Consider the following 55,961-nt stretch of genomic DNA (forward strand, 5'->3'; position numbering starts at 1 on the left):
TGATGCTGTCGCCGGCACTGGCGGGACTCGGGAATCGGGACTCGGGACTCGCAAAAGCCACTACGCTGCCGCCCACTGCCACCAACGCTTCCACCTCGCGGCGCTCCGTCTGTTCGTGTTCCAATTCCGACTCCCGATTCGCGAATACCGGCTTCATCAGAAGTAGCCCTCTTGTTTCTTGCGTTCCATCGAAGCGGAGGGGTCATGATCGATCACCCGCCCCTGGCGTTCGGAGGTGGTCGCGACCAGCATCTCGGCGATGATCGCTTCGAGCGTGTCGGCCTCGGATTCGATCGCGCCGGTCAGCGGGTAGCAGCCGAGCGTGCGGAAACGCACCTTGCGGGTCTGCGGCACTTCGCCGTCGCGCAGCGGCAGGCGCTCGTCGTCGACCAGGATCAGGCTGCCGTCGCGCTCCACCACCGGGCGTTCGGCGGCGAAATACAACGACGGTACCGGGATCTTCTCGCGATAGATGTACAGCCAGACGTCGAGCTCGGTCCAATTGGAGATGGGGAACACGCGTACGCTCTCGCCGGCGTGGATGCGGGTGTTGAACAGCGACCACAGCTCCGGACGTTGGTTCTTCGGGTCCCAGCGGTGCTGCGGATTGCGGAACGAGAAGATGCGCTCCTTGGCGCGCGACTTCTCTTCGTCGCGGCGCGCGCCGCCGATGGCGGCATCGAACTTGTTCCAGTCCAGCGCCTGCTTGAGGCCCTGGGTCTTCATCACGTCGGTGTGGACGCTGGCGCCGTGGCTGACCGGGCCGATGCCCTGGGCCAGGCCGTCGGGATTGATGTGCACGCGCAGGTCGACACCGGTCTCGGCGGCGCGGCGGTCGCGGAAGGCGATCATCTCGCCGAACTTCCAGCCGGTGTCGACATGCAGCAGCGGGATCGGCGGGCGCGCCGGATAAAAGGCCTTCAGCAACAGGTGCAGCAGCACCGAGCTGTCCTTGCCGACCGAGTACAGCATCACCGGGTTGCGGAACTCGGCGGCGACCTCGCGCAGGATGTGGATGCTTTCGGCCTCGAGCCGGTCCAGATGGCTCAACGCCTGCGCGGGCAGCGGCGGCGGAGCGGACAGCGGCGGGCTCAGGTCGGGTGACGCACTCATGCGGATGGACTCTTCAAGGCGGCGGGCGTAGCGAAAGGGCGGACTGGACGACGCGCGCCAGCCAGGTAAACCGGTCGCGGCGCCCCGCCGACAGCGGGAAACCGGACGGGCGGATCCGCGCTTGCGGACCGTCCAAGCCTAGCCGGACCGGCAGCTGAGCTTGGGGTCATTAGAATTCCCCCGGTTTCGGGGAGGAAATAAGCGCCGGGCATGAGCGCATTACCGAGCATCCTTTCCGCGGCCCGGGAGCCACTCGTAGCCTGCAGTCTCCCGAAGTCAGAAGCCGACCGCCGTGCCCGCCGCCGCCCTGTCCGCTCCAGCCCTGTCCGCTCCGCCCTCACTGGCCACTCCGCTGCCCGCGGACCGGCTCGATTCGCTCGTCCGCCTCACCGAGGGCCTGGACCACAACAGCCTGTGGTGGTTGTCCGGCTATGCCGCCGGCCTGGCTCGTGCCGGCGCCGGCAACATCGCCACCCTCGCGGTGCCGGCCGCAGCACCCGCGGTCGCCGCTCCCGAGGCCCGCGCCAGCGAACGCGTGAGCATCGTCTACGGCAGCCAGACCGGCAACGCCAAGCGCCTGGCCGAGCAGCTCGCCGGCCAGGCCGAGGCCGCCGGCCTCAGCGTGCGCCTGCTGCGCGCCGATGCCTACCCGACCCGCGAACTCAAGAACGAACGCCTGCTGTATGTCGTCATCAGCACCCAGGGCGACGGCGATCCGCCGGACGACTCGCGCGGCCTGATCGATTTCATCGCCGGCAAGCGCGCGCCCGAACTCAAGGGCCTCAACTTCGCCGTGCTCGGCCTCGGCGATTCCAGCTACCCGGATTTCTGCTCGATCGGCCAGAAGGTCGACGCGCGCCTCGGCGAACTCGGCGCGACCCGGCTGTTCGCCCGCGGCGACGCCGACCTCGATTTCGAGACCGTGTCCACGCCCTGGCTGCAGCAGGCGCTGACTCAGGCCAAGGAAGCGCTGAAGCCGGCTGCCACGCACCTGGCCACGGTCACCCCGCTGCGCCCGCTCGCCGCCGCGCCGGCCTTCCATCGCGATGCGCCGTTCGCCGCCGAGTTGCTTAGCAACCAGCGCCTGATCGCGCGCGGTTCCGACCGCCTGGTGCCGGACAAGGACATCCGCCACATCGAAATATCGCTGGAAGGCTCCGGCCTGCACTACCAGCCCGGCGATTCGCTGGGCGTGTGGCCGCGCAACCCACCGGCTCTGGTCGAGGCGGTGCTGAGCACGCTCGAACTCGATGGCAACGTCGGCGTCGAACACGGCGGCCAGTCGCTGCCGCTGCGGCAGTGGCTCAGCGAGAAGCGCGAGCTGACCAAGTTGGCGCGTCCGTTCATCGCCAGCCATGCCGCGCATGCGCGCAGCGACGAACTCAACCGCCTGCTCGCCCCCGACCAGGCTGCCCAGTTCGCCGAGCTGCTCGCCAACAGCCAGGTCATCGACCTGCTGCAACGCTACGACGGCCAGTGGTCGGCCGAAGAACTGGTCGCCGCGCTGCGCCCGCTGACCCCGCGCATGTACTCGATCGCTTCCAGCCAGAAGCTGGTCGGCGACGAGGCTCACCTCACCGTCGCTCACGTCGAATACCAGAATGCCGGCGGCACCCGCTGGGGCGCGGCCTCGCACCTGCTCGCGAGCGCCGACGAAGGCGAGCGCCTGCCGGTGTTCATCGAACACAACGAACGCTTCCGGGTGCCCGCCGACGGCAGTCGCGACGTGATCATGATCGGCCCCGGCACCGGCGTCGCGCCGTTCCGCGGCTTCGTCCAGGAACGCGTCGCCGACGGCGCCGGCGGCCGCAACTGGTTGCTGTTCGGCAATCCGCATTTCCGCACCGACTTCCTCTACCAGGTCGAATGGCAGGCCGCGCTGAAGGCCGGCCAGCTGCACAAGCTCGACCTGGCGTTCTCGCGCGACCAAGCCCAGAAGGTCTACGTCCAGCATCGCCTCGGTGAGCAGGGCCGCGATCTGTACGACTGGCTCGAAGGCGGCGCGCACCTGTACGTCTGCGGCGATGCCTCGCGCATGGCCAAGGACGTGCACGCCGCACTGCTGGCAGCGATCGCCAAGCACGGCGGCAAGGACGAGGAAGGCGCCGAGGACTATCTCAACGAATTGCAGCGACAGGGCCGCTACGCCCGGGACGTTTACTGATGCACCTGTTTCGCCATCGCCACTTCATCGAATCGGGTCGCGCGTCGCAGGCCGACGCGTCCGGCTTCGTGTCTACTGCGCTCGACGGATCCGACGTCAACGGATCGCCGCTTGCCCCGGCGGCCCGGATGGAACGAGGCAACCACACCGGGCCGGTAGCACGCGCCGACAAGAGCGCGTCGCCGGGCCCGGGCCACACTCCATTCGGGCTGCATCCGCTGAGCGCCCATGCGCTGCGTTTCGCTGCGACCGTCGGAGCGCCGGCATGAGCGCGCATTCGGTCGAAGACATCAAGCGCTCCAGCGCGCGCCTGCGCGGCAGCCTGCTGGAAAGCCTGGCCGATCCGGTCACCGGCGCCCTGCGCGACGACGACCAGACCCTGATCAAGTACCACGGCAGCTACCAGCAGGACGACCGCGACGTGCGCGAAGAGCGCCGCCTCGCGCGCCTGGAGCCAGCCTACAGCTTCATGATCCGCACCCGCACGCCGGGCGGCGTGGTCACCCCGGAGCAATGGCTCAAGCTCGATGCCATCGCGACGACCTACGCCGAACGCGGCCTGCGCATCACCACCCGCCAGGCCTTCCAGTTCCATGGCGTGATCAAGACCGAGTTGAAGCCGACCATGCAGTCGATCAACGCGGCATTGATCGACACCCTGGCCGCCTGCGGCGACGTCAACCGCAACGTCGCGGTCGCCGCCAACCCGCAGGTCTCGGCCTCGCATGCGCAGGTGTTCAAGCAGGCCGCGGCCTTGTCGGAGCATTTGCTGCCGAACACCCGCGCCTATTACGAGATCTGGCTGGACGAAGAACGCGTCGACGGCAGCGGCAGCGAAGACGAGCCGATCTACGGCAATGTCTACCTGCCGCGCAAGTTCAAGATCGGCTTCGCCATCCCGCCGTACAACGACGTCGACGTGTTCGCCCAGGACCTGGGCTATATCGCGATCCTCGCCAAGAACGCCGCCGGCGCCGACGAGTTGCTCGGCTACAACGTCACCGTCGGCGGCGGCATGGGCGCGACCCATGGCGATGCCGAAACCTATCCGCGAGTCGCCGACGTGATCGGCTTCATCACCCCCGACCAGGTCATCGCGGTCGGCGAAGCGGTGGTCACCGCGCAACGCGATTTCGGCAACCGCGCCGTGCGCAAGCGCGCCCGCCTCAAGTACACCATCGACGACCGCGGGCTCGACTGGTTCAAAGCGGAAGTCGAACGCCGTGCCGGGTTCCCTCTCCTCCCGGCACGGCCGTTCGCCTTCCGCCACAACGGCGACCGCTTCGGCTGGGTCGACGGCGACGCCAGCAGCGGCGAAGTGCGCGCGCACCTGACCCTGCGTCTGCCGGCCGGTCGCATCGTCGACGGCGCGCTCGATGGGCAAGGCCCCGAGCTGACTCACCTCAGCGGCTTGCGCGCGATCGCGCAGTTGCTCAGCGGCCACGACGGCGCCGAGTTCCGCATGACCCCGAACCAGAACCTGGTGATCGCCGGCGTGCCGTCGGCGCTGCGCGCGCAGGTCGATGCGCTGGTCGCCCAGCACGGTCTCGACGCCTATCGACAGGCCAGCCCGCTGCGCCGCAACGCCCTGGCCTGCGTGTCCCTGCCGACCTGCGGCCTGGCCATGGCCGAGGCCGAACGCTATCTGCCGGATTTCCTCGACCACGTCGAAGCGCTGCTGGCGCGCCATTCGATCCCCGATGCCTCGATCAACCTGCGCATCAGCGGCTGCCCGAACGGTTGCTCGCGTCCCTACCTCGGCGAGATCGCCCTGGTCGGCAAGGCGCCGGGTCGTTACAACCTGATGCTCGGCGCCGACCACCGCGGCCAGCGTCTGAACACCCTGTACCGCGAAAACATCGCCGAGCCGGAGATCCTGGCCGCGCTCGACCCGCTGTTCGCCGCCTACGCGAGCGGACGCAACGACGACGAAGGTTTCGGCGACTACCTGGTGCGCAACCAGGTCGTGTCGATTCCCTATCCCTCTCCCACCGGCATTCCGATCGCATTAGTCGCAGAGGCGTACGCATGAGCGCTCCCACCGATCCCGTCACCGCCGCCGAATCGCCGCGCGCGTTGGCCGAACTCAATGCCTGGCTGGCGACGCAGAGCGCCGAGCAACGCGTGGCCTGGGCCCTGGAAAACACTGCCGGCGAGCACGCGCTGTCGTCGAGCTTCGGCGCCCAGTCGGCGGTGTCGCTGCACATGGTGACCCAGCAGGCGCCGCGTATCCCGGTGATCGTGGTCGACACCGGCTATCTGTTCCCGGAGACCTATCGCTTCATCGACGAACTCGGCGAGCGGCTCAAGCTCAACCTCAAGGTCTATCGCCCGCAGATCGGCGTGGCCTGGATGGAAGCGCGCTTCGGCCGTTTGTGGGAACAGGGCCTGGACGGCATCGAGCGCTACAACCGCCTGCGCAAGGTCGAACCGATGCAGCGCGCGCTCAACGAACTCGGCGTGCGCACCTGGATCGCCGGCCTGCGCCGCAGCCAATCGGGCAGCCGCGCCAACATCGAGTTCCTGCAGTTGCGCGACGGCCGCTGGAAGTTGCACCCGCTGGCCGACTGGAGCGACCGCGACATCTGGCAGTACCTGCACGCGCACGACCTGCCGTATCACCCGCTGTGGCACGACGGTTACGTCTCGATCGGCGACATCCACACCACCCGCCGTCTCGAACCCGGCATGCGCGATGAGGACACTCGCTTCTTCGGCCTCAAGCGCGAATGCGGCCTGCATTTCGACAGCGAGCCGGTGGCCGAGAATCAGGCGGCTTGATCTGCTTCTCCCCTTCTCCCGCAAGCGGGAGAAGGTGGCCCGAAGGGCCGGATGAGGGCACGAGATGCGGCGGAACCGCCCACTCTCGCGCCCTCACCCCAACCTCTCTCCCGTAAACGGGAGAGGGGCGCTTGCTTAGATTGCTGGTGGGTTGCGCGCTAGCTGCGGCGAAGAGCAAATCCCCCCTGCCCCCCTCAACAAAGGGGGGAATTAACAGTGGTAGATCTTTCGGGTTGGTCGGCATCAACGCCGCATTACCCACTCACGCAACTCCGCTAACGGACTTCCCCCTTTGGAGAGGGGGATCGAGGGGGATTTGCTTTACCCTCCGGAACCAGACAACTGCCTCACACCGCTTACGAACTGATCGGCTGAGTCAGCTCAGTCCAGGTCGGGGCCTTCGGCCATTGCGGTTCCAGGTTGCCTTCGAGCACACGGCGCAGGTCGCGGCGGTCGATCTGCGGCGCCAGGCCATGCAGCAGTTCCAACGCGTAGTCGCGCAGCACGCGCGCGCGCGGAATCACCGCCCAGGTGATGCACTCGGGGAACGCTTCCGGCGCGACCAGCGCCTTCAGGTCGTCGTCGCGCGAGGTCACCGCCATCTCGGCCAGCACGCCGACGCCAAGGCCGGCGCGCACATAGGTCTTGATCAGGTCGGCATCGCGCGCGGTCATCGCCAACTGCGGCTCGTGGCCACCGGCGCTGAAGGCGCGGCGCAGCGAGGATTCCGGGCGGGTCGAGGATTCGTAGCTGATCAACGGGTGCGCGGCCAGTTCGGCCAGGGTCGGCGCTCGATCAAGCTTGGCCAGCGCATGCGTGCGCGGCACCAGCACCACCCGGCGCCAGCGGAACAGCGGCACGGCCAGCCCGCCCTCGGGCGCGGCGCCGGCGGTGCTGATCACCGCCAGGTCGGCGTTGCCGTGCGACAGATGCGCCAGCACTTCGCCGTCGGCGGCGGCCTGCAAGTGCACGCTGACTTGCGGGAAATCGCGTTTGACCTGGGCGATCACCGGCGGCAGCACGTAGCGCGCCTGGGTGTGGGTGGTCGACAGCACCAGGCGGCCGGCGTGTTGGCCGCGCTCGTTGGCGGCATAGGCGCGGATGTTGCTGGCTTCTTCGAGAATGCGGCGCGCGTGTTCGAGCACGCGCTCGCCGGCCGGCGCGATCGCTTCCAAGCTGCGGCCCTTGCGCACGAACAACAGAAAACCCAGTTCGTCTTCGAGCTGCTTGAGCTGCTTGGACAGCCCCGGCTGGGTGGCATGGACGCGCTCGGCGGCCAGGGTGATGTTGAGGCCCGAATCGGCGATGGCGACCAGGTAGCGGAGCTGGGTCAGGGTCATGGCGTGGCTATCCGTACGAGTAGTGGATCGGCGGCGGAATGTCGGCGCAGGCAACGACAACAGCCCGCGCCGTGGCGGACCGGGTCGTGCGGCCGGGACATTCGTTTGCGGATCGCGTCCACGTCTTTATCGCTCTATTCGGATATAACGATTTATAGCGTATTCGGCGTATGGTCGGCTTGTCCAGCCCCCTGGGCGGCCTTGCGGGGGCTCATGCCGTGACGGCATGTGCAAAGGCGGCGACGTCATTTCCGGCCCCGGTCGGGGGGTCGTAGGGTCGTCCCATCGTCCCCGGATTGTCGCCCCGCCGCCATGACCAGCCCTCTGTTCCCAGTGTTTGCCGACCTGCGCGGGCGCATCGTGCTCGTGGTCGGCGGGGGTACGGTCGCGCTGCGCAAGGCCGGCGCGCTGCTCGACGCCGGCGCCCGGGTCCGGGTCGGCGCGCCCGAGCTGGCCCCGGCCCTGGCGGCGTGGGTCGCCGAGGGCCGTATCGAACACTTGCCGGGGCACTTCGTCGCGCAGTGGCTGGACGAGGCCTGGTTGGCGATCGCCGCGACCGACGACGCCGCGGTCAACCGCAGCGTCGCCGAAGCCGGCGAAGCGCGCCGGGTCTGGGTCAACGTCGTCGACGATGTCGAGACTTCGAGCTTCCACGTCCCGGCGCGCGTGGTCCGCGGCCCGGTCCAGATCGCGATCTCCAGCGGCGGCGGCGTGCCGATGCTGTCGCGCCATCTGCGCGAAACCCTGGAAACCCAATTCGACGAGTCGCTCGGCGCACTCGCGCAGTTGCTGTCGCGCGAACGCGAGCGCATCCGCCAACACTTTCCCGAACTCGCTGCGCGCCGTCGCTTCTTCGACCGCGTGCTGTCGGGGCCGATTCCCTCGCTGCTGCGCCAGGGTCGTAACGACGAGGCGCAGCGCGCATTCGGCGCCGCCCTCGTCGAATCCGACGACGCCGCGCAAGTCGGTTCAGTCGCCCTGGTCGGCGCCGGCCCCGGCGATCCGGGTCTGCTGACCCTGCGCGGCCTGCGCGTGCTCAACGAGGCCGACGTGATCCTGCACGACCGCCTGGTCAGCCCGCAGGTGCTGCAACTGGCGCGCCGCGACGCCGAGCTGATCGACGTCGGCAAGCCGCTCGCCGGCACGCTGTCGCCGGCCAACCATCACAGCACCCAGGAACGCATCCACGACCTCATGCTCGAGCACGCCCGCGCCGGCAAGCGCGTGGTGCGGCTCAAGGGCGGCGACCCGTTCGTGTTCGGGCGCGGCGGCGAAGAACTCGAAGTGCTGCGCGATCACGGCATCGCCTTCGAGGTCGTGCCCGGCATCACCGCTGCGCTGGCCTGCGGCGCCTACGCCGGCATTCCGCTGACCCATCGCGAACATGCGCAGTCGCTGCGCCTGGTCACCGCCCACCTCAAAGACGCCAACGACGGCCTCGACTGGCGCGCGCTGGCCCAGGAAAAGCAGACGCTCGCGGTCTACATGGGCGTGTCCGGGCTCGATGTGCTGCGCGACAAACTGATCGAACACGGCCGCGCCGCCAGCACCCCGTTCGCCCTGATCGAAAACGGTTCGCGCCCGGAACAGCGCGTGGTCACCGGCACGCTCGCCGAGCTGGCCGAGCGCGCCCAGGCCCACCGCGTGCAGTCGCCGGCCCTGTTGATCGTCGGCGAAGTCGCCGCGCTGGCCGCGCGCCTGCACTGGTTCGGCGAGGCGCCGCTGACCCAACTGCCGGCGCCGGTCGAAACCTACGCCGTAGCCGCCTGACCGCCCCTCATTCGCACCCACGCCACGGGAACCCCTCATGCCCCTGTATGACAACATCCTCGACACCATCGGCAACACGCCGATCGTCAAATTGCACCGCATCGCGCCGAAGCACGTGACCTTGTATGCGAAGGTCGAATCCTTCAATCCCGGCGGTTCGGTCAAGGACCGCCTGGCCCTGGCGATCGTGCTCGACGCCGAGCGCAGCGGCGCCTTGAAGCCGGGCCAGACCATCGTCGAAGCGACCTCGGGCAACACCGGCATCGCCCTGGCGATGGTCGCCGCCGCACGCGGCTATCCGTTCGTGGCGGTGATGACCGAAACCTTCTCGATCGAGCGCCGCAAGCTGATGCGCGCTTACGGCGCGAAAGTGATCCTGACCCCGGCCGCCGAGCGCGGCACCGGCATGGTCCGCAAGGCCGCCGAACTGGCCGAGAAGCACGGCTGGTTCCTCGCCCGCCAGTTCGACAACCCGGCCAACCCGGCCTATCACCGCAACACCACCGCGCCGGAAATCCTGCGCGACTTCGCCGGCAAGCGGCTCGATTACTTCGTCACCGGCTGGGGCACCGGCGGCACCCTCAGCGGCGCCGGCCAGGTGCTGAAGCTGGCACGCCCCGACTTGAAAATCGTCACCTCCGAACCCGCCGGCGCCTCGCTGTTGAGCGGCAACGCCTGGCAGCCGCACAAGATCCAGGGCTGGACCCCGGACTTCGTGCCCGGCGTGCTCGACCGCAGCGTCGCCGACGAAATCCGCCCGGTCGACGACGTCGTCGCGCGCGATACCGCGCGCCGCCTGGCCGCGGAAGAAGGCGTATTCGTCGGCATCTCCGCCGGCGCGACCGTCGCTGCCGCCTTGCAGGTCGCCGAGCAGGCGCCGGAAGGCACGGTACTGCTGGCGATGCTGCCGGACACCGGCGAGCGTTATCTGTCGACCTTCTTGTTCGAAGGCGTGGCCGAAGGCTCCGACGACGAGTGGCTGGCTTCCCTGGATCGACAGGAGTCGGCCGCGGCTTGAGCAACAGGCGGGGCGGAGCCGAGCGCGGCCCTCTGGCGCGCACGTGCCGCCGCGTCGGGACGGCTTCGCGCCGGCCCCGCCCCGCGCTTCTATTCAGTAACGAGTTCCGCGGTAACGAGTTGGCGGCAACCGAGCACCCGTAGGGCGGGGCTCACGACGGCGAGACGCCGGAGGCAGCGGTGGCGACTGCATCCGGAACAACGACGGCGTGGGCTTCGCCCTACATCTTTTGAGTGGGCCGGCACCGCGGGTTCGTCAGGCCTGAGCGCCAAGGCAGTTGATCCGCCCTACTCCCGCTTGCAGGAGTAGGTGGCCCGAAGGGCCAGATGAGGGCGCAGGAGGCGACTTAGATACGCGTCAGTCAATACCTTGCGTTTGCAACTGCTCCCTTTTCGCCCTCACTCCAACCCTTCTCCCCCAAGTGGGAGAGGCGCTTGAAGCAGGGGAGAGGGGCTTCGAGCTGAAACCAAGCTCCCACCGCACGGATTCACCCCCGGACCGCGGACGTTTACCCTGTGCGCTAGCGGCACCCGCCGCGCGGAGCAGGCATGACCCAGTCCCACCCTACCGATCGAGACCTCGCCCGCCTGGATTGGGCCCGTGCCGCGACCGGCGACGACCGCCTCGAACTCGTACGCGCCTCGTTCGACGCCGGTTTCCGCAGCTACTGGCGCGGCGCCACGACCGCCGCCGACGGCGCCGCATCGGCCACCGTCATCGTCATGGACTCGCCGCCCGAGCTCGAGGACGCGCGCCCCTGGCTGCGCATGCGCGAAGTCCTGCTCGCCGGCGGCGTGCGCGTGCCGGAGGTGCGGGCCCAGGACCTCGAACACGGTTTCCTGCTGCTCGAAGACCTCGGCCGCGACACCTATCTGCAAGTGATCGAAGACGGCAACGCCGACGCGCTGTTCGACGACGCCTTCACTCAGTTGCTGAAGATCCAGGCCCTGCCCTGCCCGGACGACCTGCCGCCTTACGACGAAGCCTTCCTGGCCCGCGAGCTGCGCCTGTTCGACGAATGGTTCCTCGGCCGTCACCTCGGCATCGAGCTGAGCTGCGACGATCTGGAAAAACTCGACCTGGCCTATCGCCGCATCCTCGACAACGTGCTCGCCCAGACCCAGAGCTTCGTGCACCGCGATTTCATGCCGCGCAATCTGATGCCGGTCGCGGGCGGCGTGGCGGTGATCGATTTCCAGGGCGCCTTGCGCGGGCCCATCGCCTACGACCCGATCAGCCTGTTCCGCGACGCCTTCCTGAGCTGGCCGGAAGCGCGCGTCGAGGCCTGGCTCGCGCGCTATCACGCGCGTGCGACCGCCGCCGGCATCCCGCTGCCGGACCTCGCGCGGTTCCGCCGCGACGCCGACTTCGCCGGCCTGCAGCGCCACATCAAGATCCTCGGCCTGTTCGCGCGCCTGCACCATCGCGACGGCAAGCCCAAGTACCTGGCCGATGCGCCGCGCTTCCTCGGTTACCTCGACATCGTCCTGGGGCGCTATCCCGAACTCGCGCCGCTGGCCGACATCGTCGAACGTTATGTGCGCCCGGCCCTGGCCGCAGCCGCTGCGGCCGGTTCGGCCGGTTCGGCCGGTTCGGCATGAAAGCGCTGATCTTCGCCGCCGGCCTCGGCGAGCGCATGCGCCCGCTGACCCTGCACACACCCAAGCCCTTGCTCACGGTCGGCGGCAAGCGCCTGATCGAATGGCATCTGGAAAAATTCGCCGCGCTCGGCATCGACGAAGTCGTGGTCAACACCAGCTGGCTCGCGCCGCAGTTCCCCGAGACCCTCGGCGACGGCGCGCGCTGGGGCCTGCGCCTGCGTTTTTCCTACGAAGGGCCGACCCCGCTGGAAACCGGCGGCGGCATGCTGCAGGCGCTGTCGCTGCTGCAGGAAGGCGCCGACCCGCAAGCGCCGTTCCTGGTCGCCAACGGCGACATCTGGACCGACTACGACTTCGCCGCTCTGCCGCGCGAGTTCGACGGCGACGCGCATCTGCTGCTGGTCGACAATCCGCCGCAACATCCGCACGGCGATTTCCGCCTCGACGGCGGGCGCGTGCACAACCACGGCGAACCGCGCCTGACCTATTCCGGCATCGGCCTGTATCGTGCGTCCCTGTTCGACGGCTGGCGCGAGCGACTCGGCGATGCCGCCGGCGCACAACAGCAGCCGCCGCGCTTCAGCACCGTGCCCTTGCTGCGCGCCGCCGCCGATGCCGACCGTTTGAGCGGATCGCATCATCGCGGCCGCTGGACCGACGTCGGCACGCCCGAGCGTCTGCAGCAACTCGCCGCCGCGCTGACCGCGGCGGCGCACTACTGAACGCACCACCAGAAAAAACGACCGCGCGGCCTGAACCACCGCAGCCACTCACCCCTGCGAACTGGAATCCCATGACCGCCGTCCACCTCACCAAGACCAGCAAATTCCTCAGCCTGGTGCTGCGCCACGAACCCGAAGCGATCGGCCTGAGCCTCGACGGCAACGGCTGGGCCGACATCGACGAACTGGTCCGCCTGGCCAATGCCGCCGGCAAGCCGGTGACGCGCGCGTTGATCGACGAAGTCGTGCGCGACAACGACAAGCAGCGCTTCGCGATCAGCGACGACGGCAGCCGCATCCGCGCCAATCAAGGCCACTCGATCGAAGTCGACCTGGCGCTGACCGCACTGGCGCCGCCGGCCGTCCTTTACCACGGCACCGCGACCCGCTTCGCCAAGTCGATCCGCAACCTGGGCCTGGTCCAGCAGAGCCGCCAGCACGTGCATTTATCGTCCGACCCGGACACCGCGACCAAGGTCGGCAGCCGCCACGGCAAGGCTCTGGTGCTGTCGATTCGCGCCGGCGACATGCACGCGCGCGGCCTGAGCTTCTTCCAATCCGAAAACGGCGTCTGGCTGACCGACGCGGTCGCGCCGGAGTTCATCGACTGGCCGGACCACGGTTAAGGCGATGCGGCTGCGCGCGATCCAGGGCGACATCACCACCCTGAACGTCGACGCGATCGTCAACGCCGCCAATTCGTCCTTACTCGGCGGCGGCGGCGTCGATGGCGCGATCCATCGCGCCGCCGGCCCGGAGCTGGTCGCCGAGTGCCGCTTGCTCGGCGGCTGCAAGACCGGCGAGGCCAAACTCACCCGTGGTTATCGATTGCCGGCGCGCTACGTCATCCACACCGTCGGGCCGGTCTGGCGCGGCGGCGAATACGGCGAGCCCCAGCTATTGGCCGCGTGTTATCGCAAGTGCCTGGCGGTGGCGGCGCGGCATGGCTTGGCGAGCGTCGCCTTCCCCTGCATCAGCACCGGCATCTTCGGCTATCCCGCCGATGCAGCCGCGCGGATCGCGGTCGAGACGGTGCGGGCGCAGGCCGATGCGGGGATCGAAGAGGTCGTGTTTTGTTGTTTCTCCGATGCGGATCGAAGGTTGTACGAGGGGTTGCTGGGTTCGCCTTTGTAGGAGCGACGTGAGTCGCGACCGCGGAACGCGCAGAGATGGCGAGGCCGCCGCCGGCTGTAGAAGCGGTGTTCTCTCGCAGGGTAGGAGCGGCGCAAGCCGCGACATCGCTGCGACGGTCTTGCGGGGCATCTATCAAACAAGATCAAACGCCAAAAGCTTCCGCCACTAAAGCGGCGGGTTACTTTCTTTTGTCTAAAGCAACAAAAGAAAGGTAACCAAAGAAGTTGCTTTTTTTTGAGTCAAGGGCCCGCACGAGCGGTGCATCAGCAGGGATTTTTCATACGGGACATCCCTGTCCCGACGAAAAACGGCGCGCATCCCTGCGCGCCGCCCTTCGGGGCTTCGATTGTCTTCGCTAGCGCGCGGCGGCGCACAGCAACAGCAACAGCAAGGGCAACGGCAACGGCAACGGCAACGGCAAGGGCAAGGGCAAGGGCAAGGGCAAGGGTATTTTTGCCGTTGCCAGGATTTTGATCCGCTTTGCTTTGTAGCTTTGCCGGTCGAATGAAGACCCGTAGGGCGGCCCGCATGGATGCGGGCCGTGCGCAAGCAGGCCATGGATGGCCTGTCTGGAGCATCCCTGCGTCGGCTTCGATCGTGCGGGCTTGTGCCCTTGCAAGGAGAGCCCTTTTCTTTGGTTAGCTTTCTTTTGGGCTTAGCAAAAGAAAGTAACCCGGCCGCGTTAGCGGACGGAAGCTTTAGACCTTGATGTGGCTTCACCGCTCTGCGGCAAGAATCGCCGCAACGGGAGACGACGTGGTCGCGACTTGCGTCGCTCCTACCCTGGAGCTACCTCATCGGCGCCAACTACAGTGGCGACGCAAAAGCTCGCGCCCGCGCGCACTCCGTCGCAGTGCAAATTCAAGTGTGGTTCAAACCAAACCGCAACCGACAGTGGGTTCTCGAATCGAGAATCTTCGCCGACCAAACCCAACCCCACACACACCACGCCTTACTCAGCGCCCAACGTCTGCCGCAAGAACGGCACGGTGATGCGCCGCTGCGCCGCGAGCGAGGCGCGGTCGAGTTTGTCGAGCAAGGCGGTCAGCCCGCCCAGGTCGCGGTCGACGCGCTTGAGCAGCCAATCCAGGGCGGCTTCTTCCAGGGCCAGACCGCGGCGCTGGGCGCGCTGGCGCAACACTTCGCCGCGGCCGGCGTCGTCGAGCGGGGTCAGCACGATGCGGGTGCACTGCGACAGGCGCGAGCGCAGGTCGGGCAGGCTCAAGGGAAGTTCGTCGGGATTGTCGCGCGCGGCATAGATCAACGAGGCGCCGGCGGCGCGCGCGCGGTTGTGGGTATCGAACAGGGCGATTTCGTCGTCGCGGTTGCCGGCGATCGCTTCGATGCCGTCCAGCGCCAACAAGTCGTTGCCTTCGAGTGCGTACAACGCGTCGCGCAGGCGACCGGCGGCGGCTTGCAGGGGCAGGTAGGCGGCACGGCGGCCGGCCGATTCGGCGGCGGCGCAGGCGCCCAGCAGCAGGTGGGTCTTGCCCACCCCGGCCGGGCCGGCCAGATACACCCAGTCGGCGCCGGTCGGGTCGATGTAGCCGGCGGTCTCCTGGGTCTGCGTGGCCAGGGCGCGCAACTGCGCGATCGCGCCCTCGGGCGCGTCGACATAGGTATCCAAACGCTGGTCCGGCGGATAGCGCAGGGCCAGCGGCAACTGCGGGACGCTCACTGCGTTTCGCGCTCCGCGCGGTCGGCCTGCTCCGCGTTCTGCTTCGGCTCGGCCTTGGGCACGACCGGCGTGGTCGCCGGGTCGAGCAGGATGGTCGGGTGTTCGCCGGCGTACAGGCGGCTGTGCGTGTAGCGCTCTTGCGCGTAACGCAACAGCACGTTGGCGATGGCCGCGACCGGCAGGGCCAGCAGCATGCCGAGGAAACCGAACAAGGTGCCGCCGGCGAGCACGGCGAAGATCACCGCGACCGGATGCAGGCCGATGCGGTCGCCGACCAGCTTGGGCGTCAGCCAATAGCTTTCGACGACTTGCCCCACGCCGAACACGGCCAGCACGCCGGCCACGTATTTCCAGTCGCCGTACTGCACCAGCGCGGCGATCACGCCAAGGACGATGCCGCTGGCCGGGCCGAGATACGGCACGAAGGTCAGCAAGCCGGCGATGATGCCGATCAGGATGCCGAGGTCCAGGCCGACCGCCCACAGGCCGAGGCCGTACATCACGCCGAGCGCCAGCATCACCAGGAACTGGCCGCGCAGGAAGGCGCCGAGCACGTCGCTGGATTCCTTGGCCAGGCGGCTCGCAGTGGCGAGATGGTCACGCGGGATCAGCGAGGCGACACGCTCGACCAGCACGTCCCAGTCGCGCAGGAAGAAGAAGGTCAGCACCGGCAGCAGGGCGATGTTGGCGATCAGCCCCATGATCGCGAAGCCCGAACGCGACAGGTAGCCCAGCAGGGTGGTGGCCACGCCGCCGGCGCGCTCCCAGTTGCTGCGGACCAGTTCGATCAGGTGGTTGAGGTCGAGCCAGGTGCCGATCTCGAAACCGGTGCGCTGCTCCAGCCACGGAATCGCGGTCGCGGTGAACCACTCGCGATAGCGCGGCAAGGACACGATCAGGGTCGAGATCTGGCGTTCGATCAGCGGCACCAGCAACACCAGCACCAGGATCACCAGCAAGGCCATCAGCCCGAACACCAGCGACACGGCGACGTTGCGCGAGCGGCCGGTGCGTTCGAGCCGGTCGACCAGCGGGTCGCCGAGCCAGCCTAGCATCGCGGCGATCACGAACGGCGTCAGCACCGGCGCGAGCACCCACAACAGCCAGCACGCGCCGACGCCGAGCGCCGTCCATTGCAGGCGGCGCAGGAACAGGGCGATGTCTTCCAAGGGGGCGCGGTCCATACGTCAGTGCAGCCGGTACACGGGCGGCTGACCTTCGAGGCCTTCCAGCGCTTCGAGGGTATCGCCGCTGTCGGCCATGCGCTTCAGGCCGGACAGGCCGGAAATCAGGTCGAGGTCGAACTCGACGCTGTCGGGCGTGGCGCGCACCGGGGTCATCTTGCGGATCACCGCCAGGCCTTGCAGGTAGCCGGACAGGCGGATGTAATCGTCGGCGCTGTGCAGGTTGGTGAACACCACCCGGTAGACGCCGGCCGGACCGGCCGCGCTGCGCTTGGCGTAGCGCTTCATCAGCGCGTCGGCCGCGCCGTCGGCGCCGCCGGCCATGACCTTGCGGGCATCGGGATCGGTGTTGGACCAGCTGCCCAGCACTTTGCCGCTGTCGACGAAGGTCCAGTCGCCCTTCCAACCGCCGGTCTTGACCCGGTAGACCTTGCCGATCAGTTGCATCGGCGGGCTGTAGCGCGACGAAGCGCGGGCCACCGCGGCGGCGTCGCCGCGCCAGATCGCGCCGACGCTGGCCTGTTCGGCGGCGTTGCCGCTCGGCAGACCGAGGCGGTAGCCCCGGTCGATCGCGCGGTTCAGCGCCGAACGCGCGGCGTTGACCTGGGGCAGGCCGACCAGGCGCGGGCCGCTGCCGTCGTCGATCGCCATCCACAGCACCGGCTTGGGCCGCGGCTGCGGCCAGATCGGCAGGCCGAGGGTCGAGGCCAGGGTCTCGACCTTGGCCTGGTCGAAATTGACCACCAGGGTGGTCTGGAAGGTCGGCGCGCCGGTCGAGCGCGACACGCCCTCGTCCTGGCGGTAGTCGTAGCCGGTCGCGTAGTCCTTGGCCCGGCGCAGCTCCTGGCCGACGCCGGGACGGCTGGCGGCGGCGCGGTCGCCGGACATCTTGCCCAGCACCTGGGCCAGGGCACGCGCCATGGCGCCGTTGCGCTCGGCTTCGCCCTGGCCGTTGACCTGAACCTCGGCCGAGAACGGGCCCGCCGCCTCGGCGCGGTCGCCCTCGACGCGCTGCGCAGTGGCGGCAAAGCTCGCCAGCATCAGCGTTGCGACCACAAAACTCCGGATTGCCCGAACCATCGCCATCCTTAACTGTAGGTAGAAAAACCGGCGTCCCGCTCGCCGTTCCAGCGCGAACCGGGCCACGGGCCCGGCCTCGTAGAAGCTGGACCCACCACCGCGGACGAAGGCCATGCCCTCGCCCACCCTCGCGTCCTGCTTTGGTCCGGCGGGCGCGGGTGCGGTCCGCCGACGGTGCTCAAGGTCCGAAATGTTGCCGTAGTGGCGCCGGCACGTCCATTCGCGCGCCTGAACGGCCCGGTTCAGGCAATGCCCGCCGGAGCCTTGGCGGAGGCCTTGCACAGCCTTGGCGGAGGCTCGGCGCAGCCTCCGCGCAGCCCGCCTGCAGGTCGAACCGGTTCGGACGCCCCATGGCTGCTAAAATCCCACGTTTCCTTCCGCGACCGCCGGGGCCGCCGTGACCGCATCTCCTTCCGACACCTCCCCCAAGCCGCTGACCTACCGCGACGCGGGCGTCGACATCGACGCCGGCAACCAGGTCGTCGAACGCATCAAGCCCTTGGTCAAGCGCAGCTTCCGTCCCGAGGTGATGGGCGGCCTGGGCGGCTTCGGCGCCTTGTTCGATCTGTCCGGCAAGTACCGCGAACCGGTCCTGGTCTCGGGCACCGACGGCGTGGGCACCAAGCTCAAGCTCGCCCAGCAGCTCAACCGCCATGACACCATCGGCATCGACCTGGTCGGCATGTGCGTCAACGACGTGCTGGTGCAGGGCGCCGAGCCGCTGTTCTTCCTCGACTACTTCGCCACCGGCAAGCTCGACGTCGACACCACCGTAGCCGTGGTCGGCGGCATCGCCAAGGGCTGCGAGCTCGCCGGCTGCGCGCTGATCGGCGGCGAGACCGCGGAAATGCCCGACATGTACCCGCCGGGCGAGTACGACCTGGCCGGCTTCACCGTCGGCGCGGTCGAGAAGTCGCAGTTGCTCGACGGCGCGCGCGTGCGCCGCGGCGACGTGCTGATCGGCATCGCCTCGAGCGGCCCGCACTCCAACGGGTATTCGCTGATCCGCCGGATCTTCGATCGCGCCGGCCGTCCGGGCGACGTCGCCGTCGGCGGCGTGCGCCTGATCGATGCGCTGATGGAACCGACCGCGTTGTACGTCAAGCCGGTGCTGGAACTGCTGCGCGCCAACGGCGGCGAGCACCAGATCCACGCCATGGCCCACATCACCGGCGGCGGCCTGACCGAGAACATCATCCGGGTGATCCCCGACGGCCTCGGCCTGGACATCCGCACCGCTACCTGGACCCTGCCGCCGGTGTTCGACTGGCTGCAGCGCGAAGGCGCGGTGCCGCGCGAGGAAATGTGGCGCACCTTCAACTGCGGCATCGGCTTCGTGCTGGTGGTGCCGGAAGAAGCGGTCGCCGCGACCGAACGCGACCTGCAGCGCCTGGGCCTGTCGCACTGGCGCATCGGCGAAGTCGTCGCCCACTCCGAAGGCGAGCGCGTGCACATCGGTTGAGCCGCGCACGCCATCGACACATCGAACGGCGGGCCGAGGCCCGCCGTTTTTTTGGGTATTCCATTGCGGTTTCTTTCTCCGCAGCGCTCGGGTAGCGTGCGATGCATCTCACTTCGCAGAACCCGAACCCGATGACCGCAACGCCGGCAGGACGCATGAGCGTCGCCAAGAAATTCGCTTTGATCGCGGTGCTGGCGGTGTTCGCGCTGTCCTGGATCGACCCGACCAGCCCGGTCGAGCAGGGCATGCACAGCGTGCTGACCGTAGTCGGCCTGCTGTGGCTGTGGCGCCACGACCGCCGCTGGCCGATGCGCGACGGCCACTACCTCGCGATCTGCGCTTTCATGGTCGCGCACTGCGTCGCCGCGCGCTGGCTGTATTCCTACGTGCCCTACGACCAGTGGATTCAATCGCTGACCGGCGGCTGGTCACTGGATCGCGCGCTCGGCTTCGAGCGCAACCATTTCGACCGCCTGATCCATTTCCTCTACGGCGTCTGCTTCGCCCCGGCGGTGCGCGAATACCTGCGCCAGCGCTGGCCGGCGCTGTCGCCGCGCCAGGCCTTCGTGCTCGCGGTCGCGGCGATCATGTGCACCAGCCTGATCTACGAATGGCTGGAGTGGGCGATCGCCCTGAGCATGTCGCCGGAAGCCGCCGAGTCCTACAACGGCCAGCAGGGCGATGTCTGGGACGCCCACACCGACATGTTTCTTGCGACACTGGGCTCGCTGGCCGCCTGGCCGCGCGCGCGGCGCTGAAGCCGCCGAGCCGGCCTGCGATCGGAGTGTTCGATCAGCGCATCCAATCAAGGTATCCGACCAAGATCGGGGAGAGCCATGTCCGAGTTCGATCCAACAGCAAGCACCGCCGACAGCCTCGCCGCCGCGACGGATGCGGCGGACGCCTCGCAGTTGCATACGCTCAGCCTCCTCTATTACGTCTTGGCCGGGCTCAACGCCTTCATGCTGGTGCTGGGCCTGCTGTTCGTGGGCGCCGTCGTCCTGATCGCGGCCCGGCAGCCGGCGGGCCCGGCGACTCCGACCGGCGATTCGACGATGGAGGCCGGGTTTGCACTGCTCATCATCCTGGCCGGCTTCGTTTTCAGCGCGGTCTGTGCGGGATTGCAGTTCATGACCGCGCGGCGTTTGCGCGAACGCCGCAGAGCCCGCTTCTGCCGGGTCGTCGCCGGCCTGAGCTGTTTGTCGGTGCCGCTCGGCACCTTGCTCGGTGTGTTCACCTTCATCGTGTTGGCGCGGCCGTCGGTGCAGACGCTGTTCGCCGCGCGCGATTGACTCGCCCCCGTCGCCGCAAGCCCGGACTGCGGCCGCAACATCCTCTCCAGGAGATCCATCCATGAATCACGTCCCCGCCGCATCGGCCGTCGAAAACCCGCAGGACGCCTCCCAGCTCAAGACGCTGAGCATCCTGCATTACGTGTTCGCCGCGCTGTATCTGCTGCCGCTGCTGGTCGCCTTTTTGTACGTCTTCATGGGGGTCGCGATCCTCAAGGGCGGCATCCACAGCCAACCCGGCGACGAGGTCGGCGGATGGGTACTGATCGGCTTCGCGGTGGCGCTGTTCCTGGTCGCCATCATCGGCGGCGGCCTGACTTTCATCGCCGCGCGCCGCCTGAGCCAGCGCCGCAGTCGCACGCTGTGCATGGTCGTCGCCTGCATTTCCTGCCTGTCGGTGCCGCTGGGCACCGCACTGGGCGTGTTCAGCCTGATCGTGTTGAGCCGGCCTTCGGTGAAGGCGCTGTTCGGCGAACGCTAATCGGAAGGTTTCGACATGGGAGCTGCCATGGCGCGATACAGCGACGGACTCGAAGTCAGGATCGGCGACCAGGTCCTGTCCTACGAACTCAATCGCGGCAGGATCGTGGCCCTGATCGACCGCGGCGAGTATTCGGCCAAGTTCCCGCAAGCCGAATGGGCCTACCTCGAACGCGGCGTACTGGTAGAAACCGACTTCGGCGGGCTGGTGCACTACCCGAACGGCTTCAAGCACGATGAGTTGTGCCTGATCGCCCGGGCGCCGGACCGCGAATAGACCCGGCGCATCGTCGGCGTTGGCCGGAGACTCCGCTTCCATCCGCAGCACGCGACGGCGGCAGGCCACACAATGCAGTACATCGATCCGTCCCCGGGCGGCTCGCGAGTTTCATAAGCAGGAGCGAATAGATGGGCGCTTGGGGCATTACCACGTTCGACAACGACGATGCGGCGGACTGGCTGGCCGATTTGTCCGATCACCAAAGCCTGGCGCTGGTGCGCGAGACCATCGCGGCCGCGCTCGACGCGGAGGATTATCTGGAAGCCCCGGAGGCCGCGACCGCGTTGGCCGCGTGCGAACTGATCGCCGCCGCGATCGGCCGCCCCTCGGCCACGGCGCGCAAGCAGGAAACGCTGACGCACTGGATCGCGCACCGCAAGCCTTCGCCGGATGCCGCGCTCATCGCCGATGCGCTGCGCGCCATCGACCGCGTGCTGGGCCCGGAATCGGAACTGCGCGAGCTATGGGAAGAGACCGAGGACTACGCCGCATGGCAGGCGGACGTCGCCCAACTGCGCTCGCGGCTGTCGCATTGAGGCGCCGCCGTCGGCCTTGTGCGCTCGGCCTTGCGCCGGCGGCCTCCGGTCTCGATCGTCCGCGTCGCCGCGGCCGCCGATGCCCGTCCCTCGTTTGCCGGACATCGTGTCCGTCCAAGCGCGGGCTATGGCGGCCTGACCCGCTATAGCCCGCTGCGTCCAGCCCGTTGGCTCCCCCGTCGGACCGATCGCTCCCGCCTGCGCCGCGCGTTGCGCGCAGCGCCAGCGACCGCGCCGGACCGTCCGTGGCCGACGCGGGGCGGGCGGCATGTCCCTATGCCTCATCACCGGCCCAGCCGGATCGCTGCCTGCGGTTCCCGCCCGTGAGACTCGCCTGGAGTCGCGGAAGGTGCACGCGCGATCGCGGTGGGCCGCGAAGTTCGTTACCCATCGGCATGGCCGATCCGTCTCGGCGCCAGGCCTGTCGAGTTCAAGCCTGTCGACGCTGGCCTGTCGACCGCAGACCTGTCGACGCAGACCTGTCGATACAGGCCTGTCGACGCTGGGCCTGCAGAGGCCGGGCCGGCCGATGGATCGGCCGCGTCGGCATGCGAACGGGAGTGAGCGTTACCCGATGCGCATGCCGACGCGCCCTGTCGACACGATCGCAGTGCGTCCGTCCAGTGGACGGGCCCGGCGTTGACCGGACCGACACCGCGTCGGCGACCTCTCCATTAACCGTCGGCGCGCGCCGATTTGCGAGGAACGTTCAGGGACCGAACCGGGACGCGGCGGGAACGTTTCGCGATCGGGGGCGATGCCGAACGCAAAGACCGCTAACAAGATCACAGCGCGACCGTGTCGCCCGACAAATTCGGGTCGATTCGTTCCCGCTTTGGTCCCCGAATTGCTTGGACTCGGCTTCGGCACGCTTCGTAGGCTGGGCCTCCATCGATCTTCGCCTACAGGGGGCGGACATGCGCACGACACTCAAGGCATTCATTCTCGCGGTCGCGTTGCTCGGCACGACCGCCATCGCCCACGACACCGACGGCGCCTGCGCACAGGAAGGCGCACGCATGACCATAGTCGGCTCGTTCAATTTCGGCTCGCAGGAGCTGCTCGAATTCCAACAACGCGAACTCAGCGGCGGCATCCGGCTGCCGCCGGGCGGCATGTGCACGCCGAGCAGCTGCGGCATCGTCGACGACCATTGGGCGGTCGCGACCCGCCGTGCCTTCCAGTACTGCGAGCAGATCGCCCCGGGCAGCATCGCCCAGGTGAGCTCGCCGGCCACCTATAACGACGCCCTGCTGCACCACTCCGCCTACAGCTTCGGCCCGAACACCCCGAATCTGCAGGGCCTGTGCGTGCGTTGCCAGGTGCTCAGCAGCACGCCGATCAAACTGACGACAGCGACGAACGGACTGCGGCCGTAGGGCGAAAGCCACTGGCCGTAAGCGCGAAACCGTCCCGCCGTCATCCCCGCGCAGACGGGGATCCGAAGACTTCAGAGCGATGTAGCGATAAAGCTCTGGATATTCGGCTCCGCCCAAGTAAAGCGGAGCCCGCCTTCGCGGGAATGACGGATGGCGCTATCGCGCGCATCGGAATTCGCTACGAGCTGAAGTCTCCATCGCCCGGCCAGGGTGCACTGCGCCCTGGCGTTCACGGATGCGCGAGCCAATGGATCGAGCGCATCCATTTACCGTCGCTCACACCAACGCATGGCGTCGCGTATACGTCAGCACGGTATCGACGTGCTTCTGCAGTTCGCTGCGCAGGGGTTCTTCCAGCGGACACTCGGCCAGCACGTAATAGCCCGAGCGCAGCACGTCGCGCCAGCGCGGCTGGCGCGGCAGTTTGGACAGGCTGAGGTAGCGCTCCATCGCTCGCGCCCGCAGCCGGCCGTCGTCGACGGTAACGCGCCAGATCCGGCTTTTTTCCGCCAGTTCCAGCCGCCCTTGGCCGGTGCTGCGTTCCCAGGCTTCGACCACCGCCAGCATCAACTCGACCAGGGCGCGGCGGAACGACGAGCGCATGGCTTCGCCGGCGGTGGCGTCCAGAGCCGAGGCGGCTTCGACGTCGGCCAAGGCTGCGACCGCACCCGCCTCGATGCCGACCGGCTCCATGCCGACGCGCTGGGCCTGTTCGGCGCCGAGTGCGTCCAGACCGAGCACGATCAGGCCCTCGCCCTGCCCGGTCTCGCTGAGCTGCGCACGCAGGGCGCCGCTGCCCAGGCGGAAGTCGACGCGCTGCGAGGCCGAGGACTCGTCGAGCCGCTCCATCGCCTGGGCGAAACGCGAGGCATCCGACTCGCCGAGCAATTCGCCGAAAGTACGGCCGGGCAGGCTGTCTCCGGCCTGTCCGAGCAACTGCCCGGCGCTGCGGTTGGCGGCGAGCACTTGGCCGCCGGCGTCGAGGATCAGCACCGCATCGTCGCGGCTGTCCAGTGCGGCCTGCAGGCGCGTGCGGTCGACGCCGAGCTCGGCCGCCGCGCGGCGGTAGTACTCCACCTCCTCGGCCAGGCGCGCCTGCCGCGCCGCTTCGGCGAGACGCGCGCGCTGTTGCCGGCGCAGGAAGAACACCAGCAGCCCGAGCACCGCCGCGACCGCCGACACCGCGGTCAGCCACAGAGCCAGGGTGCGCTGCTTCAGACTCAAGGCGCGGACCTGGTTTTCGGCGGCGAGCGCGGCGATGGTGCGGTCGCGCTCGGCGGTTTCGAAACGGATCTGCATCCACTTCATCTCGCGGTCGTACCGCGCCTCGCGCAGGGTCCGTGCCGCGACCTCGGACTCGCGCAAGGTCGCCACGGCGCGCGGCCATTCGCCCAGGGCTTCGTAGGCATCGGCGAGTTCGGCCAACAGCGCCGGCCGATCGCTGTCCTGCGCCGGCAGGCTCGACAAGGCATCGTTCAGACGCAATTGCGCCGCCCGCGCCCGACCCGACAAACGCTCGGCACGCGCGGCCTGCAGTTGCAGCGGTGCCGGTGGCCGGACGCCGTCTTCGGCCGCGAGTGCGAGACCGCGTCCGGTCCAATCGCGCGCCTTGGCCAGATCGCCGCGCAGGATCGCGGCGCGGCCGAGTTCGGCATGCACGCGCAACTGATAAGTGCGTTCGCCGGCTTTGACGAACGCGGCCAAGGCCTGCTCCAACAAGGCCTCGGCGCGCTGCGTATCGCCCGAATCCAGCGCCAGCACGGCCATGCTCTGCAGCACGTGGGCCGCTTCGATCGAGTTGCCGACGCGGCGGAACTCGGCCAGCGCCTGATCGTAGTGACGCGCGGCGTTGTCGGTCGCGCCGAGATCGCGATAGATATCGGCGATGTTGTTGAGCACCGGCCCCAGGGCCGGCTCGCGGGCGCCGCGCTGGATCTCCAGACTCGACAAGAACGCTTGCAAGGCGCCGCGATAATCGCCGAGCCGCCGCAGCGAGGCGCCGATGTTGTTCCAGCTCTTGGATTGCGCCGGCCGGTCTTCGTGACGCTTGGCGATCTGCAAGGCCTGATGGAACTTGCCCAAGGCTTCGACGGTGCAGTCCTGGCGGTAATCGAGCACGCCCCGCCGGCGCACGAGTTCGTAGTCGACCGACCAACCGGCCTCGGCGCCCGCCACGGCCTGCGCGCAATCGAGCGCACCGGATGCGCCGGCGAAATCGCCGCTGCGCGAACGCTGGTCGCCGGCCTCGTACAGCGCTGCGAGCGCATGCGCGCGGTCGCCGCCGGGCGTCAGGCCATAGCGTCGCCGACACTCGTCCGCGTCGGGTACCGCCGCGGCCGGATGCGATGGTCGGCACGCCGCGTCTGCGTCGGCCTGCGTTGCCGCGGCCGGCATGTTCAACAGGAAACTGGTCAATACCGCAAACGCCCAACGCCTCGAACTGTCCTTGCCCACGCCCCGCTCCCGGCTGCCGCTATCGGCAGCTTTGCCGATCCGGCCCCGAAGCGAAAGCGATGGCGTTACGAAAAGTCTCCATCGATCCGATTCATTTAGCGCATCCGGTCACAGTGACCGCGGGACGCATCGACACTCGCGCGTTCGCAGCGACACGTATCTCCCCGCCCAGCCCTCTCAACCTCGCCTTCCTGCCCTGGTCGCAAATCGGTGCGCGGCCGCTTCGGGGGTAGGAGCGGCGCGAGCCGCAACCGCGAACTCAGCGGTCGCTGCGCCGCCCCGGCGACCGGGCCATGCCATGAAACACATCGGCAACGAAGACCCTCAGAACCCAAGACACACTCCGCCCCTGTCCACCCCCTCCCCAGCCCGCCAACCGCCAGATCGCACACCCGGCGAATCGCTTAAAATGCCGGTCTGTCTCGACCTGATGGCCCGCAATGTCCCAGCCGCTCCCCCGGATCGCCGTCCTCGCATCGGGCCGCGGCAGCAATCTGCAGGCCGTGCTCGACGCCATCGCCGCCGGCCGGCTGGCCGTCGAAGTAGTCGGGGTGTTCTCCGACAAGCCCGGCGCGGCCGCCCTGGAGCGCGTGCCCGAGGCCTTGCGCTGGTCGGCCGCGGCCAAGGCCTACCCGAGCCGCGAGGCCTTCGACACCGACCTCGCCGACGCCGTCGCCGCCAGCCGGCCCGACTGGATTCTGTGCGCCGGCTATCTGCGCATCCTCGGCGCCGCCTTCGTCGAACGCTTCCGCGGCCGCACCATCAACATCCACCCCTCGCTGTTGCCCAAGTACCGCGGCCTGCACACCCACGCCCGCGCCCTCGCCGAGGGCGATCGCGAGCACGGCGCCAGCGTGCACTTCGTCATTCCCGAACTCGACGCCGGCGCGGTCATCGCCCAGGCGGTCGTCGCGATCGAAGCCGGCGATACGCCGGAAACCCTGGCGCAGCGCGTGCTGGGGGTCGAACACCCGCTGTTGCTCGCGGTAATGAGACTGGCCGCCAGTGGCCGCCTGGCTGAACACGGCGCAACCGTCACCCTCGACGGTCATCCGCTATTTACGCCGCTGCGTTTAGATTTCGCCGGCGATCTGACCCACCCGGCCTCCGGCCTCGCGGCCTGAACGCCGCGCCCCGCGCAGGGGTCCAACGCGTTTCGCACACGCCGTCCACGCGCTGCCAATCGAGCCCTCCAGGATCCTCGCGTTTGCCCATGAAGTCCCATCTGCCCCTGTTCATGGCTGTGCTGATCGGCGCAGCCCTCCCCGGCAGCGCCTTCGCGCTGGAACCGTTCGTGGCCGATTACCAGGTCTTCAACAGCGGCAAGGCGCTCGGCGACGCGACCATGCAGGTCAAGCCCGAGGGCGGCCACTGGCGCATCGACCTGAACATCCATGCCGAACGCGGCATGATGGGCCTGGCCGGCGCCGCCGCGCAGCAGAGCACGTTGTTCGACACGGTCGGCGACGGCTACCGCCCGCTCAGCCAGACCATGGTCCGCAAGGTCCTGTTTTCCAAACGCACGATCACCGGCGTTTACGACTGGAACCAGCGCAACGCGCAGTGGAGCGGCGACGTCAAGGAACACCGGCGCAAGCCGATTCCGCTGCTCGACGGCGACATGAGCGGCCTGCTGATCAATCTCGCCGTGGTCCGCGACGCCCAACCCGGCAAGACCCTGAATTACCGCTTCGTGGATTCCGGCCGCGCCCGCCCCCATCAATACCTGGTGGCCCAGGAGCTGGAAGGCGTCAAGGTCGACGACATGAGTTTCAACGCGATGCGCGTCAACCGCGTGCAGAGCGGCAACGAGGAAACCTCGATCTGGGTGGTCGACGGCGTCCCCACCCCGGTGCGCATCCTGCAGCGCGAAAATGGCCAGGACACGTACGATCTGCGTCTGGTCGAATACAAAGGAGTCAACGAATAATGACGACCCAAACGAATAGTCGAATCCCCAGGATTCGTTTTGCTTTGCTCGCTGCCGCGCTGACCCTCGCCAGCGCCCCGGCGCTCGCGGTCAAGCCGTTCAGCGCCGACTATTCGGCCAGCTACATGGGCATGCAGGGCAACGGCCGCATGACCGTCGCCGCCGCCGGTGCGAACCGCTGGAAATATAGCCTGGCGGTGACCAGCCCGCTGGCGAATCTGCAGCAGTCGACCGTGTTCGAGGAAAAAGCCGGCCAGTTGCGCCCGATCAGCGGCAGCGACAGCAGCAAGGTGCTGACCAAGAACAAGAACAAGAACGCGACCTACGACTGGGCGCGTGGCGTGGCCACCTGGACCGGCGACGTCAAGCCCGACCGCGCCGGTCCGATCAAGCTGGAGACCGGCGATCTGGACGCGTTGTTGATCAACCTAGCGCTGGTGCGCGACGCCCCCGCCGGCAAGCCGATGAGCTACCGCATGGTCGAGGACGGCCGGGTCAAGCAACTGACCTACACCGTCGAAGGCAAGGAAGCGATCACCGTCGGCGGCAAGTCGCAACAGGCGACCAAGCTGGTCAGCAAGAACGGCGACAAGGAAACCATCGCCTGGGTCGTCCCCGGCATGCCGGTGCCCGCGCGCATCCTGCAACGCGACAAGGGCGCCGACGCGATCGACCTGCGCGTGCAGTCGGTGCGCTGAGGCGCTGCGCCCCGCTGGCGTCGGGTTGCTCCGATACGACAAAGCCCCGCTTCGGCGGGGCTTTTCGTTGCGGCGGCCGATTGAGTCGGGATTGCATCGAGACCCTCGGCATTCCTTCCGCAGAGGGATTCCGCCTGTGTAGAGGGGCCAGCGGGATTCGCTCTGCTTTGCGACGGCGTCGTTTCGTCGAACGAAGAGCAAATCCCCCGCGCCAGTCACTGACGAATCGACTTCGTGCGGCGCAAGGCGCAGCCCCCTTCTGCAAAGGGGGCGAACTATCGTGGCTGCATCGAGAGAGTTTCGTTGGTGCAGGCGCTGCATGGCGCTTCGTCGTAGCGAAGAACCGCCAAGCCCCGCTGTTGCCCCTCTTTTCAAAGGGGGCGAACCATCGTGGCTGCATCGAGAGAGTTTCGTTGGTGCAGGCGCTGCATGGCGCTTCGTCGTAGCGAAGAACCGCCGAGCCCCGCTGTTGCCCCTCTTTTCAAAGGGGGCGAACCATCAGGCCGCATCGTCGGATGCGCCACCACGGCCTGTTCGTCGCCACACATAACCGCCGAGTCCCGCTGTTGATCCCCCCTTTGGAAAAGGGGGGCTTGGGGGGATTTGCTCTTGCTTCTAGATCACAGCGATCTGCAACCAAATCCCCCGCGCCGCGCAAGGCGCAGCCCCTTTTACATAAGGGGGCGAACTACCAAGGGGCGAACTATCGCGAGTGCGTCGAGAAACGCCCGCTTACACCCGGCGGATCTTCGCGCCCAGCTTGGACAGCTTGGCTTCGATGTTCTCGTAGCCGCGGTCGAGGTGGTAGATGCGGTCGATCGTGGTTTCGCCCTGCGCCACCAGGCCGGCCAGGATCAGCGAGGCCGATGCGCGCAAGTCGGTCGCCATCACCGGTGCGCCGCTGAGCTTGGGCACGCCGCGGATCACCGCGGTGTGGCCGTCGACGCGGATGTCGGCGCCCAGGCGCAGCAGTTCGTTGACGTGCATGAAACGGTTTTCGAAGATCGTCTCGTTGATCACGCCCACGCCTTCGGCCACGCAGTTGAGCGCCATGAACTGCGCTTGCATGTCGGTCGGGAACGCCGGATACGGCGCAGTCACCATGTCGATGGCGCGGGCGCGGCGGCCGCCCATGTCGAGGGTGATGCGGTCGCCGTCGACTTCGATCTGGGCGCCGGCATCGCGCAACTTGTCGAGCACCGAGTCGAGCGTGTCGGCGCGGCTGTGGGTGACGGTGACGCGGCCGCCGGTCATCGCCGCGGCGACCAGGAAGGTGCCGGTCTCGATGCGGTCGGGCAACACGTCGTGGCTGCCGCCGTGCAATTTTTCGACGCCATGAACGACGATGCGGCCGCTGCCGGCGTTCTCGACCCGCGCGCCCAAGGCGTTGAGACAGTCGGCCAGGTCGACGATTTCGGGCTCCATCGCGGCGTTTTCGAGCACGCTGGTGCCCTCGGCGAGCACCGCGGCCATCAGCACGTTTTCTGTGCCGGTGACGGTGACCACATCGAAGACGAAGCGCGCGCCCTTCAAGCGCCCCTTGCGCTGCGCCTTGATGTAGCCGTTCTCGACGGTGATCTCGGCGCCGAGCGCCTGCAGGCCCTTGATGTGCTGGTCGACCGGACGCGAACCGATCGCGCAACCGCCCGGCAGCGAGACCTCGGCTTCGCCGTACTTGGCCAGCAGCGGGCCGAGCACCAGCACCGAGGCGCGCATGGTCTTGACCAGCTCGTACGGGGCGACATGGCTGTTGACGGTGGTCGGGTCGACCGTGATCGTCGCGCCTTCGCTGCTCACGCCGGCCCCGAGCTCGCCGAGCAACTTGGCGGTGGTCAGCACGTCGTGCAGTTGCGGCACGTTGCGGATCGTCACCGGCGCGTCGGCCAGCAAGGTCGCGCACAGGATCGGCAACACGGCGTTCTTGGCGCCGGAAATCTGGACTTCGCCATTGAGCGGCTGCCCGCCTTCGACCACGATTTTTTGCATTTAGGGAGCCGGGTATGGGAAATGAAGAGTCGGTAATGGTAAGAGCAGACGGCCGGGGACGGGTGAGGTCTCGGTGAAGTGCCGCCTAGGGGAGATCGCAGGTCCGGCAAGGGTCTGGCGGCGGCCGCCGCACAGCGGCTTCAACGGTTCCCGGCTTCCTCGGGCGTCATGGTCTTCAGCGCCAGGGCGTGGATCTCGCCGCCCATGCGCTCGCCGAGGGTCGAATAGACCAGGCGGTGGCGCGCCAAGGGCAGCTTGCCGCGAAACGCCTCGGCGATCACGGTGGCCTCGAAGTGGACGCCGTCGTCGCCGCGCACTTGCGCTTGCGCGCCGGGCAGGCCTTGTTCGATCAGGGTGCGGATGGTTTCGGCGTTCACTACTCGAGCCTCTGCTGGTGCGGCCCGTTGCGCAGGCCGAAGGATGATGCGGCAACGCGGACGACGCAGGTGCGCTGCGTAGGCCGGAAGCCGGCTGAATGCGGGGTGGCCCCCGCCCGGGGCGGATTCTGTCAGGGAGAGATCTGCCGCCGGGGGACGGCGCTGAGCGGACGAACCGCTTAGAATTGACGGATTAGCCTAGCGGAAAGCCCTCCGGTCCGAAATGGCGACCTTCGAAACGGCCACTCTATGACCAGCACCGCACGCCCCGCCCTCGATCCCGCCCTCCTGCAATCGCCCGCGGCGCAGGCCGGCCTGGCCCAGAGCGGCCGGCGCGTGTTCGAGATCGAGGCCCAGGCGCTGGCGGCGGTTGCGGCCCGCATCGACGGCGATTTCACCGCCGCCTGCAACCTGGTCCTGGCCGCGCGCGGCCGGGTCGTCTGCACCGGCATGGGCAAGTCCGGGCATATCGCACGCAAGATCGCCGCGACCCTGGCCTCGACCGGCACCCCGGCCTTCTACGTCCACCCGGGCGAAGCCGGCCACGGCGACCTGGGCATGATCACCGACGCCGACGTGGTCCTGGCGCTGTCCTACTCCGGCGAAAGCGACGAAGTGCTGATGCTGCTGCCGGTGCTCAAGCGTCAGGGCAACCGCCTGATCGCGATGACCGGCCGGCCGCAGTCGACCCTGGCCCGCGAAGCCGACGTGCACCTCGACGTCAGCGTGCCGGCCGAGGCCTGCCCGCTCGACCTGGCGCCGACCTCCAGCACCACCGCCTCGCTGGCGATGGGCGATGCGCTCGCCGTCGCCCTGCTCGAGGCACGCGGCTTCACCGCCGACGACTTCGCCCGCTCGCACCCGGCCGGCGCGCTCGGCCGGCGCCTGCTGCTGCATATCACCGACATCATGCATGCCGGCGAGGAAGTGCCGCGGGTCCACGCCGACGCCAGCGTCAGCGAGGCCCTGGTCGAGATGAGCCACAAGCGCCTGGGCATGACCGCCATCGTCGACGACGACAGCCGTCTGCTCGGTCTGTACACCGACGGCGACTTGCGCCGCACCCTCGACGACGCCGGCGTGGACCTGCGTTCGACCCGCATCGCCGAGGTCATGACGCGCTCGCCCAAGACCATCGGCGCCGACGCGCTCGCGGTCGAGGCCGCGCAGCTCATGGAAACCCACAAGATCAGCGGCCTGCTGGTCGTGGACACTGAACGCCGCGTGGTCGGCGCGCTCAATATTCACGACTTGTTGCGTGCGAGAGTGGTTTAAGAGCCGGGACTCGGGTTTCGGGACTCGCAACAGCGTCCGACCTCTACTGCCAAGTTCCAGATCACGACATCCGAAATTCGAGTCCCGAGTCCCGAGTCCCGAAACCCGAGTCCCTACGCCAAACCCCATGCCCTACAGCCACCTCAACGATTACCCCGCTGAAATCCGCGAACGCGCCGCCCGCATCCGGCTGGCCTGCTTCGACGTGGACGGCACGCTGACCGACGGTCGCCTGACCTACGACAGCGAAGGGCGCGAGCTCAAGAGTTTTCATGTCCAGGACGGCCAGGGCCTGTCGCTGTTGGGCAAGTTCGGCATCGCCGTGCATTTCGTCACCGCCCGCGGCGGCGTCATCGCCGCCCAGCGCGCGGCCGAGCTCGGCGCGACCGCCCATGGCGATGTCGCCGACAAGCTCGCCTGCGTGCAGCAGATCGCCGCCGGCCTGGGGCTGTCGCTGGACCAGGTCGCCTTCATGGGCGACGACCTCGCCGACCTCAAGATCCTGCCCCACGTCGGCCTGTCGGTCGCCCCGGGCAATGCTCACCCCTGGGTGCGCGAGCGCGTGCACTGGCGCACCGTGGCGCGCGGCGGCGAAGGCGCGGCGCGCGAACTATGCGACCTGCTGCTCGGCGCGCAGGGCCACGCCGAGCGCGTGCTGACCGGTGCGCTCGGATGAGCTGGCGCGGCATGCTGACCCTGATCCTGATGGCCGCCGCGGCGTTGAGCGGCTGGGCGTTGTGGTCGCAACGCGACAAGAACCACGGCGACGGCCATGCCGAGGCGCGCCCGGACTACGTGCTCAACCAGTTCGAGGCGGTCGTGCTCAACAAGGAGGGCAAGGAATCGTTCACCTTGCGCGCGCCGAAGCTGACCCGCGACCCGAACGAAAAGACCCTGGACGTCACCACTCCGCTGTTCCTGATCCCGCCGAAGGCCGGCGGCAACGGTGGGCCGTGGGAAGTGCGCTCGCAGCGCGGCTGGGTCAACGCCGAGGGCGACGAAGTGCGCCTGCGCGGCCAAGTCAAGGCCGACAGCACCAATGCCGACGGTAAGCCGATCAACATCAGCACCGAGGAACTGAACGTGTTCCCCGATGCGAACAAGGCCACCTCAGCCGTTCCGGTCAGGTTGATTCAGCCCGGCACTATAATGAACGGCTCGGGATTGCAGGCCGATCTCGAAACCAAGAACGTCACCATCCCCAACGTCAAGGTCCGCTATGAAGCGAAAGCCCGCTAACTGGCCGGCGCTGTGCCTGGTCGCCCTTCTGCTGGCGCCGGCGGCCGCGCTCGCGCGCTCTTCGGACCGCAACCAGCCCATGGATGCCGGCGCCGACAGCAGCAATTGCTCGGTCAGCACCGATTCGGGCCCCTGCGTGCTGACCGGCAACGTCAAGATCACTCAAGGCACCTTGATCATCAATGCCGCCAAGGCCGACATCAAGCGCGCCGGCGGCGACATCAGCTTCGTCACCCTGACCGGCTCGCAGGCGACGCTGAAGCAGGAGCTCGACGACGGCGCACCGTTCAACGGCCGCGCCAACAAGATCGAGTACGACATGCCGAAGGACACCATCGTCTTGACCGGCAACGCCTACGTCGACAAGAACGGCGACACCATCAAGAGCGAACGCATCGTCTACAACTCCAAGACCGGCCAGGTCGAGAGCGGCGGCACCGGCGGCCGCGTCAACATTCGCATGCTGCCCAAGAGCAAAACCGCCGCCCCGGCCAAGGGAGGCGGCTGATGCTGGTCGCACAAGGCCTGCGCAAGGCCTACCGCTCGCGCGAAGTCGTGCGCGACTTCGGCCTGACCCTCGATGCGGGCGAAGTGGTCGGCCTGCTCGGCCCCAACGGCGCCGGCAAGACCACCTGCTTCTACATGATCGTCGGCCTGGTCCCGGCCGATGCCGGCCAGATCGTCCTCGACGGCAAGGACATCACCTCCGAGCCGATGTACGCCCGCGCCAAGTACGGCGTCGGCTACCTGCCGCAGGAACCCTCGGTGTTCCGCAAGCTCAGCGTCGCCGACAACCTGCGCCTGGTGCTGGAACTGCGCGACGACCTCGACCGCGCCGGCATCGAGCGCGAGCTGGCCAGCCTGATGGACGAACTGCAGGTGACCCACGTCGCCGAGCAGCTCGGCGCCAGCCTGTCCGGCGGCGAGCGCCGCCGCGTCGAGATCGCCCGCGCCCTGGCCGCCCGGCCGCGCCTGATGCTGCTGGACGAACCCTTCGCCGGCGTCGACCCCATTTCGGTCGGCGAGATCCAGCGAATCGTGCGCCATCTCAAGAATCGCGGCATCGGAGTGTTGATCACGGACCATAACGTCCGTGAAACCTTGGGCATTTGCGACCGGGCGTATATCCTGAACGACGGTGGCGTGCTCGCGCAGGGGGCTCCGGACGCGCTGCTGGCCAATCCCGATGTCCGCCGTGTCTATCTGGGCGAGCAGTTCCGTCTGTAACCTAGCGGTTGCCGGGCGCGGACGGCGCCCACGACGCGCGACCCGGGCCGACAGCCATCTCAGGTCGCGTTAGTCATCGATGATGAAGCCTCGCCTCCAAGCCTCGCTCGGACAACAATTGGTGATGACACCGCAATTGCGGCAGGCGATTCGCCTGCTGCAGCTGTCGGCTGTCGAACTGGAAGCCGAACTGGCCACTGCGATCGAGAGCAACCCGCTGCTCGACTGGACCGATCCGTCCGCGGTCAACGAAGACGAGCCGCGCCCGCCGCCGAGCACCGAGGAAGGCGCCGAAGCGCCGACCGTCGAGCCCGAATGGACCATGGACGACGGCGAGACCTGGTACGAACGGGTCGGCCCCTCCGACCACAGCGATGAGGACTCGCCCGCGGCCGAACAGGTCGCCGAGGCCGAGACCCTGCACGACCATCTGCTGTGGCAGCTGCACCTCAGCCCGCTGTCGCAGCGCGACCGCAGCATCGGCGTGGCCCTGATCGAGGCGATCGACGACGACGGCTACCTGCGCGAAAGCCTGGCGGCGATCGTCGAATCGCTGGCGATGGGGGTGAGCGAGGAAGAGGTCGCCACCGTGCTGCACCAGGTGCAGCGCTTCGACCCGGTCGGCTCCGGCGCGCGTTCGCTCAGCGAATGCCTGAGCCTGCAGCTCAACACCTTGTCCGACGACACCCCGGGCAAGGCGCTGGCCCTGGTGATCGCCGGCGAACCGCTGGAGCGCCTGCCGCGGGTCGGCGCGGCCGGCCTGGCCAGCGAACTCAAGCGCGACATCGCCGAGGTCGAGACCGCGGTGCAGTTGCTGCGCTCGCTCGACCCGCGCCCCGGCGCGCAGATGGGCGCGATCTCCACCGACACCTATGTCACCCCCGACGTGGTGATCTGGCGCCAGAACGGCCTGTGGCGCGTGGCCCTGTCGGAAGCGATGCGTCCGCGCATCTCGATCCACCGCGGCTACGAAAGCATGATCCGCCACGCCAACGCCTCCGATGCCAGCTATCTGCGCGGCCATCTGCAGGAAGCGCGCTGGCTGCTCAAGAGCCTGGAAGCGCGCGGCGACACCTTGCTCAAGGTCGCGCGCTGCCTGCTCAAGCAACAGGCCGGGTTCCTCGAATTCGGCGACAGCGCACTGCGTCCGCTGACCCTGCGCGAGGTCGCCAACGAAGTCGGCCTGCACGAATCCACGGTCTCGCGCGCGATCGCCCGCAAGTACGCGCGCACCCCCCGCGGGACCATGCCGCTGCGCGCTTTCTTCGCCTCCGGCATCGACACGGGTTCCGGCGGCGAAGCCTCCAGCACCGCGATCCAGGCCATGATCCGGCGCCTGATCGAGGCCGAGAACCCGCGCAAACCCTTGTCCGACGCGCGCCTGGCCGAAACCCTCAAGGCCACCGGCGTGCCGGTCGCGCGCCGCACCGTGGCCAAGTACCGCGAGGCGATGAGCATTCCCTCGTCGCAGGAACGCGTGCGCATGGCCTGAGGCCGCCAAATCCCGCAAAGCCGCTGGATTTCGGCCTCTATTCCCCATCGAATCAGTGACTTAACAATGGCCTACGACCATTGTTGCGGTCTTGCCACTTGCACCTGGAACTGAGCGTGAGATGCTGGAATCCCTGGCCCCGGCCAGGGCGTCAATCAGGCTCCGAAGCCCGCCGACGAGCGACGGCCCGGAGCCCAGTCTGCATTCTCCCGCGACGTGAAGGAGGTCTCCGATGCGTATCGAAACCCACGGCCAGCAACTGGAAGTCACTGCAGCCCTGCGTGACTATGTGGAAACCAAGCTGGCCCGTCTGCAACGCCATTTCGACCAACCCTTCGACGTGCGTACCCAGCTCAGTCTCGACAAGCCCGACCACCGCGCCGAGGCCACCGTTCTCATCGCCGGCCGTACCCTGCACTGCGACGCCGCCGCCATCGACATGTACGCCGCGATCGATCTGCTCGCCGACAAGCTCGACCGCCTGCTCATGAAGCACAAGAGCAAGCAAGTCGATCACCACCGTGGCGAAAGCCTCGCACGCAACGGCGAATTCGTCGGCTGAACCCGGCCCCCGGGACCCGGTCATCGATCCAGACACGCTGTCATGCCGCTTTATGAATTACTGAGTGCGGAACGGGTCGCGATCCTGGTCGAACCCGGCGATCGCAATACCGTGCTCGACGTCGCCGCGCGCATGCTCTGCGACAGCAACTCCTCCACTGCGTTCGCCCTGCGCGCAAGCCTGGGCGAACGCGAACGGCTCGCCAGCACCGCCATCGGCCACGGCGTCGCCATTCCGCACGCGCGTACGCCCCTGTTCGAAAACAGCCGCGGCGCCTTTCTCAGGTTGGCCGAGCCGATCGATTTCGGCGCCATCGACGGGCGCCCGGTCGACCTGGTCCTGGCCATGGCCATTCCCGAGCATCACGTCCAGCAGCATCTGCAATTGCTGGCCGAGCTGGCCGAGCGCTTCGCCGACGGCGGCTTCCTCGACCGATTACGCTCGGCGCCGAACGTCGCCGAGCTGAGTTATCGCCTGCTCGACCACTGTCGCCGCAGCGCGGCCTGAGCCCTGCCGTTCCGAGATGTGCAGTTCCGGGATGTGTTGATTCCAGCGGCACCGCTCCGAGCCGTGTCGATCCGAGCCACGCTCCTTTCCCCAACCGCTGAGCGGCTCATCGGCCTGCCTCGCCCGCCTTCTTCACACCGCGCCGCGAATGCGACCGGTTCCGCACCGATGCGGACACTGCCATCGCTTTGCTCGTAAACTTCCGCCCATGAGCAAGAGCATCCGTGCAGGCGAACTGTTCGAACAGCAGCGCGAGCGACTCGCCCTGCGCTGGGTAGCCGGCCAACGCGGCGACGGCCGTCTGGTCGAAGCGGTCAATACGGTCGCACGGCGTCCGTCGCTGGCCGGCTACCTCAATGCGATCTACCCGAACAAGGTGCAGATCCTCGGCACCGAGGAACTGACCTGGCTCGACGGCCTGGACTCGCGGCTGCGCTGGGAAACGATCGAGAAGATCATCCAGTTCCGGCCCCTGGCCCTGGTCATCAGCAAGGACCAGCCCTGCCCCGAAGACCTGCGCATCGCCGCCGAGGAAACCGACACCCCGCTGTGGGTGTCGCCGCGCCGCGGCCATGAGTTGCTCAACCACCTGCAATATCACCTGGCGCGCGCGCTCGCCCCTCAGATCACCCTGCACGGGGTGTTCATGGAGATCTATTCGATCGGTGTGCTGATCACCGGCGAATCCGGATCGGGCAAGAGCGAACTCGCGCTCGAACTGGTGACCCGCGGCCACCGCCTGGTCGCCGACGACGCCCCGGAATTCACCCAGATCGCGCCCGACGTGCTCGATGGCACCTGCCCCGACATGCTCCAGGACCTGCTCGAAGTGCGCGGCCTGGGCGTGCTCAACATCCGCCAGATGTTCGGCGACACCGCGGTCAAGAACAACAAATACCTGCGCCTGATCGTGCACCTGACCAAGCCGATGAGCGAACCGATCCCGGCCGGGATCGAGCGCCTCACCGGCGACACCGGCATCCGCCGCGTGCTCGATCTCGACGTGCCGATGATCACCCTGCCGGTCATGCCCGGCCGCAACCTCGCCGTGCTCACCGAAGCGGCGACGCGGCTGCACAGCCTGCGCATGAAAGGCCTGGACCCGGCCGCGGCCTTCATCGCCCGGCACAGCAACTTCCTGGAGCGCGGCGAATCGTGAGCAATCCCCTTTTCGAAACCGGCTCGGCCGAGTCGAACGCCTTCACCCTGGTCATCGTCAGCGGCATGTCCGGCTCGGGCAAGTCGGTGGCGCTGAACACCTTCGAAGACCTGGGCTTCTACTGCGTCGACAACCTGCCGGCGGAACTGCTGCCGCAATTCGTGCAGAACGTGATCAAGGCCGAGGAAGGCATGCCGACCAAGCTCGCGGTCGGCATCGACGTGCGCAACCGCCACAGCGACCTGGCCAACATCCCGGAGTGGCTGTCGGCGGTGGGCGCGCTCGGCGCCGACCCCAGACTGGTGTTCTTCGAATCCAGCGACGGCGTGCTGCTCAAGCGCTATGCCGACACCCGCCGCCGCCATCCGCTGAGCCAGTTCGGCCTGGCCCTGGCCGATGCGATCTCGCTCGAACGCCAAGTGCTCAAGCCGCTGCGCCAGATCGCCGATGCGATCGTCGACACCAGCGAGCTCAACGTCCATCAGTTGCGCCGCCACGTCATCACCGAATTCGCGATGGGCGGCGACGCCGGCATGTCGCTGCTGTTCGAGTCTTTCGCCTATCGCCGCGGCGTGCCGGCCGATGCCGACTTCGTATTCGATGCGCGCGGCCTGCCCAATCCGCACTGGAACCCGGCGCTGCGGCCCTTGTCGGGCCGCGACGGCGGCGTGCGCGATTACCTGGAAGCGCAGGCCGACGTGAACCTCTACGTCGAGCAGATCAGCCAGTTCCTCGACACTTGGCTGCCGCGTCTGCAAGCCGACAGCACGCGCAGCTACGCGACCATCGCCTTCGGCTGCACCGGCGGGCGCCATCGCTCGGTGTACCTGGCCGAACGCATGGCCGAACACGCCCGCACCCGCGGCTGGAACGAAGTCGCCGTGCACCATCGCGAGCTCGACTGAGTTCTGCTGCGCCGCTCATTCAAACCCCGGACACGCTTCCCTTTCAGTTCCCCGTTTGAAAAGGGGGGGTAGGGAGATTTGTTCCTGAGCCCGTCAAGTCGCGCACGCAAAGCAAATCCCCCGCGCCAGCCGTCTTCGGTTCGACTTCGCACCACGCAGGGCGCCGCTCCCTTCTGCAAAGGGGGCGAACCGATGCGTGCGCCTTGCCAAAGGGGGGCCAACCGTCGTTTCGGACCACACGCGAAAACCCGCCCGCATGCTGCGCCCATCGCGTCGATCTGAATGCGCTCTGAGCCTCGCCCCGACCGGCTTGGCATCCTTACAAAATTTTCCCATTGCCGTGTCGCGACGCTTGCAAGCCTCGCCTTAGTTTCGTGGAGTGCCGGAAAATCTGAGCGTTCTGAGCGTTCCGGTGCGTCTCCATCCCAACGGAGCAACGACATGAAAGCCATGATCCGCCGCCTCGCGCCGATGCTGCTTGCGATCAGCGCGTTGGCCTTGCTGCCGGCCGCGATGGCCCAGGCGCAATCCGCACCGCCGGACGATGCGATGCAACGCACCGAGCCGCCGGTCAACGATCAACGCGGCCAGGCGCCGACACCGCCGCCGGCCGACACCACCGTGCCGGCGAGCTTCGCCGACCTCGACAGCAACGGCGACAACAAGATCAGCCGCGACGAAGCCGCGCTCGATGCGCGCCTCGCCGCCCATTTCGCCACGCACGATCACGACGGCGACGGCGCCCTGTCGCTGGCCGAGTACCAGGCCGGCCATGGCAAGCGCGGCGGCGACAAATAACGCCGCACGTCCGCTGCCCGTCGCGTCCTTCCTCCCCGACAGCCAAGGATTACGATGAATATCTTCCCGCCTCACCCACACGCTCACCCACGCGCCCTGGCCATGGCCTTGGGCGCCTTGTTCGCGGCCGCCGTGTTGAGCGGCTGCAACAAGCCCGACGAACCGGCGCCGATGGAATCGAGCGGGCCGGCCCCGGCCACGACCGATCCGGGCCCAGCGCCTACGCCGCCGGCCGAGATCCCTGCGGCCAATCTGCCGCCGCCCACCGACACCCCCAGCGACACGCCACCGACGCAGAACCCCCAGCCCACTCCCACCGACCCGACCGGACCACCGCCGCCGGCCGAGGACCAGGCGCCGTCGAAGCAGTGACGCCGCACCGGCCGCAAGGCAGCGGGCCGTCACGGCACGGCCCGCTGTCGCTGTGAACTCCGTCGACCGGCAGGCTCGCCCATCGCATTCGTCTATCGCATGGCCCGTGCGGTTCGGTCCGGCGCCTTCGATGCGGCCGGCTCGCACCTGCCGTCCCGGCCTCGTCCCACCCGCACGAGACCGAAGAATCAAACAGTTGCCTGCCGCGTCCCGGCCCTCGGTCCGGGGCGCTCGCTGCCGTGCCCTCGGGCCGCCGCATTCGGCGCTTCCGGCTTGTCACTCCCCTCTGTTAAGTTGGAGGCATGTCAGTCGGCGTCCTTCTCATCACCCATTCCGGTATCGGCAGCGCACTCGTCGCGGTCGCCAACCGCCTGCTCAACCCCTTGCCGCTGCGCACCGAAGCCCTGGAGGTCCCGTTCGACGCCGACCCCGACGCTTTGCTGCCGCTCGCGAGCGCTGCGCTGCGCCGCGTCGACGACGGCGACGGCGTGCTGGTGTTGACCGATCTGTACGGCGCCTCGCCGAGCAACCTCGCCGCGCGCGTGTCGCGGCTGGGCACGCCGGTGCGGCGCGTGTCGGCCTTGAACCTGCCGATGCTGCTGCGGGTGATGAATTACTCGGAGCTGGAACTGGACCAGTTGCCCGCGGTCGCCGCCGCCGGCGCCCGCAACGGTGTAATCCTGGATGACGCCTGACCGCATGACGCGACTCGCAACGACGCGTAAGACCATTGCCTGAGGACCCCGACATGATCGAACGCGACCTGACTGTTTCCAACCGACTCGGCCTGCACGCCCGCGCCACCGCCAAACTGGTGCAGGTGTTGTCGGCCTTCCGCAGCAACGCCACGCTTACCGCCAAGGGCCGCGAGGTCAACGCCAAGAGCATCATGGGCGTGATGCTGCTCGCCGCCGGACAAGGCACCCACGTCAAATTGCGCGTCGAGGGCGAGGACGAAACCAACGCCGCCGACGCGGTGATCGCCCTGTTCGACCGTCGTTTCGACGAAGACAGCTGAGCCGGAGGCACACATGAGGCAGGAATTCCAGGGTCATGGGGCATCGCGCGGCAGCGCGCTCGGCCGCGCCCGCGTCCGCCTGCCGCATGCGCTGGAAGTCGCCGAGGAACGCATCGGCCACGACCAGGTCGAAGCCGAGCTGGCCCGCCTGCACGTCGCCATCGACACCGTCCGCAACGAAATGCACACCCTGCGCGACCGCCTGCACGGCGCGCTCGCGCACGAGGTCGGCGAGTTCCTCGACCTGCACACCCTGCTGCTCGACGATCCGGAACTGCTGCACGGCCTCGACGAACTGATCCGCAGCGGCCACTACGCCGCCGACTACGCCCTGCGCCTGCAGCGCGACCGCATCGCCTCGGTGTTCGAGGCGATGGACGACGCTTACTTCCGCAGCCGCGTCGACGACATCGACCAGGTCATCGGGCGCATCCATGCGGCGCTGCATCGGCGCGATCACGATACCTCGGGGGTGGCCGGCGAGATTTTGGTCACCGACAACGTCGCCCCGGCCGAATTGGCGCAGTTGCAGGCGCAGGGGGTGATGGCGATCGTCACCGCCGCCGGCAGCACCCTGTCGCACAGCGCCATCCTCGCCCGCAGCCTGCATCTGCCCCTGGTGGTCGGCACCGCCCAGGCGCTGCTGAAGATCAACGACGGCGACGCCCTGGTCGTCGACGGCGCCACCGGCACGGTGATCCTCGAACCCAATGCCGAGGACCTGCGCAGCCACCGCACGCGCACCCGCGAACTGGCCCGCGAACGCAAGCAACTGCATCGCCTGCGCCGCGAGCCGACCCGCACCCTCGACGGCGTCGACATCAAGCTCTACGCCAACGCCGAGTCGCGCGAGGACGTGGCCGAGGCGCATTCGCTCGGCGCCGCCGGCGTCGGCCTGTACCGCACCGAATTCCTGTTCCTGCAGCGCAACGAACTGCCCGACGAAGACGAACAGTTCCGCGTCTATCGCGACGTCGTCCTCGGCATGACCGGCCGCATGGTCACCATCCGCACCCTCGATCTCGGCGCCGACAAGGCCGACAAGACCGGCCTGGCCCTGCGCGACGAGCCCAACCCGGCGCTCGGCGTGCGCGGCGTGCGCCTGTCGCTGGCCCGCGACGGCCTGCTCGAGACTCAATTGCGCGCGATCCTGCGCGCCTCCGGCTACGGCCCTGTGCGGATCCTGGTGCCGATGGTCAGCTCGGCCGAAGAGATGCGCCGTGTGCGCGAGCTGTTGAACCGCGTCGCCGCCGACCTGCGTCGGGAAGGCCAGGAGATCGCCGACCACGTGCCGCTCGGCGCGATGATCGAAGTGCCGGCCGCGGCGATCGCCCTGCCCGGCTACATCAACGCCATCGACTTCCTGTCGATCGGCACCAACGACCTGGTCCAGTACCTGCTCGCGGTCGATCGCAACAACGAAGCGCTGAGCGAGCTGTACACGCCGCTGCATCCGGCGGTGCTGCGGGTGATCCGCGACGTGATCCGCCTGGCCCAGGCGCGCGGCAAGCCGGTCGCGGTGTGCGGCGAAATGGCCGGCGACGCCAACTTCGCGCCCCTGCTGCTGGCCCTGGGGCTGGAGGAATTCAGCCTGCACCCGGCGACCTTGCTGGAATTGCGCCGTGCGATCCGGAGCCTCGACCTGAGCGTGCTGCGCAAACGCGCGCCGGCGCTGTTGCGCGCACGCGACCGCGCCGGCATCGAGGCCTGGCTACGCGGTTGATGCACGGCCGCGGTATGCGCGGCCTTTAGAACTCCGCTGATCCAGCGCCGCCGCGCCGCCGCGTCGTTCATCTCCAAGCGCCGCAATCACGCCTTCTTCCGACGCAAGGCTGAAAGCTGGGCTTTGTAAGCTGCAGGGGCGATAATCGCCGCATGAACATCTGACCCTCGCCGGCTTCGTGGCCGCGTCCGTCACCCGCCAGGAAGTACCGTATGGCCGAAGCCGTCCGCCACGACAAGACCGCACGTCAGCTGCGCCTGCTTTCCGACGCGCTCGACAGCGGCCGTCTGGGGCCGGTGCGGCGCCTGGTCAACACCCTGTCCCCGGCCGAAATCGGCAACCTGCTCGAATCGCTGCCCCCGGGCAAGCGCGTGGTGGTGTGGGGCCTGGTCGACCCGGAAGACGACGGCGAGGTGCTGGTCCACGTCGGCGAGGAGGTGCGCGAAAGCCTGCTCGCGGACATGGACACCGACGAGATCGTCGCCGCAGTCGAAGACCTCGACATCGACGACTTGGCCGACCTGGTCGAAGACCTGCCCGACACCGTCATCGACGAAGTGCTCAAGTCGATGGACCGCGAGAACCGCGAGCGGCTCGAACAGGTCCTGTCGTATCCGGAAGACACCGCCGGCCGCTTGATGAACCCCGACGTGGTGACGGTGCGCGCCGATACCACCATCGACGTGGTGCTGCGTTACCTGCGCCTGCGCGGCGAACTGCCCGAACACACCGACCACCTCTACGTGGTCAGCCGGCGTCATCAATACCTCGGCCGCATCGCCCTGGCCGCCCTGCTCACCCACGAGCCCGGCACCGCGATCAATAAATTGATCGACGACGAACAGCCGGCGATCGATGTCGGCGAAACCGCCGCCGAAGTCGCGCGCCAATTCTCCGACCACGACTGGATCAGCGCCCCGGTCGTCGACGACAACAACATCCTGCTCGGCCGCATCACCATCGACGACGTCGTCGACATCATCCGCGAACAGGCCGAACACCAGGCCTTGAGCGCGGCCGGCCTGGACGAGGACGAAGACTTGTTCAGCCCGGTGCGGCGCGCGTTCCGGCGCCGCCTGATCTGGCTGTCGATCAATCTGTGCACCGCCTTTCTCGCCGCCAGCGTGGTCGGCCAGTTCGAGGACAGCATCGCCAAGCTGGTCGCCCTGGCCGCGCTGATGCCGATCGTCGCCGGCATGGGCGGCAACGCCGGCACCCAGGTGCTCGCGCTGATGATCCGCGGCCTCGCCCTCGGCCAGATCGGCGCCTCCAACGTCGGCGTGCTGCTGCGCAAGGAATTGATGGTCGCGTTGATCAACGGCCTGGTGCTCGGCGTCGGCCTGGGCCTGATCGTGCTGGTCTGGTTCCGCCAGCCCGGCCTGTCGCTGGTGATCGGCGCCGCGCTGACCATCAACTTGCTGACCGCCGCCGCCGGCGGCGTGCTGGTGCCGATCACGCTCAAGCGGCTCGGCTTCGACCCGGCCCTCGCCGGCGGCGTGATGCTGACCACCCTCACCGACGTGATGGGCTTCCTGAGCTTCCTGGGCCTGGCGACGCTGATCCTGATTCGCTAGTCCCTTGTTCGCTGATCGCGATCCATCGACTCGCCGATCGCGATGACGATGACGATGACGATGACGATGGCGATGGCGATGGCGATGACGAGCAACGACGCTATTTGTCTGGGGTGGCTTAGCGCGACGTCGTCGTTGCCTTGCGCTTGAATCGGTGCCGGACGCGGCCGATGATGCGGACAACCCGCCACGGAGAACATCGATGCCGCATCGCCGTCCGCTTCGTCTCGCAGTCGCGTTATTGCTAGGCGGCTCGCTCGTGCTCGGCGCCGCTTGCGCGCCCTCCTCCACCCGACCCGACGCCGCCCCCATGTCCGACACCCGAGCGCATGGCCATTTCGTTTCGCGCGAACTCGAGCGCGATGGCATCGTCCACCGTTATCAGGTGTTCCTGCCTTCGCGCCGCGCCGGCGGCGAACGGCCGGCCCTGATCATGTTCCTGCACGGCTCGGGCGAACGCGGCGACGACAACCGCAAGCAGGTCGAAGTCGGGCTCGGGCCGGTGGTCCGTTCGCGGCTCGACGAATTCCCCGCGATCGTCGTGTTCCCGCAGATGCACACCGACCAGGCCGACCTCGAACGCTTCGGCGACACCGCTTTCGCGATGCTCGATGCGGTGCAGGCCGAGTTCGGCGGCGACCCGCAGCGAGTCTTGCTGACCGGCTTGTCGCTCGGCGGTTATGCGAGTTTCGAGCTCGCCTTGATGCAACCCGAGCGCTTCGCCGCGGTGGTGCCGATCTGCGGCGGCTTCGACCCGCCGGAAGCGCAGTTCGTCGCACGCCGCAAAGCGCTCGGTGGCGTGTCCAGCCACGACGAAGCCGCGCAGAAACTGCGCGGCATTCCGTTCTGGGTGTTCCACGGCGCGAAAGACGACGTGGTCTCGGTGGAAAACTCGCGACAGATGGTCGACGCCCTCAAGCGCGCCGGCGCCGAGGTGCGCTACACGGAATTCCCGGAGGCGAAGCACAACAGCTGGGACCCGGCCTATGCGACCGCGGCGCTGTGGCCGTGGTTGTTCGCGCAGCAGCGTTGAGGGATGGGTGCGCGGGTGAGTACGGGGAAAGCAAATCCCCCCTACCCCCCTTTTTCAAAGGGGGGAATCCTTTCGGCAGGGCTTCGAAGCGACTGGATTCTTCGCGGGACGATTCCGGAAACGTCTCGTTACACCAGGGGGTCCAATCGGCGATTACGACGCAGCCAGCTCGAAGATTCTTGTCTTCGGAATACCACACAATCGACCGAACATCCCCCCTTTGAAAAAGGGGGCTAGGGGGGTTTTGCTGTTGCTGTTGCCCTGCCGTGGCCCCTACCCAGAACCCCGCTCAAGCCTTCTTCAAGAACTCGGTCTTGAGCACCAGCCCCTTGACCTTGTCGACGTTGCACTCGATCTCGCCTTCCTCGTCGGTCAGGCGGATGTTCTTGCACAAGGTGCCGCGCTTGAGGGTCACCGAGGTGCCCTTCACTTTCAGGTCCTTGATGAGCAGCACCGAGTCGCCGTCGGCGAGCGGGGTGCCGTTGCTGTCTTTCACGATCATGTCGATATCCGGTAAGCGGCCGCACCGGAGGGGCGCGGCGAAAAACATCAGCCCTTGAGCAGGGCCTCGAGCACCGCCATGCGCACGGCGACGCCATTGGCGACCTGGGTCAGGATCAGCGACTGCGGGCCGTCGGCGACTTCGTCGGTGATCTCGACGCCGCGGTTCATCGGCCCCGGGTGCATCACCACCGCGTCGGCCGCCGCACGCTTCAGGCGCGCCGCGCTCAGACCGTAATCGCGGTGGTAGTCCTGCAAGGAACTGACCAGGCCTTCTTCCATGCGCTCGCGTTGCAGGCGCAGCATCATCACCGCATCGACGCCGTCGAGTGCGGCATCGACATCCTGGGTCACGGTGCAGCCGTCGAGGGTGCCGTCGTCGGGCAGCAGCGACGCCGGGCCGCAGACGCGGATCTCGCCGGTACCGAGCGTGCGCAGGGCCTGCAAATCCGAACGCGCGACGCGCGAATGCTTGACGTCGCCGATCATCGCCACGCGCAGGCCCGAGAAGTCGCGGCCCTTGGCCTGGCGCAGGCTGAGCATGTCGAGCAGGCCCTGGGTCGGGTGCGCGCTGCGGCCGTCGCCGGCGTTGACCAGGCAGGTGCCTTCGCGCGCCTGCCCGGCAAGCGCGGCGACCGCGCCGTCTTCGCGATGGCGGACGATGAAACCGCGCACACCCATCGCTTCGATGTTCTTGAGCGTGTCGAGCGCGGTCTCGCCCTTGCTGGTCGACGAGGTCGAGGCGTCGAAATTCAACACGTGCGCGCCCAACTGCTGGGCGGCGAGCTGGAAGCTCAGGCGGGTGCGCGTGGAGGGTTCGAAGAACAGGGTGCAGACCGCGATGCCGTCGAGCGCGCGCCGATCGTAATGGCCTTCGGCGAAGGCCTGGGCGCGGATCAACAGGGCTTCGAGCGTCTCGCGCGAAGCATCGGCCAGGCTCAGCAGGTGGCGCGAGCCGGCGACGCTGGAAACAGGGGTGTTCATATGTGCGGAAGCTCGTCGATATCGGTTGCGTCGTCGGGTGAAGCCAGCCAGCGTTCGACGATCACCGCCGCGGCCACCGCATCCAGCGCCTCGGCATCGCGGCGGCGCTTGCGGCCTTCGGCGCGATCGGCGGCGAAACGGTGCGCGGCCTCGATCGAGCTGGAGCGCTCGTCGACCAGCACCACTGGAAGTTTGTAGCGCACACGCAGTTGCCGGGCGAAATCGAGCGCGCGCGTGCGCGCCGGCTGGTCGCCGCCATCCAGGGTCATCGGGTCGCCGACGATGAAACCGTCGGGGCGCCATTCCTTATGCAGACGGTCGATCGTGCCCCAATCGGGGCCGGCGCCGTGCACGTCGATGACCGCCAAGGCACGTGCGCCGTAGCCGAAGGCGCTGCCGACGGCGACGCCGATGCGGCGCGAACCGACGTCGAACCCAAGCACGGTGCCGTCGCGACGGATGCTGGCGGGCTTGCTCGCCACCGAACTCATGCGTGACCGGCGTAGTCGGCCAGGTGGGCGAAATCGACGCCGATGCGCCCCGCCGCCGCCTGCCAGCGCGCGTCCAGCGGCAGCTCGAACAGCAATTCGGCGTCGGCCGGCGCGGTCAGCCAGTCGTTTTCGGTGATCTCGTGTTCGAGCTGGCCCGAACCCCAGCCGGCGCAGCCCAGCGCGACGATGGCGTTGTCCGGGCCTTCGCCCTTGGCCATCGCCTCGAGGATGTCGCGCGAGGTGGTCAGGAACAGGTCGTTGCCGATCACCAGGGTCGAGTCCCAGCGGGTGCCGCCGTCGTGCAACACGAAGCCGCGCTCGGGATGGACCGGGCCGCCGGCCAGTACGACCTGCGAACGCAGCGACTCGTCGCCGCCGTCCACGCCCATCTGCCCGAACACTTCGCCGAGCGTGTATTCGGAGGGGCGGTTCACTACGATGCCCATCGCACCGTCGTCGTCGTGCTGGCAGATCAGCGCCACGCTGCGCGAAAAATTGGTATCGGCCAACGCGGACAGCGCGATCAGGACCTGATTGGCGAGGGGTGTGGGCATGACGGACATGGCCCCATTCTAACCGGCCCGGCGCGAAATCGGACCCGGAAACGCGCGGTCCGCGACCGTCCCCGAGGGCCTGCGTCCCGAATCCAGGACCTGTCCCGGCCTGCATCCCCACGCGCATCCGACCATACGGCCCGCAGTCCTCGTGGCCCTGGATTCCCCCGGGCCCCGGCACCACAATCCAGATCCGCGTCCCACGAGGTTCCCATGTCGGGCTACTGCGACATCGCACCGGGCCATCCGGTCCACGGCCATTACCACGATCACGAATACGGCTATGCGCGGCGCGACGAAGCCGAGCTGTTCGAACGCCTGATCCTGGAGATCAACCAGGCCGGCCTGAGCTGGGAAACGATCCTGCGCAAGCGCGAGGGCTTCCGCCGCGCCTACGACGGCTTCGACGTCGACACTGTCGCCGGCTACGGCGAGAACGAGCGCCTGCGCCTGCTCGACGACGCCGGCATCATCCGCAACCGGCTCAAGGTCGACGCCGCAATCCACAACGCCCAGGTCGTTCAGGGTCTGCGCGCGACCCACGGCGGCTTCGCCCAGTGGCTCGACGCCCACCTGCTGCTGGACGGCCGCCCGCGCGACAAGGCCGCGTGGATCAAGCTGTTCAAGCAGACCTTCCGCTTCACCGGCGGCGAGATCACCAACGAATTCCTGATGAGCCTGGGCTATCTGCCCGGAGCCCATCGCGAAGATTGCCCGGCCTACCGGCGCATCGAGCAGCAAGGGCCCTACTGGCGGCAAGCGCAGGCGCAGGCCGGTGCGCCGCCGGCCGGACCCAAGGCGGCGCCCAAACCGGCCGCCAAAAAAGCGGCTGCGAAAAAAGCCGTCTCCAAGAAAACGGCCGCGAACAAGACCGCAAGCAAAGCACCGGCACGCAAATCCCGCCAGAGCGGCTGAAACCGAACGTTACGGACGGCAGCGCCGCACCCGCCTTCGCTGGCCGGCTGGCACCGCCATGACGACCCAGGCCATCGATCAAGGACAGAACATGAGCACGGCCCCCGCACTGCCCCGTTCCACGCGCGGCTTCATCGTCGCCGTCGCTCTGCTGCAAGGCCTGTTGCTGTACCTGGCCCGCAGCGGCCACGTCCTCGATGGCCACAGCGCGCAAATCTGCTGGTACGCCCTGGTGCTGTCGGTGCCGAGCGCGATGATCCTGTCGGTGCAGGATTTGCGCGACCGCCGCTTCTGGGAGCAAAGCCTCGGCTTGGCCGCTATCTATGCCGTGCTGGCTGTATGGGCCGGTTGGAGCGCCACCGGTGCGCCGCAGATCAAGGCCGGCGCGGTGCTGTGGCCGTTCGGTGCGAGCGTAGCGATCGCTTTATTCATCGCCCTGCCCTACCTGCAATGCCGGATCGCGCATCGGCGCTGGAGCGCGTCGTACCCTGATCTGTTCGAGTACGGCTGGCAGAACGCCTTGACCCTGATCCTGACCGGCGTGTTCGTCGGCATCAGCTGGGGCGTGCTGGCCCTGTGCGCGGTGTTGTTCGAGCTGATCGGCATCAAGTTCTTCGGCGATCTGTTCTCCGATCCGCGCTTCGCCTATCTCGCCACCGGCATCATGGTCGGCCTCGGCATCCTGGTCGGCCGCACCCAGCAGAGGCCGGTGCAGGTCGCACGCCAGATCCTGTTCGCGATCTTCAAGGGCCTGCTGCCCCTGTTGTCGCTGATCGCGGTGCTGTTCGTCGCCAGCCTGCCGTTCACCGGGCTCGACGCGCTGTGGCGCACCCGCTCGGCAACGTTGATCCTGATGTGCCTGATCGCCCTGCTGGTTCTGTTCGTCAACGCCGTCTACCAGGACGGCGAAGGCGAACCGCCCTACCCGGCCTGGTTGCGGCGCATCGTCGAGGCAGCGCTGCTGAGCCTGCCGGTGTACGCGGCGCTGGGCCTGTACGCACTGGGCCTGCGCATCGCCCAGCACGGCTGGACCGGCGACCGTTTCTGGGCTCTGGTCGCGTCGCTGCTGCTGAGCGCTTATGCCTTCGGCTACGCCTGGGCCGCGCTGCGGCCGCGCCAAGGTTGGCTGCGGCCGCTGATGCGGGTCAATGTGATCGTTTCGTTGATCGCGCTGGCATTCGCGGTCGCCGCCAACTCCTGGCTGCTGGACCCGCACCGGCTCAGCGTCGGCGACCAACTCGCGCGCCTGCACGACGGCCGCATCGCCGCGGAAGATTTCGACCTCAAGCACTTGCGTTTCGATAGCGGCCACCGCGGCTACGAAGCCCTGCTGGCCCTGCGCAAGGACCCGAAGTTCGCCACGGCTGCAGAGAAAGCCGAGCTTGAACGCGTGATCGCGCTGAAAGACCCCTGGGTCTACGACTTCGAACACCCCGACGGGCTGCCGAAGACCCTCACCGCACTACGCCAGCGCATCAAGCCCGCGCCCGGCGCCGACGCACCCGACCCGGCCTGGCTGCAGATCGTGCTCGACGGAAAGCTGTCCACGCCCGACTGTCTCGGCGAACACGCCGAATGCCTGCTGCTTACGCCCGACCTCGACCGCGACGGCCGCAACGACTATCTGCTGTGCAACACCAACCAATACGGCGCCAGCTGTTTCGTCTACGCCTTCGAGAACGGAGCCTGGATCAAGATCGGCAGCAGCTATCTCGGCGACCGCTTCGAAGCGATCCAACCGGCCCTGCGCAAAGGCGACATCCGCCCGGTGCCCCGCCGCTGGGCGGACTACCAGTTCGGCGAAGGCGGCGAAGTGATTCGGCTGGAGTTGGAGCGGGTGGAGGTCAAGAAGTAAATGAAACCGCCGCAACGGATACGACGCTCAGACCTCACGCCTTACGTGCAGCCCTTGCAGGCGAGAAATATGCGCCATGAATAGCTTGCTCGCTTAGCCTCATACCGGGCATGTACTAAACAGACTGCGCACTCCCAGTCTTGCACAACATGCAAACTACACCGACCACAAACTCCCCAAGCACCTTGCACGCAATTAATCAACTCAACAAAATTCATCAGATGCGTCACATTCAGCAACCTGTATATCTCTACCTCTTGGTCACATATGAGTCACAGTTCCGGCTCTCAGAAAGAACCGCCAGATCCTTTAGAGGGTCTGGGTCAGGATTACTTCCAATAAAACTATTTATTTTAACCTCGCACGACTTTAAAACTTCCCCCTTGAAAACCGCACCTATTGTCATATACGTCACTTGAAAAGTTTCATTAATTAGCTTGCCGCACCGATAAGTTCTTCCACTGCGCCGCGCGACCCGAACCCATTCAAATCCCTCCATGCCTCCTTGGAGCTTAAAAGAGCGGACAGGCGCACCCAAAATCTCCAAGGATGCCTCCTTCACCTTATCGCCGCGCATAAAATATTCAAGCGCTGCCACTGCGTCTTTATCGCCCAACAATTCCCACGCTCCGTCGACGTGCACTTCGTGGCAATTCTCATTCGAATTTGCGCAATGCGACGCAACTAGCAAAGCAATACCCAGCAATAACACAACACCATCAATGAACTTTCGCCGCATCATTTTTTAGCGAACCCATTACAGCCGAAGCACTGCAACTCTACATAGTAAATTCTACTATGAGCCCCAGCGCCACCAAAAACCCCATGGCCAGCCTCATGAGCTATCACAGCCGGCAGAGTGCAGCACTTTCCCGCAAACGCTGCGGGACGCATTCCAACACTCCCATTGCCGAGATACTCCGCGCACTCCTCACCTCCATTTGAGTAGAGCAGCGGCGGCTCTTCAACAAATGTAACGTCTTGCAACAACGTAATCATCTCCTGTTTCTGAAAATCATCTATGCAATAAGCCTTTCGTTCACCATTGACACCGCAATCATTACACGCAAGGCACTTCTGCAGCACTTGAATGGCTTCAGCCAATGCGTCCTCAAGTTTTTTTCTTTTGTCTTTATTGAATCCAACAAAGGAAGCAAGTCCATAGACGTCCGTCATATCCACCGGGGCATTCCTTACATAGGCGTAAGTTGACGGGCCGTCCGCCAAACCAAGCGGATCACTTTGAAGATACCTTCCGACTGCAGGCTCGTAATCTCGAAAATAGTTGTAATTCAGCCCCGTAGCCGCGTCATAGCGCTGGCCCGGGAACCGCATATCCAACACGAACGCGGTGCCGTCCTGATCGGGGTCCTGGTTCGGCGGGTTGTTGCCGAAGGCTTCGCCCTTGGCGTCCCAGGTCCAGATCGCGAGGTTGCGGCTCGGGTCGATCACCGCGCGCGGGGTGCCCAGGTGGTCGGGTTGCACGTAACGCAGGGTCTGCGCGACGCCGGCGCCGACAACCAAGCCGACTGGGGCGTCGCCCAGCCAGATGGCTTGTTGCTTGGTGGCGCTGTTGGCGTCGTAGTCGCCCAGCCAATGGCCAGCCTCGTCGTACAGCGTGTAGCCGGTGATCGCGCCGGTCGCGTTGTCGGCCCGCGAGACCCGCTCGCCCTTGGCGTTGTAGCGGTAGCTGGCTTTTATTACGCCAGCCTGCTTGACCTGGCTCATGCGGTCGTTGGCGTTGTAGACGAACTCTCTGGCCGTGCCGCCGATGCTGGTGGTGTTGCCGACCGCGTCAAAACTGCGACTGACGCCGCCGACATTGCTTAGACGATGACTCGTGCTCGGATAGCTGTAGTCGGTAGTGATACCTGCATGCAGCAAACTGGTGCGGTTACCCGTCGCGTCATAGCCGTAGGTCTCCAGCGGCGTGCCGGTCGGGCCGTCGCGGGTGATCTTGAGGCGACCCAAGGTGTCGTAGTCGTACTGGGCCAGAGCAGCGCTTTGCAGGCCGTCCTTGAGCTGAGTCAAGTCGCCGACTTCGTTGTAGCCATAAGACAGCGACAACCCACCACTGGCGGTATCGAGGATCGATTTAGCTCGGTAGTCCTGATCATAAGTGCGTTGCAGGCTGCGGCCATTGCCATAAGTCCACCCAGCCACCGGACCGAAGGGCTTATAACTTGCATTGTTGAGCAGCACGCTGCGCACGCCACCCGCCGGCGTCACGCCGATCTCGCTGACCCGTCCCTGGCTGTCGCGGACATAATCAGCGACTGCGCCATCAGGATAGGTCATAGCCTGCAGCTGCCCCGCCAGAGTGTAGGCATAGCGCAAGGTAAGACTCTGACCATCGACCGACTGGATTTTTCGTACGACTCGGCCGAAGCGGTCGTAGCAGTACTTCAGCTCCGTGCCTTCGGTGCGCATTGCAGTCACTCGGCCGACCGCAAAGGTCTCTCCGGTCGTGCAGACCGAGTTGACAGTGTCGTAGTCGTACTCGACATCAGCGCTGCCGCTGCCGTAGGACACGGTCTTCGTGCGACCCAATGCGTCGTAGGTATAGGAGTGCCGGAGGGTGTCGTTGGCGTCTTGCTTGGTCGCCACTTGGCCCGCTGCGTTGTAGCTGAAGTTCGTGACGCCGGTATCCGGGCTCGACAGTTGCACCTGATCGCCCAGGCCGTTGTAGCTGTAGGTGGTGTTCAAGCCCTTCGGGTCGGTGACCTGGGTCAGCCGGTCGAGCGCGTCGTACTTGTATTCGATCTTGGCATTGATGCCGCCGACGTCCTGCAAGGTCTTGGCTAGGCGATCGAGCGGATCGTAGTCGTTGTCGGTCTTGCGGCCGAGCGCATCGGTGGTGATGTCGCCATTACCGTTGGCGTCGTAGCTGAAGCCGGTGGCGTGGTCCTGCGCGGTCTTCGCCGTCTTTAGTTGGCCCAGTTGGTTATAGACGCGCGACAAGGTGCGCATCAGGGCGCCGCTGGTGTCCTTCGTGTCTTCCTTGGTCCGGTTGCCCGCGCTGTCGAGCGTGTAGTGGATGCGGTTGCCGGCGTTGTCGTAGATGTCGGTCAGGCGATGCGCCGCGTCGTATTCGTAGCGCACGAACATGCCGTCGGGCTGGATGACCTTCTTGATCTGGCCGATCAGGTCGTACTCCATGCGGGTGATCGCATCGTCGGCTTCCGAGCCGTTGTTGGCGCCACGCACCTTGCGCGCGGCCAACCAACCGCGCGGCGTGTATTCCAGGTCGGTGACGACGCCATTCGCTTCCTTGCTCGACAGAGCGCGGCCAGCGAGGTCGTAACGCAGGAACTCGGTGGCGTGGCCGAGCGCGTCGGTGACCTTCCACAGGTCGCCCTTGCGGTAAGCGCAGCTTGCGGGCGATGTGGCGCAGGCCGGGTCGTCGCTGGCGTAGTACGAGTAACTGGATACGTCGGCCACGTCCGTGCGCGGCCCATCGACGGCCTTGACCGCGCCGAGCACCGGACAGTTTCCGCCTGCGGCGACATCGGCCGCCTCGCAGTAGGTCGTGGTGGTGGTGCGCTCGGCATTAGTGACGGGATCGACCTGGGTCGAGGTCACGACTTGACCGCGGTCGTTGTGGGTCCACTTGGATTTGGCGACCAAGGCATTAGCGTTATCGAGCGTGCGGCGCTCGGTCGGCTTGGTATAACCCGGATTCCAGTCGGTCTGGATCTTGCGGGTAACCGGGGTAACTCCTTGCCCCGACGTGCGCCCTTCGATGCGGCTGGTTTCCTGGAACGAGTCATGCTCGTAATCGGTACGGTAGCCGCGCTCGTCTTGGCGCCACCAGATGCGTCCGTTGTAGTACTGAGCCGTGGATGCGCCGGCGTTCGATCCATCGGTGCTCGATAGTGCGATACGGGTCGGCTGCCTGAATGCATCCGTGTTGAAGTCGTAAGTCTTACTCGATCCAGTCGGCAGCGCGACCACCACCGAACCGGAATTGTTGTAGGTGTGGGTGACCTTTCCTGCCCCGAGAGCATGGTCGCTGATCGTGGTCCGGCCGAACTCGTCGTAACTGTAGGTGGCATAACGCTGCCCGGCCTCGTCGATGATGCCGGTCAGTTTGTTGCCCCACAACGCTGGGTTACAGCCGGCGACCGCTTGGCCGGCGGCGTTGCGGCAAACCCGGTCGCCCTCGCCATACAGATATTGCACACCTTCGCCTGCCCCGGCTCCGCCTTTGCTGGCGTGAGTCAGGCGCCCGGCCGTGTCGTAGGCGTACTCGACCAGCCAAGCGCCGGCGGTGCCGATGCGGGCGATTCGCAGACCGTCATCGCCAAATTTAGCGGTGGTCGCCAATACGTACTGGAAGCCGAGTTCGCGACCCGAGGGACTGCGCACACGCAGCAGCTTGCCCAGGGCCGGACAGCTGCCCGCCTGCACGTCGGACTGGGTGCAGTAGTCCAAGCTGTACACACGTCCGCTGACCTCGTAGGCACTGAGGCGCCCGGCTTCGTCGAACCATTCCAGCCTGGATGAAGTCGACAGTCGCCAGCGGCCCTTAGTCGCGGCAACTGCGTCGGGCTCGCGGATCATGATCGTGCCGGGACGATTGACCGAGCGATAGGAGGTATCGCTCACCTTTCCCATTAATTCGTAGTAGCCGTCCGAGCGCAACAAGGTATCGGGCAGCCCCCGATACATCATCAGGCGAGCCGAATACGAATGCGCCCAATAATCGGTCAAACCAGAGCTCAGCTCGAAATCGCCGATTGAGTTGTAAGCGCGAACGAACGCTTGGCCTTCCCAGTCGAAATCCTCCTCGCGATGCTCCTTGTTCCCGGTAGCGGCGACGACGGGATTTCCGTCCTTGCAGCACGAGTCGAATTGCTTGGATCGCACAACGATCTGCGCATACGTGTCGCTGAAACAAACGTTCGGCCAAGTGACGCCCGGGTTCGGCCAGCCGGCATAGAACAGCATCGGGCATTCGTACCAGTCGTGCCGCGCTATATGCCACTGGTGAGTCACCGTCGGAACCGGATTGACGGTCAGAAAACGCGCACGGGAATCGCTCGAGATGTAGTTGCGCGCCTGGTACAAGAACCGCCCCTCGGGCCCCCAGCCACGCGGCGTGCCCTCATCGTAGGAACCGGTGAAGTAACCGGGCGGCGGCGGTGTTTCGTAAAGGCTGGATTTGTAGACGTCGGCTTCCATCGCCGCCTCGTCCTTGCACCATATCTCGCCATTCGGAGCCGCCTCGCCCCCCACCGAGCCATCCGAACCGCAGCCGCGGGTACGTGTGCCGACGGTGGCAGCGCGGTAAAAGTCGCCCACGTACGTAGGCGCGC

At 67.2% G+C, this 55,961-nt stretch carries 52 protein-coding genes and 2 pseudogenes (2 of these 54 cut by a window edge); 39 read left to right on the forward strand and 15 right to left on the reverse strand.

The features are described from left to right. Together cysN and cysD are read right to left on the reverse strand one after the other, a co-directional pair. Window positions 1-157, reverse strand: the beginning of a protein-coding gene (gene cysN, locus ACTOWK_RS11985; RefSeq protein ID WP_441330386.1) for a sulfate adenylyltransferase subunit CysN. The gene continues 1,850 nt to the left of window position 1, outside the view; the window shows 157 of its 2,007 coding nt (coding positions 1-157); the start codon lies at window positions 155-157; its stop codon lies off the left edge, out of view. Next, the gene (gene cysD / locus ACTOWK_RS11990) at window positions 157-1,113 is read right to left on the reverse strand and encodes a sulfate adenylyltransferase subunit CysD (protein WP_441330388.1); all 957 of its coding nucleotides are present in this window, start codon (window positions 1,111-1,113) and stop codon (window positions 157-159) included. Before cysD ends, cysN begins: the two co-directional genes overlap by 1 nt. Before the next feature lie 307 nt (window positions 1,114-1,420). Between cysD and ACTOWK_RS11995 the strand changes: the two genes are divergently transcribed. From ACTOWK_RS11995 to ACTOWK_RS12010, 4 genes are read left to right on the forward strand one after another with little or no spacing between them, the layout of a single operon-like run. After that, complete coding sequence (locus ACTOWK_RS11995) at window positions 1,421-3,277, forward strand: assimilatory sulfite reductase (NADPH) flavoprotein subunit (RefSeq protein ID WP_441330466.1); 1,857 nt, start codon at window positions 1,421-1,423, stop codon at window positions 3,275-3,277. Next, entirely contained in the window at window positions 3,277-3,546 is a 270-nt protein-coding gene (locus tag ACTOWK_RS12000) for a hypothetical protein (protein WP_441330390.1), read from the forward strand. Before ACTOWK_RS11995 ends, ACTOWK_RS12000 begins: the two co-directional genes overlap by 1 nt. Next, window positions 3,543-5,309, forward strand: a complete 1,767-nt coding sequence (gene cysI / locus ACTOWK_RS12005) for an assimilatory sulfite reductase (NADPH) hemoprotein subunit (RefSeq protein ID WP_441330391.1) — start codon at window positions 3,543-3,545, stop codon at window positions 5,307-5,309. The genes ACTOWK_RS12000 and cysI overlap by 4 nt, the downstream gene beginning before the upstream one ends. After that, on the forward strand, window positions 5,306-6,058 hold the full coding sequence (locus ACTOWK_RS12010) for a phosphoadenylyl-sulfate reductase (RefSeq protein WP_441330392.1): 753 nt from the start codon (window positions 5,306-5,308) through the stop codon (window positions 6,056-6,058). Before cysI ends, ACTOWK_RS12010 begins: the two co-directional genes overlap by 4 nt. Window positions 6,059-6,414: 356 nt before the next feature. Here the strand turns inward: ACTOWK_RS12010 and ACTOWK_RS12015 are convergent, their stop codons facing one another. Continuing rightward, complete coding sequence (locus ACTOWK_RS12015; RefSeq protein WP_441330393.1) at window positions 6,415-7,398, reverse strand: LysR family transcriptional regulator; 984 nt, start codon at window positions 7,396-7,398, stop codon at window positions 6,415-6,417. A gap of 312 nt (window positions 7,399-7,710) precedes the next feature. On the opposite strand from ACTOWK_RS12015, the gene cysG reads away from it, so the two are divergent. From cysG to ACTOWK_RS12045, 6 genes are all read left to right on the forward strand, one after another. Further along, window positions 7,711-9,168, forward strand: a complete 1,458-nt coding sequence (cysG, locus tag ACTOWK_RS12020; protein ID WP_441330394.1) for a siroheme synthase CysG — start codon at window positions 7,711-7,713, stop codon at window positions 9,166-9,168. Window positions 9,169-9,205: 37 nt separating this feature from the next. Next, window positions 9,206-10,186, forward strand: a complete 981-nt coding sequence (gene cysK / locus ACTOWK_RS12025; RefSeq protein ID WP_441330395.1) for a cysteine synthase A — start codon at window positions 9,206-9,208, stop codon at window positions 10,184-10,186. Window positions 10,187-10,734: 548 nt separating this feature from the next. Continuing rightward, window positions 10,735-11,787, forward strand: coding sequence for an aminoglycoside phosphotransferase family protein (locus ACTOWK_RS12030; RefSeq protein ID WP_441330396.1), 1,053 nt, complete (start codon window positions 10,735-10,737; stop codon window positions 11,785-11,787). Then, a complete protein-coding gene (murU, locus tag ACTOWK_RS12035; protein WP_441330397.1) occupies window positions 11,784-12,509 on the forward strand; it encodes an N-acetylmuramate alpha-1-phosphate uridylyltransferase MurU in 726 nt (241 codons plus the stop codon). Before ACTOWK_RS12030 ends, murU begins: the two co-directional genes overlap by 4 nt. 71 nt (window positions 12,510-12,580) lie before the next feature. Beyond that, complete coding sequence (locus ACTOWK_RS12040; RefSeq protein ID WP_441330398.1) at window positions 12,581-13,135, forward strand: RNA 2'-phosphotransferase; 555 nt, start codon at window positions 12,581-12,583, stop codon at window positions 13,133-13,135. Window positions 13,136-13,139: 4 nt separating this feature from the next. Continuing rightward, the gene (locus ACTOWK_RS12045; RefSeq protein ID WP_441330399.1) at window positions 13,140-13,643 is read left to right on the forward strand and encodes an O-acetyl-ADP-ribose deacetylase; all 504 of its coding nucleotides are present in this window, start codon (window positions 13,140-13,142) and stop codon (window positions 13,641-13,643) included. Window positions 13,644-14,595: 952 nt separating this feature from the next. Here the strand turns inward: ACTOWK_RS12045 and hda are convergent. From hda to ACTOWK_RS12060, 3 genes are read right to left on the reverse strand one after another with little or no spacing between them, the layout of a single operon-like run. Beyond that, the gene (gene hda / locus ACTOWK_RS12050; RefSeq protein WP_441330400.1) at window positions 14,596-15,321 is read right to left on the reverse strand and encodes a DnaA regulatory inactivator Hda; all 726 of its coding nucleotides are present in this window, start codon (window positions 15,319-15,321) and stop codon (window positions 14,596-14,598) included. Further along, the gene (locus ACTOWK_RS12055; RefSeq protein WP_441330401.1) at window positions 15,318-16,505 is read right to left on the reverse strand and encodes an AI-2E family transporter; all 1,188 of its coding nucleotides are present in this window, start codon (window positions 16,503-16,505) and stop codon (window positions 15,318-15,320) included. Before ACTOWK_RS12055 ends, hda begins: the two co-directional genes overlap by 4 nt. A 3-nt stretch (window positions 16,506-16,508) precedes the next feature. Beyond that, window positions 16,509-17,591 carry a DUF2066 domain-containing protein gene (locus ACTOWK_RS12060; RefSeq protein ID WP_441330403.1) on the reverse strand — a complete coding sequence of 361 codons (1,083 nt, stop codon included), beginning with the start codon at window positions 17,589-17,591 and terminating at the stop codon, window positions 16,509-16,511. A gap of 391 nt (window positions 17,592-17,982) precedes the next feature. Between ACTOWK_RS12060 and purM the strand changes: the two genes are divergently transcribed. The 7 genes from purM (at window position 17,983) to ACTOWK_RS12095 (ending at window position 23,014) form a co-directional block, all read left to right on the forward strand. After that, the gene (gene purM, locus ACTOWK_RS12065) at window positions 17,983-19,047 is read left to right on the forward strand and encodes a phosphoribosylformylglycinamidine cyclo-ligase (protein ID WP_441330404.1); all 1,065 of its coding nucleotides are present in this window, start codon (window positions 17,983-17,985) and stop codon (window positions 19,045-19,047) included. Between the two features lie 155 nt (window positions 19,048-19,202). After that, window positions 19,203-19,805: a DUF2238 domain-containing protein gene (locus tag ACTOWK_RS12070; RefSeq protein WP_441330467.1), complete on the forward strand. Its 603-nt coding sequence runs from the start codon at window positions 19,203-19,205 to the stop codon at window positions 19,803-19,805. Between the two features lie 78 nt (window positions 19,806-19,883). Next, on the forward strand, window positions 19,884-20,339 hold the full coding sequence (locus ACTOWK_RS12075; protein WP_441330405.1) for a hypothetical protein: 456 nt from the start codon (window positions 19,884-19,886) through the stop codon (window positions 20,337-20,339). Between the two features lie 61 nt (window positions 20,340-20,400). Then, window positions 20,401-20,820: a hypothetical protein gene (locus tag ACTOWK_RS12080; protein WP_441330406.1), complete on the forward strand. Its 420-nt coding sequence runs from the start codon at window positions 20,401-20,403 to the stop codon at window positions 20,818-20,820. A gap of 27 nt (window positions 20,821-20,847) precedes the next feature. Further along, complete coding sequence (locus ACTOWK_RS12085; RefSeq protein WP_441330407.1) at window positions 20,848-21,096, forward strand: hypothetical protein; 249 nt, start codon at window positions 20,848-20,850, stop codon at window positions 21,094-21,096. A gap of 131 nt (window positions 21,097-21,227) precedes the next feature. Beyond that, window positions 21,228-21,635 (forward strand): DUF4259 domain-containing protein, encoded by a 408-nt coding sequence (locus ACTOWK_RS12090; protein WP_441330408.1) that lies wholly within the window; start codon window positions 21,228-21,230, stop codon window positions 21,633-21,635. A gap of 917 nt (window positions 21,636-22,552) precedes the next feature. Further along, the gene (locus tag ACTOWK_RS12095; RefSeq protein ID WP_441330409.1) at window positions 22,553-23,014 is read left to right on the forward strand and encodes a hypothetical protein; all 462 of its coding nucleotides are present in this window, start codon (window positions 22,553-22,555) and stop codon (window positions 23,012-23,014) included. A gap of 276 nt (window positions 23,015-23,290) precedes the next feature. On the opposite strand, the gene ACTOWK_RS12100 is transcribed toward ACTOWK_RS12095, so the two are convergent. After that, window positions 23,291-25,468, reverse strand: coding sequence for a tetratricopeptide repeat protein (locus tag ACTOWK_RS12100; protein ID WP_441330410.1), 2,178 nt, complete (start codon window positions 25,466-25,468; stop codon window positions 23,291-23,293). 440 nt (window positions 25,469-25,908) lie between these two features. On the opposite strand from ACTOWK_RS12100, the gene purN reads away from it, so the two are divergent. The 3 genes from purN to ACTOWK_RS12115 all read left to right on the forward strand — a co-directional run bounded on the left by purN (window position 25,909) and on the right by ACTOWK_RS12115 (window position 28,096). Then, window positions 25,909-26,592, forward strand: coding sequence for a phosphoribosylglycinamide formyltransferase (gene purN / locus ACTOWK_RS12105; protein ID WP_441330411.1), 684 nt, complete (start codon window positions 25,909-25,911; stop codon window positions 26,590-26,592). A gap of 89 nt (window positions 26,593-26,681) precedes the next feature. Next, window positions 26,682-27,398: a DUF3108 domain-containing protein gene (locus tag ACTOWK_RS12110; RefSeq protein ID WP_441330412.1), complete on the forward strand. Its 717-nt coding sequence runs from the start codon at window positions 26,682-26,684 to the stop codon at window positions 27,396-27,398. Next, a complete protein-coding gene (locus ACTOWK_RS12115; protein ID WP_441330413.1) occupies window positions 27,398-28,096 on the forward strand; it encodes a DUF3108 domain-containing protein in 699 nt (232 codons plus the stop codon). Before ACTOWK_RS12110 ends, ACTOWK_RS12115 begins: the two co-directional genes overlap by 1 nt. Window positions 28,097-28,828: 732 nt before the next feature. Here ACTOWK_RS12115 and murA read toward each other — a convergent pair. After that, on the reverse strand, window positions 28,829-30,082 hold the full coding sequence (gene murA, locus ACTOWK_RS12120; protein ID WP_441330414.1) for a UDP-N-acetylglucosamine 1-carboxyvinyltransferase: 1,254 nt from the start codon (window positions 30,080-30,082) through the stop codon (window positions 28,829-28,831). A 140-nt stretch (window positions 30,083-30,222) separates the two neighbouring features. Continuing rightward, on the reverse strand, window positions 30,223-30,459 hold the full coding sequence (locus ACTOWK_RS12125) for a BolA family protein (protein ID WP_441330415.1): 237 nt from the start codon (window positions 30,457-30,459) through the stop codon (window positions 30,223-30,225). Between the two features lie 249 nt (window positions 30,460-30,708). Here ACTOWK_RS12125 and ACTOWK_RS12130 point away from each other — a divergent pair, with 249 nt between their 5' ends. The 16 genes from ACTOWK_RS12130 (at window position 30,709) to mgtE (ending at window position 44,310) form a co-directional block, all read left to right on the forward strand. Further along, window positions 30,709-31,734, forward strand: coding sequence for a KpsF/GutQ family sugar-phosphate isomerase (locus ACTOWK_RS12130; protein WP_441330416.1), 1,026 nt, complete (start codon window positions 30,709-30,711; stop codon window positions 31,732-31,734). Between the two features lie 127 nt (window positions 31,735-31,861). Beyond that, window positions 31,862-32,410 carry a KdsC family phosphatase gene (locus ACTOWK_RS12135; RefSeq protein ID WP_031370934.1) on the forward strand — a complete coding sequence of 183 codons (549 nt, stop codon included), beginning with the start codon at window positions 31,862-31,864 and terminating at the stop codon, window positions 32,408-32,410. Further along, the gene (gene lptC / locus ACTOWK_RS12140) at window positions 32,407-32,973 is read left to right on the forward strand and encodes an LPS export ABC transporter periplasmic protein LptC (RefSeq protein ID WP_441330417.1); all 567 of its coding nucleotides are present in this window, start codon (window positions 32,407-32,409) and stop codon (window positions 32,971-32,973) included. The genes ACTOWK_RS12135 and lptC overlap by 4 nt, the downstream gene beginning before the upstream one ends. After that, window positions 32,954-33,481, forward strand: coding sequence for a lipopolysaccharide transport periplasmic protein LptA (lptA, locus tag ACTOWK_RS12145; protein ID WP_031370936.1), 528 nt, complete (start codon window positions 32,954-32,956; stop codon window positions 33,479-33,481). The genes lptC and lptA overlap by 20 nt, the downstream gene beginning before the upstream one ends. Further along, the gene (gene lptB / locus ACTOWK_RS12150) at window positions 33,481-34,200 is read left to right on the forward strand and encodes an LPS export ABC transporter ATP-binding protein (protein WP_031370937.1); all 720 of its coding nucleotides are present in this window, start codon (window positions 33,481-33,483) and stop codon (window positions 34,198-34,200) included. The genes lptA and lptB overlap by 1 nt, the downstream gene beginning before the upstream one ends. Window positions 34,201-34,282: 82 nt before the next feature. Next, window positions 34,283-35,692, forward strand: coding sequence for an RNA polymerase factor sigma-54 (locus ACTOWK_RS12155; protein ID WP_441330418.1), 1,410 nt, complete (start codon window positions 34,283-34,285; stop codon window positions 35,690-35,692). A 232-nt stretch (window positions 35,693-35,924) separates the two neighbouring features. Next, a complete protein-coding gene (gene hpf / locus ACTOWK_RS12160) occupies window positions 35,925-36,254 on the forward strand; it encodes a ribosome hibernation-promoting factor, HPF/YfiA family (protein ID WP_031370939.1) in 330 nt (109 codons plus the stop codon). Window positions 36,255-36,296: 42 nt separating this feature from the next. Further along, the gene (locus ACTOWK_RS12165; protein WP_441330419.1) at window positions 36,297-36,761 is read left to right on the forward strand and encodes a PTS sugar transporter subunit IIA; all 465 of its coding nucleotides are present in this window, start codon (window positions 36,297-36,299) and stop codon (window positions 36,759-36,761) included. Window positions 36,762-36,969: 208 nt separating this feature from the next. Further along, on the forward strand, window positions 36,970-37,920 hold the full coding sequence (gene hprK, locus ACTOWK_RS12170) for an HPr(Ser) kinase/phosphatase (RefSeq protein WP_441330420.1): 951 nt from the start codon (window positions 36,970-36,972) through the stop codon (window positions 37,918-37,920). Beyond that, the gene (gene rapZ, locus ACTOWK_RS12175) at window positions 37,917-38,825 is read left to right on the forward strand and encodes an RNase adapter RapZ (RefSeq protein WP_441330421.1); all 909 of its coding nucleotides are present in this window, start codon (window positions 37,917-37,919) and stop codon (window positions 38,823-38,825) included. The genes hprK and rapZ overlap by 4 nt, the downstream gene beginning before the upstream one ends. Window positions 38,826-39,266: 441 nt before the next feature. Further along, window positions 39,267-39,623, forward strand: a complete 357-nt coding sequence (locus ACTOWK_RS12180; RefSeq protein WP_441330422.1) for a hypothetical protein — start codon at window positions 39,267-39,269, stop codon at window positions 39,621-39,623. A 54-nt stretch (window positions 39,624-39,677) separates the two neighbouring features. Continuing rightward, the gene (locus tag ACTOWK_RS12185) at window positions 39,678-39,995 is read left to right on the forward strand and encodes a hypothetical protein (protein WP_441330423.1); all 318 of its coding nucleotides are present in this window, start codon (window positions 39,678-39,680) and stop codon (window positions 39,993-39,995) included. Between the two features lie 302 nt (window positions 39,996-40,297). After that, the gene (locus ACTOWK_RS12190) at window positions 40,298-40,690 is read left to right on the forward strand and encodes a PTS sugar transporter subunit IIA (RefSeq protein ID WP_441330424.1); all 393 of its coding nucleotides are present in this window, start codon (window positions 40,298-40,300) and stop codon (window positions 40,688-40,690) included. A gap of 53 nt (window positions 40,691-40,743) precedes the next feature. Further along, window positions 40,744-41,013, forward strand: coding sequence for an HPr family phosphocarrier protein (locus tag ACTOWK_RS12195; RefSeq protein ID WP_031370946.1), 270 nt, complete (start codon window positions 40,744-40,746; stop codon window positions 41,011-41,013). A 13-nt stretch (window positions 41,014-41,026) separates the two neighbouring features. After that, window positions 41,027-42,736: a phosphoenolpyruvate--protein phosphotransferase gene (ptsP, locus tag ACTOWK_RS12200; protein WP_441330425.1), complete on the forward strand. Its 1,710-nt coding sequence runs from the start codon at window positions 41,027-41,029 to the stop codon at window positions 42,734-42,736. A 212-nt stretch (window positions 42,737-42,948) separates the two neighbouring features. After that, window positions 42,949-44,310, forward strand: a complete 1,362-nt coding sequence (gene mgtE, locus ACTOWK_RS12205; protein WP_057970746.1) for a magnesium transporter — start codon at window positions 42,949-42,951, stop codon at window positions 44,308-44,310. On the opposite strand, the gene ACTOWK_RS12210 is transcribed toward mgtE, so the two are convergent. Continuing rightward, the gene (locus ACTOWK_RS12210; RefSeq protein ID WP_441330426.1) at window positions 44,307-44,510 is read right to left on the reverse strand and encodes a hypothetical protein; all 204 of its coding nucleotides are present in this window, start codon (window positions 44,508-44,510) and stop codon (window positions 44,307-44,309) included. The genes mgtE and ACTOWK_RS12210 overlap by 4 nt on opposite strands. A gap of 110 nt (window positions 44,511-44,620) precedes the next feature. Between ACTOWK_RS12210 and ACTOWK_RS12215 the strand changes: the two genes are divergently transcribed. Next, window positions 44,621-45,343 carry a prolyl oligopeptidase family serine peptidase gene (locus tag ACTOWK_RS12215; RefSeq protein WP_441330427.1) on the forward strand — a complete coding sequence of 241 codons (723 nt, stop codon included), beginning with the start codon at window positions 44,621-44,623 and terminating at the stop codon, window positions 45,341-45,343. Between the two features lie 289 nt (window positions 45,344-45,632). On the opposite strand, the pseudogene ACTOWK_RS12220 reads toward ACTOWK_RS12215, so the two are convergent. The 4 genes and pseudogenes from ACTOWK_RS12220 to ACTOWK_RS12235 all read right to left on the reverse strand — a co-directional run. After that, window positions 45,633-45,842, reverse strand: a pseudogene (locus ACTOWK_RS12220) (alkylphosphonate utilization protein); the annotation flags it as partial. Window positions 45,843-45,892: 50 nt separating this feature from the next. Beyond that, window positions 45,893-46,828, reverse strand: coding sequence for an aspartate carbamoyltransferase catalytic subunit (locus tag ACTOWK_RS12225; RefSeq protein ID WP_441330428.1), 936 nt, complete (start codon window positions 46,826-46,828; stop codon window positions 45,893-45,895). Next, window positions 46,825-47,319: a Holliday junction resolvase RuvX gene (ruvX, locus tag ACTOWK_RS12230; RefSeq protein ID WP_441330429.1), complete on the reverse strand. Its 495-nt coding sequence runs from the start codon at window positions 47,317-47,319 to the stop codon at window positions 46,825-46,827. Before ruvX ends, ACTOWK_RS12225 begins: the two co-directional genes overlap by 4 nt. Then, a complete protein-coding gene (locus ACTOWK_RS12235) occupies window positions 47,316-47,882 on the reverse strand; it encodes a YqgE/AlgH family protein (protein ID WP_435394347.1) in 567 nt (188 codons plus the stop codon). The genes ruvX and ACTOWK_RS12235 overlap by 4 nt, the downstream gene beginning before the upstream one ends. Before the next feature lie 204 nt (window positions 47,883-48,086). Between ACTOWK_RS12235 and ACTOWK_RS12240 the strand changes: the two are divergent. Further along, window positions 48,087-48,647 (forward strand): annotated as a pseudogene (locus ACTOWK_RS12240) (DNA-3-methyladenine glycosylase I); the annotation flags it as partial. 232 nt (window positions 48,648-48,879) lie between these two features. Further along, the gene (locus tag ACTOWK_RS12245) at window positions 48,880-50,643 is read left to right on the forward strand and encodes a DUF4153 domain-containing protein (RefSeq protein ID WP_441330430.1); all 1,764 of its coding nucleotides are present in this window, start codon (window positions 48,880-48,882) and stop codon (window positions 50,641-50,643) included. A 738-nt stretch (window positions 50,644-51,381) separates the two neighbouring features. Here ACTOWK_RS12245 and ACTOWK_RS12250 read toward each other — a convergent pair. Next, window positions 51,382-55,961, reverse strand: the 3' portion of a protein-coding gene (locus ACTOWK_RS12250; protein ID WP_441330431.1) for an RHS repeat-associated core domain-containing protein. It continues 271 nt past the right edge of the window; only the last 4,580 of its 4,851 coding nucleotides appear in the window; the start codon falls outside the window, past its right edge; it ends in the stop codon at window positions 51,382-51,384.

The sequence above is a fragment of the Lysobacter sp. CA196 genome (genome assembly GCF_052078695.1).
Lineage (GTDB): Bacteria > Pseudomonadota > Gammaproteobacteria > Xanthomonadales > Xanthomonadaceae > Lysobacter.

What these genes read in the sequence shown, in the direction of transcription:
- cysD (WP_441330388.1), bottom strand. Translation starts at nt 1,113, where the DNA reads ATGAGTGCGTCACCCGACCTGAGCCCGCCGCTGTCCGCTCCGCCGCCG.
- ACTOWK_RS12000 (WP_441330390.1), top strand. Translation starts at nt 3,277, where the DNA reads ATGCACCTGTTTCGCCATCGCCACTTCATCGAATCGGGTCGCGCGTCG.
- cysI (WP_441330391.1), top strand. Translation starts at nt 3,543, where the DNA reads ATGAGCGCGCATTCGGTCGAAGACATCAAGCGCTCCAGCGCGCGCCTG.
- ACTOWK_RS12010 (WP_441330392.1), top strand. Translation starts at nt 5,306, where the DNA reads ATGAGCGCTCCCACCGATCCCGTCACCGCCGCCGAATCGCCGCGCGCG.
- ACTOWK_RS12015 (WP_441330393.1), bottom strand. Translation starts at nt 7,398, where the DNA reads ATGACCCTGACCCAGCTCCGCTACCTGGTCGCCATCGCCGATTCGGGC.
- cysG (WP_441330394.1), top strand. Translation starts at nt 7,711, where the DNA reads ATGACCAGCCCTCTGTTCCCAGTGTTTGCCGACCTGCGCGGGCGCATC.
- cysK (WP_441330395.1), top strand. Translation starts at nt 9,206, where the DNA reads ATGCCCCTGTATGACAACATCCTCGACACCATCGGCAACACGCCGATC.
- ACTOWK_RS12030 (WP_441330396.1), top strand. Translation starts at nt 10,735, where the DNA reads ATGACCCAGTCCCACCCTACCGATCGAGACCTCGCCCGCCTGGATTGG.
- murU (WP_441330397.1), top strand. Translation starts at nt 11,784, where the DNA reads ATGAAAGCGCTGATCTTCGCCGCCGGCCTCGGCGAGCGCATGCGCCCG.
- ACTOWK_RS12040 (WP_441330398.1), top strand. Translation starts at nt 12,581, where the DNA reads ATGACCGCCGTCCACCTCACCAAGACCAGCAAATTCCTCAGCCTGGTG.
- ACTOWK_RS12045 (WP_441330399.1), top strand. Translation starts at nt 13,140, where the DNA reads ATGCGGCTGCGCGCGATCCAGGGCGACATCACCACCCTGAACGTCGAC.
- ACTOWK_RS12055 (WP_441330401.1), bottom strand. Translation starts at nt 16,505, where the DNA reads ATGGACCGCGCCCCCTTGGAAGACATCGCCCTGTTCCTGCGCCGCCTG.
- ACTOWK_RS12060 (WP_441330403.1), bottom strand. Translation starts at nt 17,591, where the DNA reads ATGGCGATGGTTCGGGCAATCCGGAGTTTTGTGGTCGCAACGCTGATG.
- ACTOWK_RS12070 (WP_441330467.1), top strand. Translation starts at nt 19,203, where the DNA reads ATGAGCGTCGCCAAGAAATTCGCTTTGATCGCGGTGCTGGCGGTGTTC.
- ACTOWK_RS12075 (WP_441330405.1), top strand. Translation starts at nt 19,884, where the DNA reads ATGTCCGAGTTCGATCCAACAGCAAGCACCGCCGACAGCCTCGCCGCC.
- ACTOWK_RS12080 (WP_441330406.1), top strand. Translation starts at nt 20,401, where the DNA reads ATGAATCACGTCCCCGCCGCATCGGCCGTCGAAAACCCGCAGGACGCC.
- ACTOWK_RS12085 (WP_441330407.1), top strand. Translation starts at nt 20,848, where the DNA reads ATGGCGCGATACAGCGACGGACTCGAAGTCAGGATCGGCGACCAGGTC.
- ACTOWK_RS12090 (WP_441330408.1), top strand. Translation starts at nt 21,228, where the DNA reads ATGGGCGCTTGGGGCATTACCACGTTCGACAACGACGATGCGGCGGAC.
- ACTOWK_RS12095 (WP_441330409.1), top strand. Translation starts at nt 22,553, where the DNA reads ATGCGCACGACACTCAAGGCATTCATTCTCGCGGTCGCGTTGCTCGGC.
- purN (WP_441330411.1), top strand. Translation starts at nt 25,909, where the DNA reads ATGTCCCAGCCGCTCCCCCGGATCGCCGTCCTCGCATCGGGCCGCGGC.
- ACTOWK_RS12110 (WP_441330412.1), top strand. Translation starts at nt 26,682, where the DNA reads ATGAAGTCCCATCTGCCCCTGTTCATGGCTGTGCTGATCGGCGCAGCC.
- ACTOWK_RS12115 (WP_441330413.1), top strand. Translation starts at nt 27,398, where the DNA reads ATGACGACCCAAACGAATAGTCGAATCCCCAGGATTCGTTTTGCTTTG.
- murA (WP_441330414.1), bottom strand. Translation starts at nt 30,082, where the DNA reads ATGCAAAAAATCGTGGTCGAAGGCGGGCAGCCGCTCAATGGCGAAGTC.
- ACTOWK_RS12130 (WP_441330416.1), top strand. Translation starts at nt 30,709, where the DNA reads ATGACCAGCACCGCACGCCCCGCCCTCGATCCCGCCCTCCTGCAATCG.
- ACTOWK_RS12135 (WP_031370934.1), top strand. Translation starts at nt 31,862, where the DNA reads ATGCCCTACAGCCACCTCAACGATTACCCCGCTGAAATCCGCGAACGC.
- lptC (WP_441330417.1), top strand. Translation starts at nt 32,407, where the DNA reads ATGAGCTGGCGCGGCATGCTGACCCTGATCCTGATGGCCGCCGCGGCG.
- lptA (WP_031370936.1), top strand. Translation starts at nt 32,954, where the DNA reads ATGAAGCGAAAGCCCGCTAACTGGCCGGCGCTGTGCCTGGTCGCCCTT.
- lptB (WP_031370937.1), top strand. Translation starts at nt 33,481, where the DNA reads ATGCTGGTCGCACAAGGCCTGCGCAAGGCCTACCGCTCGCGCGAAGTC.
- ACTOWK_RS12155 (WP_441330418.1), top strand. Translation starts at nt 34,283, where the DNA reads ATGAAGCCTCGCCTCCAAGCCTCGCTCGGACAACAATTGGTGATGACA.
- hpf (WP_031370939.1), top strand. Translation starts at nt 35,925, where the DNA reads ATGCGTATCGAAACCCACGGCCAGCAACTGGAAGTCACTGCAGCCCTG.
- ACTOWK_RS12165 (WP_441330419.1), top strand. Translation starts at nt 36,297, where the DNA reads ATGCCGCTTTATGAATTACTGAGTGCGGAACGGGTCGCGATCCTGGTC.
- hprK (WP_441330420.1), top strand. Translation starts at nt 36,970, where the DNA reads ATGAGCAAGAGCATCCGTGCAGGCGAACTGTTCGAACAGCAGCGCGAG.
- ACTOWK_RS12180 (WP_441330422.1), top strand. Translation starts at nt 39,267, where the DNA reads ATGAAAGCCATGATCCGCCGCCTCGCGCCGATGCTGCTTGCGATCAGC.
- ACTOWK_RS12185 (WP_441330423.1), top strand. Translation starts at nt 39,678, where the DNA reads ATGAATATCTTCCCGCCTCACCCACACGCTCACCCACGCGCCCTGGCC.
- ACTOWK_RS12190 (WP_441330424.1), top strand. Translation starts at nt 40,298, where the DNA reads ATGTCAGTCGGCGTCCTTCTCATCACCCATTCCGGTATCGGCAGCGCA.
- ACTOWK_RS12195 (WP_031370946.1), top strand. Translation starts at nt 40,744, where the DNA reads ATGATCGAACGCGACCTGACTGTTTCCAACCGACTCGGCCTGCACGCC.
- ptsP (WP_441330425.1), top strand. Translation starts at nt 41,027, where the DNA reads ATGAGGCAGGAATTCCAGGGTCATGGGGCATCGCGCGGCAGCGCGCTC.
- mgtE (WP_057970746.1), top strand. Translation starts at nt 42,949, where the DNA reads ATGGCCGAAGCCGTCCGCCACGACAAGACCGCACGTCAGCTGCGCCTG.
- ACTOWK_RS12210 (WP_441330426.1), bottom strand. Translation starts at nt 44,510, where the DNA reads ATGTTCTCCGTGGCGGGTTGTCCGCATCATCGGCCGCGTCCGGCACCG.
- ACTOWK_RS12215 (WP_441330427.1), top strand. Translation starts at nt 44,621, where the DNA reads ATGTCCGACACCCGAGCGCATGGCCATTTCGTTTCGCGCGAACTCGAG.
- ACTOWK_RS12225 (WP_441330428.1), bottom strand. Translation starts at nt 46,828, where the DNA reads ATGAACACCCCTGTTTCCAGCGTCGCCGGCTCGCGCCACCTGCTGAGC.
- ruvX (WP_441330429.1), bottom strand. Translation starts at nt 47,319, where the DNA reads ATGAGTTCGGTGGCGAGCAAGCCCGCCAGCATCCGTCGCGACGGCACC.
- ACTOWK_RS12235 (WP_435394347.1), bottom strand. Translation starts at nt 47,882, where the DNA reads ATGTCCGTCATGCCCACACCCCTCGCCAATCAGGTCCTGATCGCGCTG.
- ACTOWK_RS12245 (WP_441330430.1), top strand. Translation starts at nt 48,880, where the DNA reads ATGAGCACGGCCCCCGCACTGCCCCGTTCCACGCGCGGCTTCATCGTC.